The organism is bacterium, assembly GCA_026416715.1.
In the GTDB taxonomy this organism is placed as follows: Bacteria; UBP4; UBA4092; order JAOAEQ01; family JAOAEQ01; genus JAOAEQ01.
Genome location: JAOAEQ010000025.1, coordinates 1 through 48148 on the forward strand (window position 1 = coordinate 1; position 48148 = coordinate 48148).

The 48148-nt window shown below is 41.7% G+C and carries 30 protein-coding genes; 10 read left to right on the forward strand and 20 right to left on the reverse strand.

What is annotated here, in order from left to right:
* The 4 genes from mfd to N3A72_10330 form a co-directional block, all read left to right on the forward strand.
* The coding region (gene mfd, locus N3A72_10315; GenBank protein MCX7919976.1) for a transcription-repair coupling factor at nt 1–2714 on the forward strand (2714 nt) is incomplete at its 5' end.
* 87 nt (nt 2715–2801) lie between these two features.
* Nucleotides 2802–4187, forward strand: coding sequence for an ankyrin repeat domain-containing protein (locus tag N3A72_10320; protein ID MCX7919977.1), 1386 nt, complete (start codon nt 2802–2804; stop codon nt 4185–4187).
* A gap of 602 nt (nt 4188–4789) precedes the next feature.
* Complete coding sequence (locus N3A72_10325; protein MCX7919978.1) at nt 4790–8266, forward strand: DNA polymerase III subunit alpha; 3477 nt, start codon at nt 4790–4792, stop codon at nt 8264–8266.
* Between the two features lie 108 nt (nt 8267–8374).
* The gene (locus N3A72_10330) at nt 8375–9319 is read left to right on the forward strand and encodes an acetyl-CoA carboxylase carboxyltransferase subunit alpha (protein ID MCX7919979.1); all 945 of its coding nucleotides are present in this window, start codon (nt 8375–8377) and stop codon (nt 9317–9319) included.
* Nucleotides 9320–9613: 294 nt separating this feature from the next.
* On the opposite strand, the gene N3A72_10335 is transcribed toward N3A72_10330, so the two are convergent.
* The 6 genes from N3A72_10335 to hisD all read right to left on the reverse strand — a co-directional run bounded on the left by N3A72_10335 (nt 9614) and on the right by hisD (nt 19708).
* A complete protein-coding gene (locus tag N3A72_10335) occupies nt 9614–10534 on the reverse strand; it encodes a sugar phosphate isomerase/epimerase (protein MCX7919980.1) in 921 nt (306 codons plus the stop codon).
* An 89-nt stretch (nt 10535–10623) separates the two neighbouring features.
* Nucleotides 10624–11415, reverse strand: a complete 792-nt coding sequence (locus N3A72_10340) for an AAC(3) family N-acetyltransferase (protein MCX7919981.1) — start codon at nt 11413–11415, stop codon at nt 10624–10626.
* Nucleotides 11416–11515: 100 nt separating this feature from the next.
* Complete coding sequence (locus tag N3A72_10345; GenBank protein MCX7919982.1) at nt 11516–13411, reverse strand: family 10 glycosylhydrolase; 1896 nt, start codon at nt 13409–13411, stop codon at nt 11516–11518.
* A gap of 87 nt (nt 13412–13498) precedes the next feature.
* Entirely contained in the window at nt 13499–15505 is a 2007-nt protein-coding gene (locus N3A72_10350) for a family 10 glycosylhydrolase (protein ID MCX7919983.1), read from the reverse strand.
* 117 nt (nt 15506–15622) lie between these two features.
* On the reverse strand, nt 15623–18103 hold the full coding sequence (locus N3A72_10355; GenBank protein MCX7919984.1) for a family 10 glycosylhydrolase: 2481 nt from the start codon (nt 18101–18103) through the stop codon (nt 15623–15625).
* Nucleotides 18104–18406: 303 nt separating this feature from the next.
* Nucleotides 18407–19708: a histidinol dehydrogenase gene (hisD, locus tag N3A72_10360; protein MCX7919985.1), complete on the reverse strand. Its 1302-nt coding sequence runs from the start codon at nt 19706–19708 to the stop codon at nt 18407–18409.
* 534 nt (nt 19709–20242) lie between these two features.
* Here hisD and sppA point away from each other — a divergent pair.
* The 5 genes from sppA to N3A72_10385 all read left to right on the forward strand — a co-directional run bounded on the left by sppA (nt 20243) and on the right by N3A72_10385 (nt 27862).
* Nucleotides 20243–21208, forward strand: coding sequence for a signal peptide peptidase SppA (sppA, locus tag N3A72_10365; protein MCX7919986.1), 966 nt, complete (start codon nt 20243–20245; stop codon nt 21206–21208).
* Nucleotides 21209–21398: 190 nt separating this feature from the next.
* Nucleotides 21399–22094, forward strand: a complete 696-nt coding sequence (gene grpE / locus N3A72_10370) for a nucleotide exchange factor GrpE (protein MCX7919987.1) — start codon at nt 21399–21401, stop codon at nt 22092–22094.
* Between the two features lie 142 nt (nt 22095–22236).
* Complete coding sequence (dnaK, locus tag N3A72_10375) at nt 22237–24177, forward strand: molecular chaperone DnaK (protein ID MCX7919988.1); 1941 nt, start codon at nt 22237–22239, stop codon at nt 24175–24177.
* Nucleotides 24178–24261: 84 nt separating this feature from the next.
* Nucleotides 24262–25413 (forward strand): molecular chaperone DnaJ, encoded by a 1152-nt coding sequence (dnaJ, locus tag N3A72_10380; GenBank protein MCX7919989.1) that lies wholly within the window; start codon nt 24262–24264, stop codon nt 25411–25413.
* A gap of 130 nt (nt 25414–25543) precedes the next feature.
* Nucleotides 25544–27862, forward strand: a complete 2319-nt coding sequence (locus N3A72_10385; protein ID MCX7919990.1) for an MFS transporter — start codon at nt 25544–25546, stop codon at nt 27860–27862.
* Nucleotides 27863–28434: 572 nt separating this feature from the next.
* Here N3A72_10385 and N3A72_10390 read toward each other — a convergent pair.
* The 5 genes from N3A72_10390 to N3A72_10410 form a co-directional block, all read right to left on the reverse strand.
* Complete coding sequence (locus N3A72_10390) at nt 28435–29421, reverse strand: Gfo/Idh/MocA family oxidoreductase (GenBank protein ID MCX7919991.1); 987 nt, start codon at nt 29419–29421, stop codon at nt 28435–28437.
* A gap of 134 nt (nt 29422–29555) precedes the next feature.
* Nucleotides 29556–30545, reverse strand: coding sequence for a Gfo/Idh/MocA family oxidoreductase (locus N3A72_10395; protein MCX7919992.1), 990 nt, complete (start codon nt 30543–30545; stop codon nt 29556–29558).
* A gap of 111 nt (nt 30546–30656) precedes the next feature.
* Nucleotides 30657–31646 (reverse strand): Gfo/Idh/MocA family oxidoreductase, encoded by a 990-nt coding sequence (locus N3A72_10400; protein MCX7919993.1) that lies wholly within the window; start codon nt 31644–31646, stop codon nt 30657–30659.
* Nucleotides 31647–31746: 100 nt separating this feature from the next.
* On the reverse strand, nt 31747–33228 hold the full coding sequence (locus N3A72_10405; protein ID MCX7919994.1) for a sodium/solute symporter: 1482 nt from the start codon (nt 33226–33228) through the stop codon (nt 31747–31749).
* 185 nt (nt 33229–33413) lie between these two features.
* Complete coding sequence (locus N3A72_10410; GenBank protein MCX7919995.1) at nt 33414–34247, reverse strand: sugar phosphate isomerase/epimerase; 834 nt, start codon at nt 34245–34247, stop codon at nt 33414–33416.
* Between the two features lie 230 nt (nt 34248–34477).
* On the opposite strand from N3A72_10410, the gene N3A72_10415 reads away from it, so the two are divergent.
* On the forward strand, nt 34478–35020 hold the full coding sequence (locus N3A72_10415; GenBank protein ID MCX7919996.1) for a tetratricopeptide repeat protein: 543 nt from the start codon (nt 34478–34480) through the stop codon (nt 35018–35020).
* 125 nt (nt 35021–35145) lie between these two features.
* Here N3A72_10415 and N3A72_10420 read toward each other — a convergent pair whose 3' ends face one another.
* The 9 genes from N3A72_10420 to N3A72_10460 all read right to left on the reverse strand — a co-directional run bounded on the left by N3A72_10420 (nt 35146) and on the right by N3A72_10460 (nt 48106).
* Nucleotides 35146–35730: a MarC family protein gene (locus N3A72_10420; protein MCX7919997.1), complete on the reverse strand. Its 585-nt coding sequence runs from the start codon at nt 35728–35730 to the stop codon at nt 35146–35148.
* A 119-nt stretch (nt 35731–35849) separates the two neighbouring features.
* A complete protein-coding gene (locus N3A72_10425) occupies nt 35850–36584 on the reverse strand; it encodes a hypothetical protein (GenBank protein ID MCX7919998.1) in 735 nt (244 codons plus the stop codon).
* Nucleotides 36585–36797: 213 nt separating this feature from the next.
* Nucleotides 36798–38633 (reverse strand): PQQ-binding-like beta-propeller repeat protein, encoded by a 1836-nt coding sequence (locus tag N3A72_10430; GenBank protein MCX7919999.1) that lies wholly within the window; start codon nt 38631–38633, stop codon nt 36798–36800.
* 323 nt (nt 38634–38956) lie between these two features.
* Nucleotides 38957–39634 (reverse strand): D-lyxose/D-mannose family sugar isomerase, encoded by a 678-nt coding sequence (locus tag N3A72_10435; protein MCX7920000.1) that lies wholly within the window; start codon nt 39632–39634, stop codon nt 38957–38959.
* A 71-nt stretch (nt 39635–39705) separates the two neighbouring features.
* Nucleotides 39706–42570: a hypothetical protein gene (locus N3A72_10440; protein ID MCX7920001.1), complete on the reverse strand. Its 2865-nt coding sequence runs from the start codon at nt 42568–42570 to the stop codon at nt 39706–39708.
* A gap of 435 nt (nt 42571–43005) precedes the next feature.
* Nucleotides 43006–44352 carry an anaerobic sulfatase maturase gene (locus N3A72_10445; protein MCX7920002.1) on the reverse strand — a complete coding sequence of 449 codons (1347 nt, stop codon included), beginning with the start codon at nt 44350–44352 and terminating at the stop codon, nt 43006–43008.
* 44 nt (nt 44353–44396) lie between these two features.
* Nucleotides 44397–45377, reverse strand: coding sequence for a uroporphyrinogen decarboxylase family protein (locus tag N3A72_10450; GenBank protein ID MCX7920003.1), 981 nt, complete (start codon nt 45375–45377; stop codon nt 44397–44399).
* Between the two features lie 5 nt (nt 45378–45382).
* Nucleotides 45383–46297 carry a methylenetetrahydrofolate reductase gene (locus N3A72_10455; protein ID MCX7920004.1) on the reverse strand — a complete coding sequence of 305 codons (915 nt, stop codon included), beginning with the start codon at nt 46295–46297 and terminating at the stop codon, nt 45383–45385.
* 135 nt (nt 46298–46432) lie between these two features.
* Complete coding sequence (locus N3A72_10460) at nt 46433–48106, reverse strand: formate--tetrahydrofolate ligase (GenBank protein MCX7920005.1); 1674 nt, start codon at nt 48104–48106, stop codon at nt 46433–46435.
* Between the last annotated feature and the right edge of the window lie 42 nt (nt 48107–48148).

Here is a 48148-nt window from a genome sequence, read left to right on the forward strand (position 1 = left end):
AAATATCGCATATCAAACAGCAGCTAACCCAGTTCGAAGAACTAATTCTAGAACGATATAACGCGATTAGTTCTGAAAGAACCGCTGACGTTCAGCCGGTGTATGATAATGAGATAGAGATGAATAACAGGCTAACAGCCGCCGGTATCTCAGCGCCGGATAAACTCTACGCTCGTTTCACTGAACTGGAAGAATATCTCATTTCGCGAACTGAACTCTATCTTTCTCTGCTACCTGAACAGATCGAAGACCGAACTAGCAAGTTAGCGAATCGGCGAATCGGAGAGATACAGCAATTCGAGCTGAAAATGCTTTCCATGGAAAGTTATCGCGGCCAGTTAGACGGATTCATAGCCCAACTGCAAAAATGGCAAAACGAAGCATATACGGTCTTTATCGTCTGCGATAATCAGGGGCAACTCGAACGATTGGATGAACTGTTGAAAAGTAAAGAGGTCTCACCTGAAATCCTGCATACTGCCGGTTTTCATCCGAGACCGAACGACTCTGGTAACGCTGAAAATAATAAACTTACCACTTTTGCTCCTTTGGTTCAACGCGCAGCAGCGGTCTATGTAACTGTTGGTCAGCTCCATACCGGGTTCGCGATCCCAGAGATTAAATTAGCGTTTATAACCGACCGTGAGATTTTCAGCCGATATACACGGGTTCGACATTTTCGCCGGTTCCATGACGGTGTGCCGATATCAACGTTTATCGAATTAACCCAAGGGGATTATCTGGTGCATGAAGATTATGGTATCGGGAAATATCTCGGAATCAAGAAAATGAATATCGATGAGCGGGAAAGTGATTTTCTCCTGCTGGAATATGCTGACGGAGATAAACTATACGTTCCGATTGAACAGATTAACCGTGTCCAGAAATATATCGCCGGTGAAGGGATAGTTCCGAAACTGAATCATCTCGGAGATAAAGGATGGGAACGAACGAAACAGCGAGCGAAAGAAGCGATCCAGCAGATGGCGAAAGAATTGCTTGAGCTGTATGGTGCACGACAGATACTTACCGGTCATGCGTTTTCACCAGATACCATCTGGCAGCGGGAATTTGAAGCGTCGTTTCTGTTTGAAGAGACCCCCGACCAGTTGCGCGCAATTCAAGAAGTGAAAGAAAATATGGAACAGCCGAAACCGATGGATCGGCTGTTATGCGGTGATGTCGGTTATGGGAAAACGGAAGTAGCGATCCGCGCAGCGTTCAAAGCGGTTTTGGATAAAAAGCAAGTAGCGGTTCTGGTTCCGACAACGATTCTCGCTGAACAGCATTATCGAACGTTTTCTGAACGGCTAGCGGATTATCCGATCATCGTTGAGATGTTAAGTCGGTTCAAGAGCCGGAAACAACAGAAAGATATCATATCCCGAATTAAACAGGGAACGGTTGATATCGTTATCGGCACACACCGGCTGATTTCGAACGATATTGCGTTTAAAGATTTAGGACTTTTAATTATTGATGAAGAACAGCGGTTTGGAGTTCGGCATAAAGAAAAATTGAAACAGTTGCGAAAAGAAGTCGATGTTCTCACCTTAACCGCAACGCCGATTCCACGAACCTTATATATGTCACTTTCTGGGATTCGAGATATCAGTATAATCAATACTCCGCCGGAAGACCGGCTGCCGATCATAACCTACATCCATCGGTTTAGCGATACGGTTATCCGAGAAGCGATACTCCGAGAACTGAACCGTGGTGGACAGGTATATTTCGTGCATAACCGCGTTCAGAATATCGCCGCAATTGCGGAATACCTCCGGAAACTCGTTCCGGAAGCGAGAATTGCTATCGGACATGGGCAACTGCCCGTGAAAGAACTCGAACGGGTTATGCTCGCGTTTATAGCGAAACAATACGATGTGCTGGTCAGTTCAACGATCATCGAGTCCGGACTGGATATCCCGAACGTGAATACGATTATCATCAATCGAGCGGATACGTTCGGACTCGCGCAATTATATCAGTTACGTGGACGGGTTGGTCGCGACCGGCATCAGGCGTATGCGTATCTTTTAATCCCGAAAGACTATACCGTATCTGACATTGCTGAAAAACGATTGCTCGCGATTCAGGAATATACTGAACTGGGGTCGGGATTCCGAATCGCCATGCGTGACCTTGAAATTCGCGGGATGGGAAACCTGCTTGGTCCGCAGCAGTCCGGCCATCTGGAAGCGATTGGATTCGATTTATATTGCAAACTGGTTGAAGAAACGATTCACGCACTGCAAGGGAAACCACTGCCGAAACGAATTGAAACTCGATTAAACCTGCCGGTTCCGGCATATTTCCCTGCATCATATATTCCGGATGAACGGCAGAAATTCTGGATTTACCGACGTCTCGCTGAACTCAACTCGGAATCAGAACTGGACGAAACCATTGCAGAATTGAAAGACCGATATGGTTCATTTCCACCTGAAGCGCAAACGTTGGTCGACCTAGTTCGGTTGCGTTTACGCGCAGCGCAACTCGGAATCAGCCAGGTGAGTTATCAGGAAAACCAATTAGTTATTCAATGTGATACCGCTGATACTGCAGCTACATTAGCGAAACAAATGAAAGTGAAATGCAGTAAGCATAGGGTGAAATTTGAAGTTCGAATATCGAATGGGAGTATTCAAGTTGATTTACCGAATATCACTGAAGAAACCCTAATCCCTACCATAAAAGATTTGATTACTATATAATGGTATATCCTCAATCTACTTGACTGAAAATGAAAAGATAGAGAGAATTAAAATGAGTTTCCATTACTATTCACTTTGGAAAAAGTTATGTTACAGATCAATATGACGCGGGATAATGTTGATATCTATGAATTATTAACCGCAATACGAAGAATCAATTTGTACCTATATGAAAGTACAATTCAGATTACGTTAGAAAACAATACTACGGTAACAATGCCGCTTAGTATCGAATTTTCAAGAATGATATATGAACTCGGTCAATCAATCGCGGAAAGACTGAATTCAACGGATTCTTCCTGGGTTACATATTTTTTAAACGATATCGCTCCTGAAATATATATTCATTATCCAGACCATAAGCCGTGGAAAGTGAATTTTAATAATTTTTATTTCGAACAAATCAAAGTACTGACAGAAGCGTTGACTTTAGAACGGAAACTCAATATTCCAGCTGATGAACTAATCGTAAAAGGGTACATTAATTTACCGAGATGGATGAACGAGTTCATTTCGTTTGAAGCTTATTTTGCAGGACGTATTACTTCGGAAAATGCTATGGAATTTGTAAAAAAATTGAATTTGAAATTTGAGGAAGATATGTTTTTACTCTATGTGCGCGCAGCAAAAAAACGAGATACATTCGTTTCAATAATTTATTTATTAGCGGGAATGAATCCAAACGCAAAAGATAAAAACGGTTGGTCAGCTCTGTTGCTGGCTACTAATTCCGGAAATACTACCCTCGTTCAAGCGTTACTCGAAAAAGGTGCTCATGTGAATGATAAAAATAATTCTGGGGTGACGCCGTTAATGATTGCTGCTGAAAAAGGTTATACCGAAATCCTGATGTCGTTACTCAACCATGGTGCTGATATAGAAGCGCACGATAATTTCGGTTGGACTGCTTTGCTCCGCGCCGTAGAATCAGGCCATACTGAGATTGTTTCTGCTTTAATCGCACACGGTGCTAATATAGAACATAAAACGAAGTTCGGCTACACCCCGTTAATACTTGCTGCAGAAAAGGGGTATAGTAAAATAGCAAAAATTTTACTCGAAAAAGGCGCTGACATTTATGCGAAAACTATCCACGGAAATACTGCTTTACTCACTGCGATAAAACATAGCAAAACTCAAATTGCTTTAGAATTGCTGGATAGAATGATTGATTTTGATGAGAAAAATGATAAAGGGCAAACGGCGTTACTCGTTGCCTTAGAAAAAAACCGTACCAAAGTCGTTAACGCTTTAATAGAAAGAGGAGCAAATATCAATGTAAAAGACAACTCCGGTTTAACTGCGTTGATGTATGCATCGCGGAACAGTGCACCATCGATAGTTCAGACTATCCTCGAACGAGGCGCAAATGTTAATGAGGTAGATAATCAGAATATGACTGCGGTGATGTACGCACTAAAAAAACGTCGCTATAAAATCGTGCATCTGTTAAAAAACGCTGGCGCAACATAAAAAGAGAAAAACTATGTATCCACCTAGGTTAGCATTATTTGAATATACGGAAAGTTAGCACGATATTCCGGATGTATGTCATTCTGCCCTGAGGTATTAGCGGAGCCCTTCCTGCAGGATAATAACGTACCCCAATTCAAGCTAAAAGCGGTGACCCTACCATATAGGAATGCAAATTCCAAAATCCAAATGTACATTACACCTCTGGGTTCAAGAATTTGAACTCGTTTTGACTTTAACCAGCATGCACGAGTAGCGGGGTAACTACGAACGAGATAGTATCTCGTTCGTAGTTACCCCAGATTCTGGTTAAGGATAAAAGTATCTGGTTTCAAGGACAAAATAATATCAACATTCAATATCCATCAATGAACGATGAATAACTCAACATAATACACCGAATCCATCCATGGTTATCTTCGGTGAAAAAAGCAATTGACTAAATCGGCATTGCACGATAAGATTTTTAATATAAATTCAAATTTCAAAATTCAGAATCCAAATAAATCTTCAAATCATTCAATCAACCAATTGTTTTTATTATCTGATCAAATGATTTATTTGATATTGAAATTTGGGATTTGGGATTTACGAAAGTTATTATGCTTAAAGAACATGCGAATTTCGTGCATCTGCATGTCCATAGCCAATATAGTTTACTCGATGGCGCTTGCCGGATCGATAGTTTGATTGCAAAAGCTATTGAATATCGAATGCCAGCGTTAGCGATAACCGACCATGGAAACTTGTTCGGAGCGATTGAATTCTATAAAAAAGCGCTGGATAAAGGAATTAAACCGATTCTCGGTTGTGAAATGTATGTTGCCCCGACGGATAGACGCGACCACAATGTTCGCTATGCAGAAGACGGCTCGAAAGAAAAAAATTATCATCTAATTCTGCTGGCGAAAAATGAAAAGGGTTATAAGAATCTCATCCAACTATCCACGCTCGCGTATTTAGAAGGGTTCTATTATAAACCACGGATAGATTGGCAGTTACTCGAACAATATCATACCGATTTAATAGCGTTATCCGCCTGTTTACATGGTGAAATTCCGCAAATGTTCCTATCCGGTCAGGATGATAAAGCGGAACAGGTAGCGAAACGGTTCATTTCCGTTTTTGGAAAAGAAAATTTCTATCTCGAACTCCAGCAGAACGGATTGCCTGACCAGACTATCGTTAATCGGAAACTCGTTGAACTTGGGAAAAAACTCGAGATTAAACTCGTCGCTACTAACGATTGCCATTATATGACTCGGGCGGACGCAAAAGCGCATGATATTTTACTCTGTATCCAGACCGGAAAAAAAGTATCCGATACCGAAAGATTGAAATTCGATACCGACGAATTCTATTTTAAATCGTATCAGGAAATAGAACAGCAGTTCGGTGAAGAACTGAAAGAAGCGGTGTATAATACGATTGAAGTTAGCGATAAATGCGGGGTCAAATTTGAATTTAATGAACCGCATCTTCCGAAATTTATCCCGCCAAAAAACCATACGTTATCCAGCTATCTGGAAGAGATAGCACGCGAAGGATTACAGCGTCGGTTTAAAACTATTACGCCCGAAATCGAACAGCGGCTGAACTATGAATTAGAAATCATCGAAAAGATGCGATATCGGGCATATTTTCTGATTGTTTGGGATTTCATTCAGTTCGCTAAAAATCGTGGGATACCGGTCGGACCCGGTCGCGGGTCAGCTGCAGGTTCGCTAGTCGCATATTGTCTCGGAATAACCGATATTGACCCGATAAAATATGGTCTTATCTTCGAACGATTCCTCAACCCTGAACGGGTTTCACTGCCGGATATTGATATTGATTTCTGCTACCGACGTCGACAGGAAGTCGTTGAATATGTAACCAAAAAATATGGGGAAAAAAATGTCGCTCAGATTATTACCTTTGGAACACTGGTAGCACGGAACGCGATTCGTGATGTCGGTCGCGTCCTGGATCTACCCCTAGCGGAAGTAGATAAACTAGCGAAACTGGTTCCGGAAAAAGCGTCCATTGAAGAGGCAATGAAAAATGTACCGGAATTAAAAGAACTGGTCAATAACAATCCGCAATATCAGGAGTTGATTCGTATCGCAACTTCGTTGCAAGGGTTAATCCGCCATGTATCAACCCACGCTGCCGGTATCGTTATCGCGCCGCAACCGTTAACCGAATTTTTACCACTCTATAAACACGCGAGTACCCAAGAAATCACTACGCAATATGATATGGACGCTATCGAAACTATCAAACTGTTAAAAATGGATTTTCTTGGGTTACGAACTTTAACGGTTATCAGCGATACAGTTAAACTGGTTGAGAAACGGCGAGGAATTAAACTGGATTTAGCCAATTTAACCTACGATGATCCGGCAGTATTTGCGTTATTCAGTCGAGCGGATACGATGGGGATATTCCAGGTAGAAAGTCCGGGAATGCGGGATTTATTGAAAAAACTCTCACCCAGCAGAATTGACGATATTATTGCGATATTAGCGTTATATCGACCGGGACCGCTTGGCAGTGAAATGATTGATGATTTTATTAAACGGCGCCATGGGAAAATCGCCGTGGAATATCCGCATCCGAAATTAGCGCCGGTGCTGGAAACCACGTATGGGGTGATTTTATATCAAGAGCAGGTGATGCAAATTGCAAATATACTTGCGGATTTCTCGATGCAGGAAGCAGATGAATTGCGCCGAGGAATAGGGAAAAAAGATGTAAAAAAAATAGAACAACAACGGATGAAATTCATCCTAGGGTGTAAGAAACATAAGATTGATGAACAGAAGGCAAGAGCAATTTTCGATTTAATGTCGCATTTTTCCGGATATGGATTCAATAAATCGCATGCTGCAGCGTATGCGATTATTGCATATCAAACCGCATATCTGAAAATTTACTATCCGGTAGAATATATGGCTGCGCTCCTAACCAGTGAAATGGGTACCCATGATAAAATTGTGCTCTATATCAACGATTGTAAAGCGCATGGAATTAAGGTTCTCCCGCCGGATGTCAATGAGAGTTATGCTGATTTCACCGTAGTAGATGATACCACTATCCGATTCGGACTCGGAGCAGTAAAAAATGTCGGATTGAACGCTATCGAAGCGATTATTCAAGCGCGACAAGAAAAAAAGTTTACCGATTTATACGATTTCTGTGAACGAGTCGATTTGAGTGTGGTTAATTCCCGGGTGGTTGATAGTCTCATCAAATGCGGTGCGTTCGATTCATTAGGCGCGAACCGAGCGCAGTTAGTTCATGCGCTTGATACTGCGTTAGCTATCGGAGCCCAGCGGCAACAGGAACGGAAACTCGGGCAGACATCGTTTTTCGATATTCTCACGTCTGGTACCGAATCGAATAGAACCGAAGTGAAATATGAAAATATCCCTGAATTTGAAGAAGCTGTCTTGTTAAAATACGAAAAGGATTTATTAGGATTCTATATAACCGGTCATCCGTTAGCCACCTATGAAAACATTATCCGGCAATATGCGCAATCAACTACGGAATCAATTAAACAGATCGAACCGAATACGGTTACGTCATTAGCTGGTATTATTACTCAATGTAAAATTCAGATCGGCAAATCCGGGAAACCGTTTGCGATATTCTCATTAGAAGATTTAACCGGACATCTGGATGATATCCGATGTTTCGGTGAAACCTTCGATAAAAACCGATCGCTATTACATAAAGATAGTATGGTTTATATAACCGGGAAAGTAGATTTCCTGAACGATAAATTGAATTTTGTGGTTACTTCAATGTTACCAATTGACCAGGTTGAAGAGAAACTGACTTCTAGTATCCACATTCGGTTATCCACCGTCGGTTTAGAAGATGAAATGTTAACAAAACTGAAATCGCTACTTGACCAACATCGGGGAAATTGTGTAGTCTATTTACATATTGCAACGAATTTCCGGAATCAATCGTTTGAGGTTGAACTCCGTACTGACCCTAATCGCCGAGTAGCCGCTTCAGAATCATTAATCGCAGGTATCGAGAATCTGCTCGGGCAGGGAACCGTATGGTTGAGTAATAAAGGATAGATTGTTAAAATATCGGAACGGAACAACGAAAGAACGTAAACATGAAAGATTGTATGCTCATGTGTTGTTCAGTTTTTCAGTTCTTAAGTTCCTCCGTAATTAATGGATATGAGTAATGAAATCATCTGGTTAGATTTTGAGAAACCCATTGCAGAATTAGAACACAAACTTGAAGAAGCGCGGAACCAGCATAATTTGGATGAAGTCAGGGAATTAGAAACGAAACTAGAATCAGTTAAACGGGAAGTGTATGCGAATTTAACCCCATGGCAGCGGGTTAAACTTGCGCGACATCCGAAACGACCGTATTCGCTGGATTATATTAAATTAATGTTAACCGATTTCATTGAATTCCATGGCGACCGCAGGTTCGCTGATGATAAAGCAATCGTTGCTGGACCTGCGAAACTTGAAGATACTGCGATTATGGTTATCGCTCAGCAAAAAGGGAGAGATATGAAAGAGAATGTCCGGCGTAATTTTGGTATGATGCATCCTGAAGGATATCGGAAAGCGTTACGGTTGATGCAACTTGCCGAAAAATTCTCGATGCCAGTGTTATGTATTATAGATACTCCTGGTGCGTTTCCGGGTATTGGTGCGGAAGAACGGGGGATATCCGAAGCGATAGCGTTAAACCTGCGGGAAATGGCATCGTTAAAAACGCCGATTGTAGCGGTGGTTATCGGAGAAGGAGGAAGTGGTGGTGCGCTTGGAATTGGCGTTGCGAATATCGTCTTAATGCTAGAAAATGCGTATTATTCGGTTATTTCACCGGAAGGAGCAGCGGCGATATTATGGCGCGATGCTGCGAAAGCACCGCAAGCTGCAGAAGCATTAAAAATCACTGCCCAGCATTTATTGCAACTCGGGGTGATTGACGAAATTGTTCCTGAACCGCTTGGCGGTGCGCATCGAGATTACGAAACTACTGCCGCGACGTTAAAACAATATCTCATCAAACATTTCAACCAGCTTGCCGACCTTTCAACCGACCAGCTTATCGAACAGCGATATCAGAAGTTCCGCAACATGGGAAAGTTTATTGAGTAACAAATCCCAAATCCAAATGTCAAATGAATTTCCAATGCCCAATGTCAAAAAACATTCATTTTGGCATTGCAAATAAGGTTTCTTCTGTTGTCATTGCGAGGAACATACCGACAAAACAATCTTGCTTTTGCGATTTGGGATTGCTTCGCAAAAACCGTTCGCAATGCCAGCAAGGTATCGGGATTGATTCGATTCACTCGCAATAACACCTGAATTTGGCATTTACATTTAAGCATTTGAAATTGGCCATTTATTTGACATTTGAGTTTTGCCATTGGGATTTAAAAACTGCACTTAAATCCCAGCTATTCTTAATACTTCTATACTATCTCGAAGCTCTGTTGCAGGAGCCGGTGGATGGACTTCGAGAACCCGAACGGTATCCGGTTTAAGATATTTTGCGACCATCGAGAAATCGATGTTCCCTTTCCCAGGCGCTTGATGGTCTTGGTCGTCAACCATATCATGGAGATGGATTCCTATCATTTTATCCGCATAAGTATCGAGGAATTCGGTATGCTTATTTATCCCAAGAAACTCGAACATCTGCCCATGGCCAACATCATGCCAATATCCGATACTGCCGCCAGCGAATGTGGTAAAAATAACCGCTAATTCCGCAAAATTAGGGATATCATAAAAATGGTATCGGTTCTCAATTCCGAGTTTGATACCATAACGGAATCCGAATTCGTTCAGTTCATCCAGACTGCGTAATAACTGGTCGAAATGCGGCGCGATATATTTCTGCCGGGTAATTTGCATCTCTCGATATGCTTGGTCTCGTTCATTGGTTTTATTCTGTTTAATCAATTCAACGAGATGATGGGTTGACCGATGCCGCCCTTGAACCTGAATATATCCGGTATGGAATACTACCGGAATCCCGCCTAATTCAACTGCTATCTCGATAGTTTTTTTGGAATATTTAACCGCTAGTTTCCGTTCATCTTCATCGAGTGAAGTTAATAATAACGCATCACCACTACCCTGTTCACGTTTTAGGATATCCGGTACCGGGCAGAAATTATGGATACTCACGATGTTAATTTCATTCTTTTTATGCAATGAAATTAGGTCGGTAAGCATCTCCGCTGATAATCGATATTCTGCTTCGATATGGTTAAATCCAGCTTGCTGTATCTCGTGAATTAACGCGATACCATTATCATGCCGATTAGCATTCCAACTGGTTGAAAGAGCATAGAGAGACATATAAATACATCCAAAATCTAAAGTTCAAAATTCAAATAAATTTTTAAATAATTTAATGATGAATAGATTGATTTGACATCCGGATTTCATCATGTGGATTTCGATAATGCAATCCATTTCTTTTTCGCTTCTAGCGTTAACAAGTATAGCGGGTCGGATTCAAGCTCGCGTAGAACCAGTTCGACCATCGGTCTAGCGGCAATTAATCGAACCGTTGATTTCCCGATTTTTCCGATGTGCATAATATTCGCATCTGATAGGAGCGAATCGATTTTATTAAAATCGCGTTCCCAACCCCAGCGATGGATCCGACAGCGGATAATTTGCGTGGTTCCATCAGATCGAATGAGTTGCGCATCAACCGGTTCCGGCAAGAGATGATACGGACTATTCGCTATTTCTTCAACCAGATGTAATAGTGTACTGGAATTATGCATACATCCGATGAGGAGAATATACCCGCCTAGTTTAACCAGTTTACCGTATGGTGAATCCATAGCGCATGGCGTTTCGCAGGTTTCATGGTTCCGGGTTACATATTCCGCATAGTTGCCGATCGCAGCAACTGAATGGGTTGGATGCAGACTTCGAACCGCTTGTTTTCGATGCCGAAATGTTTCCGGAATCATCCCAGTCCAGCAGGGAGTATTTATCGGGTCAAATACCGGCGGGATTATCGCATTCTGTTGCGCATTACCGGTCAACGTCGGAACTATAATTGTGCCTGTTTCTCCAACTGACTCTAACAATGCATCAATTACCGTTTCTGCTCCACCGTCAACATATCCGAAACTGCGTAATGAACTATGCACTAACGCAATACTTCCTTGCTGAAGTCCTAAATTCTGTAGTCCGTTGATAATATCAGATTTTGTAATCACAAAATTCTTGCTCTCCGAAATCATTAAAAAAATATTTCCGTTATGTTCTTAAGGTTATTATTCTGAGCGTTCGTTGCGAGAAATGTCGTGCGGTAAGCGATTATTTCAATTCATTCCACTCTTCAACTTTAGTGGTAGATAATAAATTGAAATTCAGCGTAGTAACATTTCCAGCAGAAACACTTAAACTAGGACTTGTTTTCATATAACTCGATTTCGCTGCGGTAACTGTATAATTACTACCTGGAGTGATATCGAAAAATGCATAGAATCCGGTTCCATCAGTTGATGTCACCGCAACGGTAGTTAACCCTTGTTTCAAGGATACCGTCGCTCGGTCAACCGTGCTGATTCCAAGCGTAACCGTTCCTATAACATATCCTTTCGTCGGAGCAGTTTTCCATGCCATTATCGGAGTCGAGACTGCGGAGTAAAACAAATGCGATTTCACCGCAGATTGAAATTCGCTTGCGGATTTCCCTTCGTTATTTGTTTCAGCATACGAATAAAAACTTACACCAAGCGGTAATCCGCGTGCGGTTTGATATACCCGTAACGATGACGCTTGCGCGAGCGTACTATCAATCGCATTCATATACGCACCAAGAATTTTATATACATGCCGACCGTATGCCGAATCGAGTGCAAATACGCATTTACTCGACCAAACACTGAATGTATCGTCATACGCCATATTTCCATTAAAATCGAGATAATGGTTTTTCATCCATTCACACCATTCCTGAAATTCATTATTATACGCATCAAGATATCCACTGGTTCCGGTGTTCCCCCAAGAGATAGTTGCTGCGGAAACTTTCACCCACGGTTTAACCGCAATAATACTCGCATAAATCTTTTTTACTAGCTGGGTCACCTGCCGACGTCGCCATGCCCGCCAGGTATTATCCGTAGCGGATGGCTGACCGGTTCGACCATATTCTTCATTAAACCGGGCGACCGCAACGGTGTTATATCCCCATTCTACTCCGGGGTAGCGAACTAAATCTAACTGGATGCCATCAACATTATATGCCGTTGCAACGTGATATACTACGTTGAACGTATGCTGTTGTACTTCGGGTACTCCGGGATCGAACCAAACGTTACTACCTGAAAAGATATTTCCAGCGGTATCGCGACTTGCCCATTCCGGATGCGCTAGATACGGATGTTTCGGAGTTCCAGTCGTAGCAATACTGGACGCCCAAATCGGATAGGTAGCAAACGCGGCATGGACTTCAAGATACCGTTTCCCGCCGGAAGTATCATGCGCTTTTGCAATCAAATCCGCTAAACCGTCATATCCAGCGGTTAAATCTGTTGCTGGCGGTTCATACGGTGAATTCCGATAATATGCATTTCCACGTAACCGAACTTGAACGATTACCGCATTATAATGATTCGACCGTAACGTGTTAATTAACGCATCGGTTTGCGCTGGCGTTTTAATCCCATCATGCCATGCATCTACCCATAATGCCCGGAATTCGTTCGGTTGCGTTGGCATCGGCGGCTGGTATGCGAATTTCGCAGCATCCGCGATAACTAACCCGGTAGTCGGATTGGAATAATTAGTTAGCATTAAATATCCTGTTGTTCCTGAAGTAAACGGATATGTCCCGAGACTATACCATTGACTACCGTTCTCTCGCTGACTTATCGTAACAATATTGGTTCCACCAGCGTAACCAATAATATATTGCGCTGTACTCGACCGATTCGATCCAGCAACATACCAGGTGAATACTTCATAATTCCCAGCGGTATCAATCGTTGGTCGCCACGTTGCACTACGGGTAGTATTGGTTGCATTCTGACTTCCGTAACGATATGTCGTCCCGTAATATCCGGGGTATGCACTGGTAACCGTCCAAGTCCCGACTTCGGTATATCCTAGGTCACCGTCATCAATAATAAAATCTGTTCCGAACGAAATGGTATACCAACCCAGGATGATTATTACTGTTGCTATAACATCTTGCTTGAATTTCATAGTGCAGTTTTCGACCTAGCTTCAGCTGAAGAAGGTTTATCAAGCTCTAGCCTAAAAAGTTTTTAACCGTCAGTTAAATTGATTAAATTAGTAGTTATTATCCCGAGGAACGGCTATATTTTCATTATCGAAAACTTCAGACAACTCAAACCGGGATAATTCTACGGGAACCGTAACAAAATCTAAATCTACCGTGGTAACTAAACCAGCAAAAACTGGTTTACCAGACTGCAGGATACTATGTCCATAACCTGGAGGAGTATATGCGGTAATAGTATAGTTTCCTGGCGGTAAATCGATAAACGCATAAAATCCGGTTCCATCCGTGGTTGTTGTCCAAGCAGATAACGTTGATTCGTTCCGTGCAACCACTCGCGATTTATACACTACTCGACCATTATAATATGGAACAGGACTGGTTGCACTACCATAAACATGACCTTTCAGAATCCCAGTTGTCGGTTGCGATTTCCATGACATTGATGGAGTATGCGTGGCAGTCGAATAAAATTGGGTTGACATCATCTGATAAAATGCGGTGTTTGAAACGCCACCATCGTTAGTTGCACGATATGAATAGTTCACTATTCCATGCGCTTTAGCGGTTTCACGACAATAATATATCTGGCGGACGGTTTGTGTCGTAGTGTTGAGATACACCCCAGGACCGATATACGCATGTCTGCCGTAGGTGCTGTTTACCGCAAACGAAGCCCAGTTCCGAAATGTTGTCGGATAACTATCATCGTCAAAATACGCCATCGGAATACTAGCATCTAAAATATGCTGGTTCATCCAATATTGCCAATCTTGAAACACATCGGAATACGGCGCGGTACTAGAATATCCGGAACCATTCGGGTTTGGTGCCGGACTCCATGTAATCAACGCGCCGGTAACTTTAACATTCGGATTGATTTCCATCGCATGTGCGTATACTTTTTTAACTAATGCCATGACCGCATCGCGCCGATACTGGCACCAAGTTGACCAACCAGCTTGACTACTCGTAGTTGGCGGGGCATAGCCGTATTCTTGATGGAATCGGGTGCTAACAATCGAATTATATCCCCATTCAGCACCGTCGTACCGAACATAATCATAATGAATTCCATCAACCTCATAATGTTTCACGACATCGAGATATACATCAGTTAAATAGTTAATGACATCCGGAACCCCTGGGTCAAGAAACATTGAAGTTCCAGAAGCGGTCGCTCCGGTATAACTTCTCGTAAACCATTCCGGATGGGTATAATATACATGGCGAGTCGTATCTGTTGTCGCCTGTCGAACCGTCGCACAAAGATAGGTTACCATCCACGCATGAACTTCAATATATGGTTTCCCACCGGAAGTATCGTGTGCATACTGAATCAATGTGGATAACGCATCAAAATTTGATGGACTCAACCCACCAAAATAATTTTCAAATGTCGATTGATAAGCGACATCACCACGACGACGAACCTGCGGCAGAACTGCATTGAAATTATATCGCCGGGCAGTGTCAATCATGGCTGAACATTGTGTTGCGGTAAGTAGTCCTGCACCCCAAGCGTCTGCCCAGTATGCACGAAATTCGCCACCAGAACGCATCGGCGGTAATTGAAACGAACTGAATTTAACCCCATCCGCCATAACCGCTTTGCCATTCTGTTTCGAATAGTTGGTAAGTTTAACGTATCCTGAAGTCCCTGCTGAAAATCTGAAGGTACCAAGTAAATTCCACTGCCCGCCATGAATCGTCTGGTTCGTATAAAAGCAGCTAACCCCAGCATCGTGGTATATATAATACTGCGCGTCAATCGGACGATTTCCTCCTTGTGGATACCATATCCAAACCTGATAGGTAGTTGTCGTTGGAATCGTCGGTCGCCAGATAGCATACGCGGTCGCATTTGCTAAACTTGACGTTGAAATTGCATACCGGTAATCTGCACCATATTTATCGCCGGAAACTGTAGCAACCGTCCAGTCACCGATGTAACTGAATCCGGTGCTAGTGTTATCAACCACTATTTCTACTGAATAGCTGAAACTAATCTGACTAAAACTCAAAACAATAATCGTTAAAAAATGTTTCAGATGCATGGAACCCTCCTCTAGAAATTTTTAATGTCAAATCATATTTCTCAATAACTAAACTATTACTTTAGTATGAGTGTTGAGTATTGAGATTTGCTATGTGCTATTTCATTCATGGAACAACTAGTTTTGATTCAGTTCGACTGTATCGAAATACATAGTCTGGGTTGGATTACCACTCGGATTAATCCCAACCACCTGCACCGCATTATATCTGGTTAATGGCGGATAAACGAACTGTAATTGTCGCCATTGATTCGGCGCCCATTTCCCCGGTTGCAGTACCGCATTTCCACTTTCAATAATTTTTTTATACCCGCTATCGTAACTATAGAGATATAAATAAACTTTCTGACTATCATTGATGTTCCCCGCTCCACTATAGAGCCAAACCGAACCGGAAGCTAGATATCCAGCATTTGCGAATGCAAATAACTGACTCAATTTCGCCTTTTCACCACCAGATTGTGTTCCTTTCAACACGCCAGTACGCCCGAACCATGAACTGACTTGACTCCAACTCCCAAGCCCGGTTCCATCACCGTAGATATCCACCATCCAGCCGGTTGTACCTGCATCGAAACTACTATTATTAATAACTACCGGGGTTGAAGGAAGTATTGTTCCATCTAGAACCCAGATATAATCGAGATACAATCTACTGGTAATACCACTATTTGCCGGATTTATTCCAACAAATTGCACCGCTAATAACGTATTCTGTGCATAAAAAGATATCGCTAATTCTCGCCATGAACTCGCTATACTAAACCCACCGTTCCCTGGTTGAACTACAACATTTCCAGTCGCAACGATTGTCGATGAATTATCTAACTCCTGTAGATAGAGATATACTTTCTGTCGTTTATTTGCATCCGTAACATCTGTAGCTACTCGAGCGATTGCAGTATACCATCCTGAACTTGGTACAGAAAAAATTTGGGTTAGTTTCCCTTTTTGCCCTCCGGTTTGCGTAAGGATCACGATGCCAGATTGACCGCTAAACGTATTGCCCCAAGAAAGGATGCCGGGAGAAATCGCATCCCCATACGTCGCGAAATACCATCTGCTGGTATCACTACTAACCGTAAACGCACCGTAACTGTTCATATACGCGAGATTAAAATTGATATTCCGAATCTGACCAGCCATAATCGATTCGTTCATTGTACTCCGTTTTGCATAGGCATATCCCCAGTGGGTACCGTCAGCGAGAATGGTATATTTCCGGGAAGTAGCTACATTGAAAAAGGCGTAGAACCCGGTCGCATCCGTCGTGGTTATCTCATATACTGTCGTTCCGGAAGATAACATTACGAGCGCTCCATCAACCCCAACATTACCATAGGTTACCGTCCCTTTAATAATCCCAGTTGTCGGCGATGTTTTCCACGGCATATCTGGTGGGATAACATAATCTGGGAATAACGTTGTGGTTAAATAGGCATATAACTGATAATCTTCACTACCGCCAGCTTTTGTTGCATAACCGTATCGGTATATCTGCAGTCCTTGCGTATGTGCAGTATATCGCGAATAATAAAGTTGGTTATAAGTTTCGGTAATTGAATTGAGATAACTCCCCTGTAGAACATATACATGCCGGCCACCACTCCAATTCATACACGCTAAATTCCAGTTTCGATATCGCGCTGCTCGTGTCGGGTTAGAATCTGGGTCGTATATCATCGGGGATAAATAATCGAGAAAATGCCCTTCCATAAACAATTTCCAGTCTTGGAATACATCGAGATACGCGGATGAACTATAGAAATCCGTAGTCGTATATCCCCAAGGAATGGCACAGATAGATATTTTAATTTTCGGTTTTATTTCGAGTGCATTGGCGTAAAGTTTTTTTACTAGCGCAGTAATATTATCGCGACGGAATTGGTCGAATTGGTCATCCGTTGTTGTCGGAGTACCGGTTCGATTATAGAGTTTATTAAACCGCGCGATACTAATCGTATTATAGCTCCAGGTATTCCCAGGATAACGGATATAATCGAGTACTACCCCATCGACATCATAGCGTTTAACGACATCCATAAAAACGTTATGCTGATGTTCCTGAACTGCAGGAATCCCTGGGTCAAGATAAAACCCTTCAGAATTAGATGTTGCTCCGCTACTATCATACATCATATATTCCGGATGTGTTAAGAGAATATGGCCAGCAGGTGCGCCGGATAACGACCCTTTCCAGATACGGTTCGCAACCAGCCACGCATGCACTTCGATATACTTCTTCCCGCCGGAAGTATCGTGGGCAAGTTTAATCATTGCCGATAATGCATCGAACGTCGGGTCAGGATCGTTCACCGCCGGATTATTCGCTCTTGGTTCGTATAATGACGTATAGTATGCATCACCTACTTTCCGCACTTCGGGAACAATAGCATTAAAATGATAGGTTCGAGCGGTATTAACCAGAGTCGAAACTTCTGTCCAGTTTAAGAATGTTCCGTCACCCCAACTATAAATATATAACGACCGCAGTTCCGGTGTTCCACTGTAAGTAAGGCTTATGAATGTAGTTAGAATGATGATTATGATCGCGAGATACAAGGGAGGAATTTTACTAACTATTTCCCGTGTTTGCATGATTCTTACTTCTTTATTCTGTTCTAAACTACCTCCATTATTTATTAATGATAGTCTATCGCAGAACGCCATCGTTGTCAATGAAAGGAAAACATTAACCAAGTAAAATTCGTTACCCGGAAAATATCTTTTGGCGGATAGCTGGTCAGAAATCAGAAATAGGTATTCCGATCTACCAGTTACTTATTGGACGTTAGAACGAACAAGGGTATCGCCCGTTTGCTCTAAGCTGAACTATAAAATAAAAAAGCGTGAAATCCTAGTTTCACGCCTTTAATCCAACAATCTTTTTATTACCTAACGCTATTGAATCAATTCTTGTAACCGGATTTGGATACTTTTCGCATGCGCATCTAATCCTTCAATTTCAGCTAATTCGAGTGCATATTTCGCGCTATTCCGGAGCGCTTCTTTCGAATATTTCATATAATTCGACCGTTTCAGGAATTCATCTACATTCAAACCGGACGAAAACCGCGCAGTTCCACCTGTTGGTAAAACATGGTTCGGTCCGGCGATATAATCCCCAATTGGTTCCGGAGTATATTTCCCTAGGAAAATCGCACCGGCATGTTTTATTTTCGCCAATAGTTTTTCTGGTTCTCGAGTCATAATCTCTAGATGTTCCGGTGCCATATAGTTGGCTAATTCAACCGCTTGTTCTAAATTCAATACCACCGCTATACCACTATAATACTGTAACGAATGTAACGCATATTTCGACCGATTTAATTTTCGGACTGTCCGACGGAGTTGGACTTTAACTGATTCCGCTAGTTCTGCAGAATCAGTAACCAGAACGGCACGGGAATCAAACTGATGTTCCGCCTGCGAAAGCATGTCCGCAGCAATATATTTCGCATCAGCGGTTTCATCAGCGATAATCATAATTTCGCTCGGTCCTGCTAGAGAATCAATATCAACCGTACCGAACACCAGCTTTTTAGCGATGGTAACATATTTATTCCCAGGTCCAACAATTTTATCAACTGCGGGAATTGTTTCTGTTCCATAAGCAAGGGCAGCTATAGCTTGCGCTCCGCCAACTTTATAAATTTCATCTAAACGAAGTAAATCCGCTGCTACTAACAGAAACGGATTAATATTCCCGAATTTATCCGGCGGGGTTGTCACCGCTATCCGGGAACAACCGGCTACCTGTGCTGGGATAACACACATGAGTAGACTCGAAACGAGCGGCGCGGTGCCGCCAGGAACATATACGCCGATATTTTCTATCGGCTGAAATATTTGACCGAGTTCTATACCAGGTTGCGGTTTGTACGACCACGTATGGCGAAGTTGTTTTTTATGGAACGCAGTGATATTTTTTATCGCAAACTCGGTTGCCCGAATAAATTGACCGGTAACATTTTCATAGCAAAGATTGAGCTCTTTGGTAGTAACCCGAAGTGTCCCTGGAGTTAATTGCGCACCATCGAACCGTTTGGTATATTTAATCAGCGCGATATCTTTCTCTCGCCGCACATCGTTAATAATCCGCTGGACTGTCCGTATTGTGGTATCGTCAACCGAACGGCGTGGCCGTAACAATTGCAATAACCAGTTGCGCTCTTTAGTGACCGAATAATTTAATATCCGCATCGTGTGAATATCCGAAACTCAGAATATCAAAATGTAAAACCGTCTGTTAAACAATAGTATCCGTTGACCAAAATCATTTCTTTTTAAGAAATATACTCTTTGAGTTTATGTATGCTTATTAGAATCTCAGCGCATTATCATTATATACTAAAATCGTCTCCTACGAGAATAGTCTATCAGCTAGTATAACGACGATTATCCTATTTTATTTTTGTAATGGCTAGAAGCATCCTATCTCTTCCTACCGCTTGGTTATGGAACACTTATCTTTGCGATTAATAATGTGTTAAAATAAAGGTATAGAATATACACCGGTGTTCAATAACTTATACACAGTCAATGGCTTCAACCGAGCTTCAGCTCAAGGATTGTAGATTATGCTTTTGTGGGCATAATCCATTACAATCGAGAAACCTCATTCACCAAATAAACCCTCGGCTAAAGCCAGATCGAAAGAATTATATCTTACACTTTGAATTTCATCGGACATAAGTGATAATATATATAATATTTTGAGGTTAGGAGGGTACCTTTATGAGAAAGAGATGGTGGTTAATTGGTGGATTCGGTTGTTTTATTTTATTTATCGCAGGAATTGTTGCGCTTGTTTTCCTGCTGATATTAATTAGTGGGGAACAACCGCTGGTTCTTTCAGGGAAAAAAGTTGTGGTCATTGAAGTTATGGGACCAATATATCAATCGCAACCGTATATAGACTTATTGCACCGCTACAAAGATAGCCCGAGGGTTCGTGCAGTTATTTTGCGTATCAATAGTCCAGGAGGAACAGTTGGTGCGGCACAAGAGATATATCAAGAAGTGAAAAAACTCAGGAAAGAGGGAAAAATCGTCGTAGCGTCTATGGCGGACTTAGGGGCATCCGGCGCATATTATATTGCCTGTGCTGCGAATGAAATTATTGCGAATCCAGGAACGTTAACCGGTAGTATTGGTGTGGTGATGGAAATGTTCAATATAGAAGAACTAGGAAATAAAATCGGGTTACAGTTTACCACGATTAAAAGCGGAAAATTTAAAGATTCCGGTTCGGTGTTTCGCAAAATGACGAAAGAAGAACAGGTATATTTACAGCAATTGATTGATAATGTTCAACAACAGTTTTATCAGGTTGTAGTTGATAATCGAAAAGAAGCGGTGCGTAAAGTTATGTTATCTCAGAAGAAAGAGCGGGTAGGAATATCGGACACTGAAAAGCTCCAAGTTTCAACCTCCGATATTGAAGAATATATAAAACAACTGGCTGATGGACGAATCTATACCGGCCAACAGGCGAAAGAAGCCGGATTAATTGACGGACTAGGCAATCTTGAAACCGCAATAGACCGAGCAGCAGAACTCGCTCATATTCCTGGGAAACCTGATGTGGTTACGGTTCGACCTCGTGAGAAAACGTTATTTGAGACGTTGTTCAGCGAGATGGCTACTATTTTAACCCCACTCAAACGGAACGGGATTTCGCTTCAATACATTCTAAAGTAAACCGAAAAACGGAAGAATGAAAAACGGATAAACGAAAACATTTATTCCGTATGTTTTTACGGTTTTATGTTTTACATTCTTTCGTTCCTTATTTCTTTCCTTAATAATTTCAGTAGTTTATGATAAAATATATTGTTTAGGAAAAATTGTGATCTCATCTAATTTTTAAAGGAGATTGAGAGCTAACCCTATGGTAGACCCTGATAAAACCATATCAAGTTCAACTGTTCCGCAATCGGATACAGAAAAAAAACCTGAACCGGAAAAAGCGAATGCCGAAGTTATGCAAGAACCGAAACATAAACCGAAACTTGACAAACGTGAACGTGAGAAGTTGGAAAAGAAAATTGCGGAACTTGAAGCAATCATCGCGGATAAAGATAAAGTAATTGAAGAATTGAAAGATAAATGGTTACGAACCACAGCAGACTTTGATAATTTCCGCAAACGAATCAATAAAGAAAAAGCGGAATGGCGCGAATTTGCGCATGAGGAGATTTTAGAAGAAATTCTGCCGGTATTAGATAATTTCGATCGTGCATTAGCTGCGATGTTAACTTCGATACCGAACGAGTATACCTCTTTCTCAGAAGGAATGCAATTGGTATATAAGCAGTTTATTGATATTCTTACGAAACATAACATAACGCAAATGGAATGCGTTGGAAAACCATTCAACCCGCAATTCCATGAAGCGGTCATGGTTGTCCCGACAGCAGAATTTCCGGAAGATACGGTTATTGAAGAAATTCGTAAAGGATATTTATGGAACGATAAAGTGATCCGTCCGGCAATGGTGAAAGTATCTAAAATGCCGGTTCCTGGAAGTGTTGAACCTAGCAAAAAGCCGATTGATATTGCGCAAAATGAGGTAGAAATAGATTGAGGGAGAACTAGATTAGGAGCAAGGAAATCTATGTAACTTCCGGCGGAAGATTATTCGCCTTTTAAGGCTAACAGCTCAATACCCCTGCGGTCTAGCGTAAAGCGGGGGTCAGATGTATAGAAGTTTAGGAGGAATATTTTTTATGGCAGTTCAGAGTAATAAAGTTATCGGAATAGATTTAGGTACGACAAACTCTTGCGTAGCCGTTATGGAAGGTAACGAAGTGAAAGTTATTCCGAATGCTGAAGGACAACGGACTACACCGTCGGTAGTAGCGTTTACGAAAACTGGTGAACGGCTTGTCGGTCAGCTCGCAAAACGTCAAGCGATAACAAATCCGGAGAATACGATCTACTCGATCAAACGGTTTATGGGCAGACGATTTGATGAAGTTGCTCGTGAAATTGCTATGGTTCCCTATAAAATCGTTCGCGGTCCAAACGGTGATGTTCGCGTTGAAGTTGCGGGTCAGCAATATTCACCACCGGAAATTTCCGCTCGAATTCTGCAAAAAATGAAGCAAACTGCAGAAGATTTTCTCGGAACTGAAGTGACGAAAGCTGTGATAACGGTTCCTGCATATTTCAATGACAGTCAGCGGCAAGCAACGAAAGATGCTGGTCGAATTGCCGGATTGGAAGTGCTTCGTATCATCAATGAACCGACGGCATCCGCTCTCGCCTATGGATTAGATAAAAAGAAGAATGAGAAAGTAGCCGTATATGATTTTGGCGGTGGCACGTTTGATATTTCAATACTCGAAATTGGAGAGGAAGGAGTATTTGAAGTGAAATCTACGAACGGAGATACGCATCTAGGCGGAGATGATTTTGACCAGCGGATTATCGATTGGTTAGCTGATGAGTTTCAAAAACAGGAAGGAATAGATTTACGGAAAGATAAAATGGCACTGCAACGATTGAAAGAAGCTGCTGAAAAAGCAAAATGTGAACTTTCTTCCACGATGCAGACTGATATCAACTTACCGTTTATCACCGCTGACGCTACTGGTCCGAAACATTTAAATATCACGTTAACCCGTGCGAAATTAGAACAGCTTATTGGCGATTTAGTTGAAAAATCAGTTCAACCGTGTTTACAGGCACTAGAAGATGCGAAACTTACCCCGGCGGATATTGACGAGGTTATTCTCGTCGGCGGGTCAACCCGAATTCCGTTAGTCCAAGAGACGGTTAAACGGATTTTTGGAAAAGAACCGCATAAAGGAGTTAATCCGGATGAAGTTGTCGCTATCGGTGCAGCGATTCAAGGTGCCGTACTTACGGGAGAGGTAAAAGATGTACTATTACTCGATGTTACTCCGCTATCTCTCGGAATAGAAACGCTGGGGGGTGTATTTACGAAATTAATTGAACGGAATACGACAATCCCGACTCGAAAAAGTCAGATTTTCTCTACGGCTACTGACAATCAGCCAGCGGTAAGTATCCATGTTCTGCAAGGCGAACGACCGATGGCTGCAGATAACCGCACGCTAGGTCGATTTGATTTAGTCGGGATTCCGCCAGCGCCGCGTGGTGTCCCGCAGATCGAGGTGACGTTTGATATTGACGCTAACGGAATCGTTCATGTTTCCGCAAAAGATTTAGCAACCGGGAAAGAACAAAGTATTCGAATTGAAGCGTCTAGTGGTTTAAAAGAAGAAGAAATTAAGAGAATGATTAAAGAAGCGGAAGAACATGCAGCTGAAGACCAAAAACGGAAGGAAGCGATTGAAATTAAGAACCATGCGGATACGCTTGTTTATACCACAGAAAAAACCCTTAAGGAATATGGTGATAAAGTTTCTGCGGAAGAGAAAGCAAATGTCCAGCAAGCAGTTGATGCCTTAAAAAAAGCTATCGAAAGTAATGATATAGAAAAAATCAAACTGGAGTCTGATAATTTAATTAAAGCATCGCATAAACTTGCGGAACTCATGTATGCTGAAGCGGCAAAAAAACAACCACAGACTCAACCGACATCGGAAGAACCGTCATCCGGTGCACCGTCGGCAGAAGATAAAAAACAAAAAGAAGATATTGTAGATGCGGAATATAACGTAGAAAATGATAAGAAATAACCTACACAGATTGTATGATAGATTACCTCGACTTTAATAATCTATGTAATCTATCTTATATAATCTGTGTAACAATACGCTAACATGGTAGCGACGACAAAACGAGATTATTATGAAATTCTAGGAGTTTCTCGAGACGCTTCACTTGATGAAATTAAAAAGGCGTACCGAAAACTAGCTATGCAATTTCATCCGGATCGCAATCCGAATAATAAAGAAGCGGAAGAAAAGTTTAAAGAAGCTAGTGAAGCGTATGAAGTCCTTTCCGACCCGGAAAAAAGACAGCGATACGATGCTTACGGTCACGAAGGAGTGCGCAGTACATTCAGTCCTGGTGGTTTCACTTGGCAGGATTTCCATCATTTCAGTGATATTTCGGATATTTTCGGCGATTTAGAAGATTTCTTCGGATTAGGCAACATTTTCGGTGGACGTAGCCGTCGAACCCGGCGGACGATCCGACGTGGTGCCGATATACAATACGAACTAGAAATAACCCTTGAAGAAGCAGCGACTGGCGTGGAAAAGAAAATTGATGTTCCGCGACATGAAACCTGTCTTGACTGTCGCGGAACCGGGGCGAAACAAGGAACAAGCCCGCAATCCTGTCCAAGCTGTCATGGTTCAGGGCAGCAGCGATATACGCAAGGGTTTTTCACATTCGCACAAACCTGCACCCGATGTCGTGGCCATGGAACAGTTATAACCGACCCCTGTCCGCAATGTCGAGGAACGGGATTGGTCGAACATATCCGGTCATTATCGGTTAAAGTCCATCCCGGAGTAGATACTGGCGTTCGGCTCCGCATTCGTGGCGAAGGAGAATCCGCTCCCGGCGGAGGGCAACCGGGTGATTTGTATGTATTAATCAATGTAAAACCGCATCCGATATTCGAACGACATGAAAATGATTTAGTCTGTGAAGTGCCAATAACTTTTACGCAAGCAGTTCTCGGAGCCGAAATTGAGGTTCCGACACTTGATGGCAAAGTTAAAATGAAAATTCCAGCGGGAACTCCGAGTCATAAACTGTTTCGCCTGAAAGGTAAAGGTATTCCAGACCTCCATGGACAGGGTATGGGAGATTTACATGTTCGAGTCGTTGTAGAAATTCCTACGAAATTAACCGCAAAACAGAAAGAGCTACTATTAGAATTTGCGAAATCGCGCGGTGAAAATCTCGATTCGATTAGTAAAGGGTTTTTTGATAGAGTAAAAAGTTCGTTCGCTAACTAAATGCAAATGCCCGAAGCTAAATGTCACATGAATGGCAAATGACTTAACCTTGTAAATTAAATATTTAAAATGTGATATTTGACATTGATTCGACATTTGCATTGGACATCTAACATTACTGTAATTGCTCATGTCATCGGATTCAGCGATAGCAGAACCATCCATACCAGCTGCACCATCGACCCGACTTCAATATTTACGAGGAATGCGAGCGTCCACAGTTGAAGGAACGCTAGCAACAATTTTCGGTAATCTAACGAGTGGCGCGATTTTAACCGGATTAGCCTTACATGTTGGCGCAACGAAACCGCAAATCGGAATCCTATTTTCCATCCCGGCATTAGCGAATTTGTTTCAACCGATAGCTTCACTTTGGGTAGAACGATTACAGAGTCGAAAAATATACGTTGCCATTCTCGCTGGAATCGCTCGGGTTGTATTAAGTCTCTCGGTATTAACACTATTTCTGCCGAAACAATTCCAGGTTCCCTATTTATTTTTCATCATGCTAGTTTCGAGTATTTCCTCTGCCTGCGCCGGGCCAGCGTGGAACTCCTGGATGTCAGAAATGGTACCGGAAGATATCCGTGGTAAATATTTTGCAAATCGGAATGTGATTATGAATATGGTGGGAATGGTTATCGGACTCATCGCCGGAAAAACGCTCGATATCCTACAGGGGAATACCGGATTTTTGATTTTATACGGAACAGGTTTGGTTGTTGCAATATTTAACGCTATCAGTTTCATCTGGCAATATGAACCACCACATCGTATTGATACCTCGCATCGACTCAATCTGCGTATATTTTATTTACTACCATTGCGGAACATTCAGTTTATGCGATTAATTCTATTCTATGCTTGCTGGACATTTGCTACCGGAATCGCAGGACCGTTCTATGCCGTATTTATGATCGATGAACTTAAAATCCCTTATTTCCAAATTTATATTTTTGTTGCGATTAATACGATCATGCTGGTTCTTGCTTCGCCGGTCTGGGGTTATCTAGCAGATAAATTCGGAAACAAATTTATTGTTAAACTTGCAACGATTGTAATAACCTTTTTCCCGATATTTTGGGTATTTAATACACCGCAAAATTATTTTCTTATTCCGCTCCTGCATTTTTTCGGCGGTATTATCTCTGCAGGGATGAATCTCGCTTCATTCAATTTATTTCTCGGTGCCGCGCCACGCAAAAATAAAGCAGTATATATGTCACTCTGGGCAGCGATTACCGGCGCAGTCGGATTCATCGCCCCAATTATCGGTGGGTATCTCACTAAATTGTTAGCTCATTATGAATTAGTTATCGGTACGTTTGTTCTCGGTGATTTGCAAATGTTATTTCTCATTTCAGCCGGATTGATTTTTATCACCTCATATCTATTACCGGAAGTTAGAGAAACGAAAACTGCTAGTGTCGGAACGGTACTTCGTCAAGTAGGAACACTAAATCCATTAGATTGGTTCGGTTTGTTTTATCATCTCATATTATTTTCGCGGAGTAAAGAAGAGAAAACACGGTTGAAAGCAAGTAAAGCGTTGGGGAAAGTCGGGAGTCCATTAGCGGTTGATGAACTGCTCGATGCACTTGAAGATAGCAGTCCCGAAGTACGTGAATCTGCCGTATTAGCGTTAGGTGAAATCGGAGATGAACGTGCTGTAGATATTCTCATTTCGAAACTTTATTCGCCGGAAGAGAATATTCAAGCTGAAGCGGCGGAAGCGCTCGGTCGTTCGCAACATCCGAAAAGTGTAGAACCATTATTACAAAAATTACCTGAAAGTGACCTCTATCTGAAAATTGAAATCATAAAAGCTTTAGGGAAAATTGGTGACCCGCGAGCGATTGATACCCTATATACTATGGTAACTGGCGAACGTGATCCGAAAGTGTTCCCAACCTTGGTAGATGCGTTAGTTAAACTTCACGATACCCGAGTAATTCCTATCGCACTTGAACGATTGGATTTATTTTCTTCACGGGTAGTTCGTCGGCAGATACTCGATTCACTGGCAGAACTGCTCGGTGATGAAGATGATTTCTATGAAGTTTCTGCACTTGATCCCTATGGTCAAGACGCTTGGGTCGCTAAACAACTTCGATGGATGCAACGCCGATTAACCAGTCGGAAAAGTCCGATCCCGGTATCGCAGTTCGAGTTGATTACCCAATCGTTTCGACAAGCGATCGACCAATTCGGTCAAGAAAAATATGATAATACCGTGGTTGCGTTAAGTAAAGTAACCCAGATTATTTCTGATTACGTTTCGAACCAAGCGCGTCAAACCGTAAATGCCGATCCATTTCACAATATCAAACTCAATCTTCAAGCGATTGAGCAACTGATTCAAATCAATCATTCGGTTAACCTCGACCGCGATGAAACCATTTTTATTATCGTCGCTCTTCTCCATGTCGTTGACACAATCACCGATTAAATTCATTTCCCTTCTTATTGCAATCTGCTCTCTGTGAACCCAACTTGCATATAGTCTAAACTGGACTCAATTCAAACTCTCAGCGGTACTAGTGATTTTGTAAGTTATCGTGTTTTTTACCATAAATTCTGTAAAAACATTAATGTTGATAACTATCACAGGGTGTAAAATTAAATGCATTTATTTTGGGACAACCTGGTTCCGCTAATTTTCCAGTTACTCCCGGAGCGTTCAACACAACTCATAATTCACTTTTCATCTCAACATTAATTGCGAATGGTTCAAGTTTGATATATTCAACTTTTTCGGTGCTAGTAGAAGCGTGTATGGAGAAATATCGCATCGATCTATTTGGAAATGTTTATATAACGGGGAATACCTATTCGAACGATTTCCCGAAAACGGCAAATGGATTCGATACCACTTATAACGAACGAACTATCAAACAATACAAACAATACAGTTTTATTATGTAAAATGGATTTATGCCGATTGTCAAGAGTAGAAAACTCGCGGTAGGTAAACTATGACACAAATATACTAGAACCGATAATTTTCCATTGCAATGTAGTCTAACAACAGATGTTTTTCGCAGTTTTATAGGCCTTTTCGATAACTTCCAGCGCGCGCAGTCCATCAATGCCATCTACCCGAAGTTTTGAACCAGTAGCAACTGCTTTCAGGAAATCTTCGATTTCGAGTGTAAATCGGCTGGGAACCTCTAGTTTCGGTCTCTGCCATTCTTTATCTTTCGCCAGCCAATACCGTAATTCGTTTTTGTTATAACTATAAATTGCGGTTCCTTCGGAACCATAAACTTCAACAATCGCTTCACTAATCGGAGTCGCCCAACTCGCTTCCACTGTTCCAATGACATTTGATTTCGATTTCAGGAGCATTATTCCAACATCTTCGACCTTAATTTTCTTATTGAACGTATGGATTTTCCCGCTGACGGAAGCAACTTCGCCGAAGAAATACCGAAATATATCTACCGAATGAACAAGCGTATCCATAAACACTCCACCGCCGGCTAGTTTCGGATTTGAGAACCAAACTTGGTCAACGTTATGGAATTTTCCCGCAAACCGATTCCGAAACATCAGCACTGTTCCCAGTTTCCCGGAATCAATCAGTTTCTTCATCGCAACAATTGGCGTTTGGAACCGATGGCAAAATGCGGTCATTAATAATACTTGATACTTTTTCGCAGCGACTACCATAGCTTTCGCTTCCGCAACATTCATCGCTAACGGTTTCTCACAAAGTACATGGATCTTCTTCTTCAATGCATGTATTGCGATCTCTTTATGAAATGCCGGAGGAGTACAAATACTAATCACATCTAATTGTTCTTTTGCTAACATTTCTTGATAATCAGTATACGGCACGCAATCATATTGATTCGCTCTTGTTCGCGCTGCCGCTTCGTTCACATCCGCACAGGCGATAATCCGTGCACCATTCTGTTTATATCCCTCAAAATGTAATCCTGATATACCACCGCACCCGACGATACCGACCCGTATTTTCGAAAACTTCGTTGATAATGATGCCATACCAGTATCGACTCCTTATAATAAAAATTTAACCGCAAAGAGCGCTAAGCAAGACCAACTCCGCTAAGAAAAACATATATTTTAGTCTTCTTAATGAAGTTAACTTAACGTCTTAGCGGTTAAAAATTATATTATTACTTTTCCAACGGTAGTTTAACCGGTGCTTTTTTCTTCGCTGCAGCATAAGCACCAAGCGCTACTTCCATTGCTTTCAATCCATCGTATCCGGTTACCGGAACTGGTTTATTTTGTTCAATGGCGGCAATAAACGATTTTATCATTTCCAAATCCATATTCGAACCCCAATATACCCAATTCGGGCGAACATCATCGTTATTGTATAACGCCATTTTCTGGTTGAACGTATCCAACCAGATAACCCCGTCAGTCCCAATAATATGCATGGTTACATCACCCCATGTCGGATACACGCTTGGTCGTGACCAACTCGGGTCGAGCGTCGCAAATATGCCATTATCCATTTTCAAACTCAGTATACCACAATCATCGATGGTAAAATTGTAAAATCGGGTATCTATTTCTGCATAAACTTCAATAAACTCAGATTTGGTAAACCAGCGCATTAAATCCGCTACGTGAACCGTATGGTCCATCACCGCACCGCCTCCACTTAATTTCTTGTCAATGAACCAACCGCCTGGCATCCGCCCGTGATTCGTCCCATTGATTGCAAGAATTCTACCGATTCGTCCTTCGTCAATCATTTGTTTAACCCGAACCACTGCCGGAGCGAATCGACAGGGAAATGCTGTCATCAATTGCACTCCTTGCTTTTCACAGGTATCAATCATCGTTTGTGCATCTTTTACCGAAACGGATATTGGTTTCTCACAGAGAACATGTTTACCTGATTTCGCTGCCATAACGGTAAGTTTTTTATGGTTCACATTTTCACTGCATATGACTACCGCATGAATGTCAGTGTCTAGTAATTTCTCATAGCTCGAAAAAAACTTGGTCTGATGTAATTTAGCGATCTTTTTCCCGCGAGCTGAATTATCATCCGCAATGCCTACCACTTCAACATTCGGTAGCGATTTTAAACAAGTAATATAACTATTCGCATGCATATGTGCAAAACTGAGCATCCCTACTTTAACCATACTATTTGTCCTCCATAAAAAATAGATTACTTTGATTCAACTATTTATTCATCTGGGTAACCAAAAGTGTTTGCCCCTGGGTACTTACTCTATCGAAATCGGGGGAACCATCTATGACAAATCTATCGGTTTCCCGGTTTTAATTGATTCTAATGCCGCTAGACTCACTCGCAATGCGCCGATCGCGTCTTTTGTGGTTATCGCCGGTTCCTTATCATTGACAACACAATCGATAAAATGTCGGATTTCCGCAGTATAGGGGTCATCGGTTAACGGACTCTCCGGAACCGCTACGCCAACCGTTCCTTTATCCGATTTCCGTACCATAATATTCACAGGCATCGAATCGGACATCACAAAATCAATCTGCCCTTTCGACCCGGTAATTTCAACTTTTACATTGAACGTATCCGGTTGCGCCCAGCTCCCTTCAACATGAGCAATAACCCCATTTTTATACCGAATAACTACCAGCGCATAATCGAGATGGTCTAATCCATCATAAACCAATCCGCGTGCAAAAACTCGTTTCGGTTCTCCGAAACACCAGTTTAACCAGTCGAAATCGTGGATAATCATATCGAGAACGACTCCGCCACTCATCGGAATATTCGCATACCAATCATTCGATGCTCGCGGGAATCTTCCGGTTCGACTCGTGCGCACTACCCCAGGCTTCCCGATTTTTCCGTGGTCTATCAACTGTTTCATCGTAACAAATTCCGGAAAGAAATGGAGAACATGACCGACCATAAACTTAACTCCGGCAGATTTAACTGCTTTAACCATTTCCATTGCATCAGGTAGATTGCGCGCTATCGGCTTTTCACAGAAAATATGTTTTTTGGCTTTTGCAGCTTTCAAAACATATTCTTTGTGAAATGGTGTCGGTGTACAAATATCAATAACATCTAGCTCCGGATTATTAATCAGTTCATCCGGATTGGATGTTGCTTTTGCATCATACTGTTCCGCTAATCGAATGCACGACTCTAATATAGGGTCAGCGAATCCGATGAGTTTCGTTCCTGGAATTCGAGAATATGACTGCGCATGCAATCGACCCATAGTGCCAGTACCGATGATACCGATTTTTAACATAGATTTATATCCTCCCGGTTATATTATGAGTTTTTATAATCGATAGTTTATTATACCATTTAATTACCATTGAATGTTCGGTATACAAACATGTTGTACCCTAATTTGCTTTCTGCTTATCCATAATAGGTCCAAGGAGATACGATAGTATAAAAGTTAACACGGTTCCAATAACGATTAACCAGCTCCATCCAATGGGAATTATTTTTTTCTCGGATAACACCAAGAGTATTGTCATACAGGCAGCATTAACAACCATAGCGACAATATTCGCCTTATTCGCTACCCGTTTCGTTAGAATTCCTAATAAAAATACGCCTAGTAAACTTCCGTAGGTTACCGAAGTAATTTTAAATGCTAGCCATAGAATCCCTTCCGAGAATTTACAGAGGAACGCGATTCCCATCAGAATCAATCCGAAAACAATGATCATGATTCGTGACATCCAGAGATAATGTTTTTCGGAAGCATGTCTTACCATTAGCGGACGATATATATCGGTTACAAACGAGGAGGTTAACGAACTCAACGGCGAATCTATACTAGCTAAAATAATCGTTGCTAATATCAATCCTTTTAATCCCACTGGAAGCGAATAGAGGACAAAATGAGAGAGAATTTTATCAGAATTATCCGGTAATGGCAGTTCCGGCCGCTGTTGATAAAAAACATATAATAAGGTTCCGACCGCTAAATAAATACATACTAACGGAAAAACTCCTGCTATCGTTGAAATAATCGCGCGCTGGCTATGTTGTCTGGTTTTAACAGTAAGTAACCGTTGAACCATTTCCTGGTCGGTACCGAACGCAGCTAAACTACCGAAAAACCCGTTTAGCACGGCAATTAATAAAGTAGTTGGATCGTTGATATCTAATTTTAAATTAAATAAACTGGTGCGACCTCCTTCACCAGCAATCCGCCATATTTCAGCTAGTCCGCCTTGAATCTGCGAATAGATATACCCAATTAAAACTATCCCGCCAATGAAAAACATTGTCGCTTCAAACGCACCAGTCCAAACTACCGCTTTAATTCCACCGAACGCAATAAAAATAATACTTACCGCAGTAAATAGTAGCAACGATTGACCTAACGTCCAGTCCATGATAACTGATACCGCTAAACAAGTAGCATATAACCGTACGCCGGAAGCCATTAACCGAGTAACGAAGAAGAATATTGAACCTGAATATTGTGATTGGATACCGAACCGATGCTGCAGAAATTCATAAATAGTAGTGCAATTATATTTAAAGAACACGGGGATAAATAAAAAAGCGACCGTGATTCGAGATAATGCCGAGCCGATAAAAAACTGGAGATAGTGCCAGTTTTCGCGATAACCCGTTGCGGGAACCCCGATAATCGTTAATGCACTGATTTCCGTTGCGACAAAGGATAAGGTCGCAACAATCATCGGAACCCTACGTTTTCCGAGAAAGAAATCTTCAGTATCTTCCTCTTTTTTCCCACTGAAATAGGCTATGATGAATAAGAGCGCAATCGCTCCACCGACAAACCAGAAATCAAGCGCACTTAATCCGCTCGTTAAATTCTGTACCCCTTGAACTGTATCCAAACAATTAACCTCAAAAAATCAATTCCAAATTCGAAACACTTTCCCAGCAAGCGTTCACCGCCTGGGAATCATCTTGAGTCGTTTCTATTCTATTTAAAATTTCATGACCTAACGGGCGATTTACCGTAAGCTAAAGCCCCGAAAAACAAACGATTTGTTCTTGAAATGTTCCAAGTATATTAATATTATTTTCTACCAATGATTCTTCGCATAGCCGCTGCCGTATCGAAAATCATCTGCTCCGCATGATGTTTCGGAGGGAAAATTTCTGCGGTTACATACCCATTATAACCTACTTCACCGAACGCTTGCATCACTTCCGGCCAATTGACATCACCATATAACAACGGAACGAAACCATGAATGGTTCCGACATCAATTTTAAAATCTTTGAAATGCACCGCTTTAATTCGTTTCCCAAGAATACGGATCCATTGTTCCGGGAATCCATATAAGAGAACATTGCCAACATCAAAATATGCACCAACATAGTTGCTTCCGACTTTATCAATAAAATCCCGGAATTCTAACGGAGATAAAAGAAACTTACTCCAAACATGTTCAAGCCCGATATTAACCTGATATTGTTCAGCGATCGGTGCAAGTTCAGATATCGCTTTCAATGAACGGTCATAGGCGATATCGTAAGGTATAATCCCGGCTTCCGGGGCAAATGACCAGACATGACCGGGAACAATCAGAACAGTGCTCACTTCCATATACGAAGCTAATTCGAGTAATTTCATTGCATTCTTTTTCGCCTGCTCCCGTTCTTCCTTTTTATCACTGGTAAAGGAATATCGCCAGAATAAGCCGGTAGACATACTGCTGATTTCGATACCAGTTCGAGCCGCTAACCGTTTAATTTTCTGCATATCCGCTTTTGTAGATTTTGCGGTTATCTCTCCGGTATCAGTAAAATTCACTTCGATCGCTTCGAATCCGGCTTGTTTTGCGAGTTTAAAACTCTCAGCTAAATTTCTAGTTCCAAACGCCCATTGGTTTATCCCAATTTTCATATAAAAATTAAGATTACCTACGGTTTAAATTAAATTTCAGCGGTCATTCATTTCACGCTGGAATTCAATTTAAAACTTGTGTAATCTGTTGATAAAAAATTTTCTTAACTACGGTGAAAATAGTATACACAAAATTTGCTTTTTTTACAAGAACTGATAGAATTATCCGGAAACATGCGCAAAATTGCGGTATAATTATACTATTCACTGAAAGGTTAGTTATATATCCCATGAAAAAATATCTCATATATCGATTGGTATTATTGATTATTTTGATAATTTGTCTCATGGTTTATTATTTTGTGGCTTACCCCAAACAGCAAGCTGGTAAACATTTCAATCTAGCGGCTGCTGCGTTTGACCAGAATGATTTTCAGACGGCAATAAATGAATATAGGAAAGCATTAGAATACAAACCTGATGTTCCGGAGATATACCATAATCTGACGCTAGCATATATTCAAGCTGGCCAATTCGACTCTGCAATTGAATCCGGTCTCAAATCACTTCAGCTAACCCCGACGAATGCAGAAATGCATTATTATCTCGGAATAGCGTATGAACAGAAAAACCTGAATGAACAGGCAATAGCTGAATATCGGAAATATCTTGAAGTGAAACCGACCGGAGAATTCGCTACGGAAGCGCAACAGCAGATAGCGGTGCTAAAAGAGAAATTATATCTGCCACAAACCGTTGAAGAGAAACTTGAGAAAGTCAACCGAGATTTGGATATGATTAACGAAGTGTTACGCCGGCAACACGCAAAATAACCATCGTAAACTGTAAAACTCACAATGCAAATTACCTAGATCAATCCAAGTTGCAAGTAGTCCTGTGATGGTGTCTATTTAAGATTAAAATGAGTTGTGTGAAATTCGGATTTTGATATTCAGCCCTATTTGATAAACTCTTGTAGTCCCTGCCGAATCATCATTACTGCAATCGCCGCTAGGAGTAAACTGATAACTTTCGATACTGCTTTCGCGCCACCTTTCCCGATAAACGCAATTATTGTATCCACGTAATAGAATAAGATACCGACAATCGCCAAATTCAAAAGTAACGAAACTAAAGTTGGGGTTATTCCGTGGATATCCGCAAACATAATCACCGTGGTTAACACCGCTGGTCCGACAATAAGCGGGACACCAATCGGAACAATCCCCATCGTTTCTTTCCCTACGCGCCATTCAGTAGATTCTTTCAACAAATCCATGATCGCCAGAACCAGCAGAATCAAGCCACCAGCGATTTTAAAATCTGCTACGGTTACCCCGAGAACGGAAAAAATCCATCTGCCAATAAAAACAAAGAGTAATGCGACAATCGTTGCAGTTAACAGCGATTGCCACAGAATTTTCATTCGCAATTCAAACGTAACTCCTTCGGTTAACGAGATATAGATTGGCAATAACCCTATCGCATCAACCGCAACAAAAAGCGGAATAAACGTCAAAAGATATGGTTCGAAAAAATACATAAAACTAATCCTAATATCAACACTCAAATGTCAAATAAACCATTAAATTTTAAACTCTAACAATATTTGGCATCAGGTCATTCCATACTGATTTGATATTAGGAGTTTGGCATTTAACATTAATTTTTTACTTTTATATTCTCCGGACTATCGAGAATAATCTCAATCCCATACTGCGGCGGTTTAACAATTGTCCCGGTCACGTGAACCGTTTTCCCTTGGAATGAATAGGGATCGATTTTTTTCGATTCAAACTGTTTCGCTACTCGGTCGAAAATAACGACGGTGAATCCGTTCCGCTGTTCAGTAAAATTAAGGAAATAGGTGTTCGACCGAGCAGAATATCCGACTTTGAGAACTTTCCCTTCAACCGTTACGCTCTGGTCAAGATATTTTTCTACATCAGCGACAGAAATAATTTTTCCAGCCCCTGCCGATTTCGTGCCGGTCGTTGCCGATGAACTAACTTGTGGGCTAGCGGTTCCCGCAACCACCTTAATTTCTGACGGGTCGTTTAAGATAATTTCAAGGCCATACTGCGGATGATTGATTATTTTCCCAGTTACCTGAACAGTTTTCCCTTCAAACGAATTGATATCAATTTTAGCGGTTTGAAATTTACTTGCGGTTTGCGCAAAGATGACCACGGTAAATCCGCCTCGTTGCGGTGTAAAGTTTAAAAAATAGGTTTCTGACCTTGGTGACTTCCCAACCCGTAGAACCTTTCCTTCAACGGTAACGGTTTTATCAACATATTTCGCTACCTCGCTCACCGGAACCGTTGCGGATACTCCTATTCCTGCAAACAGAACTACGATACATAAACCGACTATACTAACAACGCTTCTTTTCATTTCTCAATTCCTCCTTTAACTTATTTTGCCGCGAAGATTGCTAACTCGAATGGATGCCGGAAGCGTTTTCGTTTACTTCCTTTTCGTATCATCCGGCTTCCCTGATGTAAATTATCTTCGTGGCTATTTCTTCGGTATTATATATTATATCATCTTTTTACATTATCTTTTTGGAATAAGGTATGTACGTATTTCTACTAAATTATAATAGGTTCAATTTCTACTAATTTTTGAAAGGTCTATTGCAACAACGGTTCCATCAAACGCAGGTTGATAACAAATACCGTTATTGATAACCGGTCCAGAAAATAAGAATCCGGTTTTCGAAATCGGAATCCGCTGAATTCTAGTTCCATCAATCGGATTCAATATTGCTAAATCTCCATTTAATAGCGGGATGTAGAATGTATTATTATCTATGAGAATATGGCTAGCAAAAATCGGCTGTTTCAATTGGAGCGACCAATTCTTCGTGCCAGTTTCAGCATCTATTGCCATAATTTCGCCGCTTAGCCCGAAATGATATACATTCGTTCCATCATACGCTGGATTGGTTTGACATGCACGGGTTACCATTGTCCAAACCGTGTTCCCGGAAAATAGCTCGAAGGCATAGACCCGACCGAGAACGCGTTTATCAATCGATTCTAATGCGGTATAAATAACCTTATTCCCAGCTAAAACCGGCATGGTTACTGACGGAGCCCAATAGATAGACGTTCCGACTCGATTTATCCAACAAGTTGTACCGGTGTATGCATCCAAACTATACGCATTCCCATCCCAAGAACCGAAATATACTTTCCCTTGATGCACCAGCGCTTGCGCAGAAATATGGTCTTGACAACCGAATTTCCATCGTTCCTGACCGGTTTTACAGTCTATCGCATAGAAATTACGGTCTCCGGAACCGATATAGAGTAATCCGGAATTAACTGTTGGTGAGGCGATAATCGCACCACCGGTTTGAAATTTCCAATTTAATTTACCATTCTTCGCTTGGAAAGAATATATCCCCCCGTCAACTGTTCCGATATAAACCGTTCCATCGGCAAACGCTGGTGACCCGACAATTGCGCTATTAACGTTTACCTTCCAAATCTGCTTACCAGTTTTCGCATTGAGCGCATAGAATTTTCCCCATTCAGTTCCGAAGAATAATTTCCCTTCTCCGATTGCTGGTGGAAATTGCAATCCATCTGCTATCTTAGTCTTCCAGAGAATATGCGCTGACTGTATTTCTTCATCGGATTCTGCCGGGTGCGGAACAACTCGTTTTAACGATATACGGATGGTATCAGTAGCTGCAGTTTTCCCAATTTCGCAAGCATATGCGGTTATCTCGTTATCACCAACCTCGAACAATTTATATCCGCCAGTCCGTGTTGCTTTTGTCATCAGAATCGGGATGTTTTCAGTATAAGTTAACTTCTCAATATGCCCATGACCGACTAATATCGCGATAACATTATACGGTCGAATCACTTTAAATAACTCGCGATCATTATCAATATATCTACCATCGGAAGCCGGTGGATGATGCAGCGCTAAGATAACCGGAGTTCCTTGCTTTAACGAGGTTAAATCTCGGGTCAACCAATCGAGTTGGGATTGATATATATGTCCGTGATGTTGCATTGGGATAGTATCGTCGAGAATAACAAAATGGAGTCCTTTATGGTCGAATGAATAATACCGTTTCCCAAAATATCGTTCAAACCGTTTCTTATAACTATCCGACCAGCGGATTTCATGGTTTCCCATAACGGAATAGACGGGGATATCTATCTGATGAATGAAAGTTGAATATAACGAAAATTCTAGCTCACTCCCAAGTTCAGTTAAATCCCCGGTATTAATAATAAACTCCGGTTTCGGTTGGAGCGCATTCATCGCTGGGATAACTTGTTTGAAGGTTTCAGTTCCAACTTGGTCGCCTATATGAGTATCCGTGAACTGGATAAACTGCCACGCTAATCCAGTCGAAAAAAGTATAAAAACTAATCCTAAACACCAACTGATTTGGTACAACCCTACTTTTTGTCGCATGAATCCCTCCAAGTATAATTTTATCAATGATTTTAATATAAAACCGGATAAATAGCTACTTCGATGTTACTGCGGAGAAGAATAGAGGGATATCGGTTATCCCTTATCACTCTCCATATAAGATTCGACTTTGATTCGGAATGATTAGGCTTGATGTTAGGTTAATCAAATTATAACATTCCCGCAACCAAACATAAACCAACCCCAAAACCGCATATGTGGTATTGTTTTTTCATTAATAACCATAGGCAAAGGAGTGGTATTTAAAAAAGGTAAGCAAGTAGTGAAGTTGAAAAATTCCTCTTGCCATTTCCTTTTACTCCTTAAGCTGGTGGGTACTCGGAGCAAAGCAGGAATTGTTTCGGTTCGTCTTCGATAATCTCCGGAAAGCGGGGCAACGCATCGAGGAAACGGTTATCTTTAACATCATCATTCACGAGCGATACTTCGCCAACGAGGACGTTCCCTTTCCCGATTTCCGCCCAGAAATTATGATAGAGTTTCGGGGGGAAAGTGATACTTTCTCCCGGACGAAGGGTTATGGTTGTTCCTGCAGGGAAAGTTTTTTGCATCCCGTCAATCGAAACGATAACATCTGAATCTGCAAGCTTCTCATGTTCATCCGAATTATAGAGTGTCATCTGGAGATTTCCACCCATCCGATTGATGATATCTTCCATTTTCGTCCAATGGAAATGGAACGGGGTAACCTGATGTTCACGAACCAGCATAATCTTTTCGCAATATTTCTTCAGGCAATTCGGATCGTTCAGATTCCCGTTCCGTAAGGTGAATAAGATTAATCCGAACCGTTCGAAATTTCCGAGTCCGAAATCGGTTATATCCCAACCGAGCGCATGGTTCCGAATCTCATCTACTTCGTGTCCTTTCGATTTCCATTCTTCCGGTGACCAATACGCAAACGGCGGTAACTGAAACTGGAATCGCTCGAAGGTTTTAATTGCTTCTCGAATATATTTATTGATTTCACTACGTCTCATAGCAACATAGGGGATTGAGTATCGTTTTACACAAAGAATTAATGTTAATCACTGCAAATAGCTATTCTATTTTACCTGATAAGCTCAACCGTTACAACTTTTTTCTTTGGAATTGAAATGGTTATCGAATTATCCGGTTCTAATCGTAGCTTCCTGATAAACTTCTCTTCCATCGAGACAAGCTGAACCTTTCGGAGTTTTAACGCAGACGCAAAGCATACTTTACCTGTTACCCATGTATCAGTCGGATTATAAATGCGGAGTATCAAATTTTTACTATATTCCGCTTTTTTAAATGCGCTTAAAACAAGGGTGGCTGGTTCTATAGATATGAAACTATAACTAGCAGGTAGTGTTCCTGATTTATTATTCCGAGTAGATTGACCGACAAGTAAGGGGAAATGGAATCGTTCCACTTCCGCAAATAGGTTCCCTTTTTCCCAGTTACCTGAATGTGGAATAATAGCATATTCAAAAATATGCTTACCAAGCGATTGGCTCAACTCTTGTTCTGGTCGTTTTTCCCAGCGATAACTTACCGTACATAACGTAACCTCAAATGAACGCAGCAACGTTATCGCTAACGTTCGTGCCGGATTATCCATAACCTCATATTCATGTATCCCTTTAGTGATAATCCCAAATCCTTTCTCGCCATCGCTAACATCAACGAACCGTAACATCGGATATCTCGGATTCTGCGTTAATCGGAACGGATGGTTTCTGTCTCTATCAATCAAGCGGTCACAAACATCAAACGGCGATTCCGCTGAAGAATATTTTGCGGTCGCTAATCCAGTTGGGAACAGCAATCGCAGTCGATGATTTTTACTTTGGTTATCAATGATCGTTTTCACGGCAACTGATTTCGCACCGCGCTGCAGCGTGAAATATGAAGTTATTGTTAACGGTTTCATTTCTTCCGAACGAAAAGTATCGAGATACATATTATCATGGTCAACGAGCTCGCTATGTCCGAATCCAGCAGGTATTTCCATAAAATAATCTACTCGAACTGTTGCAGCGAGTTGGTTATTTTCAACCAGCGATATCCGAACCGGACAACCGAGACTCGATACCACCTTATCTTGCATCATTCGCCGATGTTGCCAGGCAGTTCCTGCTTCACCTTCATCAATAAAATAATGCTGATTTGTATATGTCTGACCATTAGATTTATCGTAAATTGATAGCGTTCCATCAGCGGTAACGGTTACCTGTAGAAATTCATTCTCAAGTTGGTTCGGCTGCGGTGATATCCAAGCATCAATTCCCGGCGGAATAGCTACTGTCCGAACCGTATAAACTTTATATCCGAACGCAGGAATGTTTTCTGCCCAGAAATTAGTTTGTGCTACCTGACAGGGTAACGCCATCGTTAAATCGGTATTATTCCGAATCGTTTTTTCGCCTGGTTTCAGGGAAACTGTTGCCATGGGAACCGGGGTACCGGATTCATCGTAAAGATTATAATACGCTAAGTTCACATCAGATTGCGCTTGTCCATCAACAACCCGGTGAAGTTGATTCGGGATATCAATATACGCAGTCACCACTTCTGATCGTGGATAAGGTGATGGATTAAAAACCGTTATCACAATCTCTTCCGGTTTAACTTTTTTCGTATTTATTCGAAGCTGGATTTTCGCGAGCGAATTCTGCAGCCAGGTATCAGCGATGCGAATCGTTTGATTGAGTCGATAGAACGCATCTTCTTCCAGCGCATCAATACCGCAGCCGGCGATTGTATCATGCGGCTGGCATTGTAGCAGCGATTTCCAGGCAAGTTCAAAATATTTCTCTGGATATTCTTCACCGAGCAGATAAGCGAGAGTTGAAAATGGTTCCGCTAATCGAGTTAAGATATTTTCCGCTTCGACCAGTTTAATCTTCTGCCGTGGTCGTGCTGAAACCATATCGCCAAATAGAATCGTTAACGGAGATTGTTGACCCGGATATCGCATCTCGCCCCGAAACTGTTTCAATGTAGCCCGATTAACTGCAGACTTCAAATCCTCAACATATTTCGGCAGCGTGCTGAAAAAAAGTTTTTCACCCGGTTTAAGATACTTTTGCAGTTTATTGAATATTTCAATTTCTAACGGGTCAGGTTGCGTTGAATCCATCCCTTGCATGAATGGAATTACGGGGGTAGAAAAATGTTTCTTCTCGCGATTAATTAAATCACGTAACGCTGCCTGCAATCGCGATTCATCGAGTTCTTTCAACGGCGCTTGCTGGAAATAATGGTCGTATTGTCGCATTGCATCAATCAATTTAAACGGAACCCCGCCGGATTTCCAATCAAAAACGCGGTCGCGGATACTTTTCCCGCCATAGACTACCGGCCGCCAGACAAACATATAGAAGTTATATCGGGCTGCGGAACCGAATCGGGAACAAAGTGCTACCGTTCCATCCGGTGATTCCCAGAGAAATTCCGCTTGCGGGGATTCAAAATTTGTTATCCCGCGATAGAAAAATATGGTATCTATCCCAAAGCCAGCGTAAATCTGCGGTAGTTGTGACGGCTGGTTGAATCCGAACGGTGTATATCCAACCTTCATTACGTTTCCGAATTCAGCAGCAACCTTATGTCCGATAAGCAGATTGCGAATCGTCGTTTCCCCATAGGTTATATTACAATCCGGTGCGGTATACCACGGTCCGATATTGAGACGTTCGGATTGAACGAATTTTTTAATCTGTTCCCGTTTTTGTGGCCGGATTTCCAGATAATCTTCTAGCGGAATCGTCTGCGAATCTAAGCAGAAAGTATATTCCGGATATTTTTCCATCATATCGAGTAGCGTATCCAGAAATTCTACGGTAAGTTTCCGGGTCTGCTGATAATTTAACGTCCATTCCCGGTCGAGATGCGAGTTCGGAATAAAATGCGCTCGGAGTGTGGTGTTTTTAGAATTAGCTTTTGTCATAACCCTTATTATACTCCTTAACTAAAACTAGAAATGACAATTTGCGGATTCATCTTCTGCTAGTAGAGATAGAGTTCTATGACTGAACTATTATTCCCTTGTGCACAAGCGAGTTTCCCTGCCTATAAAGGTTGTTTATAGGTTAATGAACAGGCTAGCTCTGCATGTCCATCTATGTTTTATCTTGTATTATACTCCACAATAAGCAGTTGTCAATAGCAATAATTCAAGAAATTGTAATATCCTGATTCTACTAGAGTTATAGAAAAAATAGAATGATAAAACCAAACTCACCATTGGTAAGTTTGTTTTTTCTAGTCTTAAATTAAATCAAGAAATGTATCTCTTAAACTAATTCTTGGGATTATGCGCAACGGATAATCAATTTTTATTACGATCCGGTATTCTACCCTGTCAGACGATACGAAATACCGGCTAATAGCCGGCGTCTAGCATCCCGCAACATTTTTTATATTTCTTACCGCTTCCGCAAAAACATAAGTCGTTCGGTTTCATTTTTTTACTTCGTTCTAGTTTCTTTTGTTGAGCTATAAGTTCTCTAATTGCTGAAGCTGGACGCCCAGCATAAACCAGTTGCCTCATAATTTCCATATATGGTCGGATATGTTCAAAAAACAATTTCAACCCTTGACATAGATAATTCAACCCCGGTTGCCCAGCTGGCGTTTGGAGAAACCGATGTTTCGGGCATCCACCATTACAGGCGAACCGAACTTCGCATTGCTGGCAATATTCTGGTAATAACGCGGATTTATTTTTCCCAAACTGCTGTTGCTTTTCAGAATATACCAGTTCATTAAGCTGATGTTCTAAAATATTCCCGAGCGCAAACTTTGGATATACATAATGGTCGCAGGAATAGAGCATCCCGTTATGTTCGATAACCACCGTTTTCCCGCATTCAGGCGCAAACACACATAACGGGCTTCTCAATCCAAGCCAATTCGATAATGCATTATCAAAATATTGAACGAAAACTTCTCCGATATCCTGTTCAACCCATAAATCGAATATATCTATCAGGAACCGACCGAATTCTCGCGGTTCAACACTCCATTTCGTTACCTGCATTGATTTTTCTGGATGAACCAAATCCGGTGGAGAAGCAAGCGGTTGACTCCGCTCGGCTCCCTGTCCAATACCATTTGATTTTCGTTCCACAATTGGAATATACTGCTGATAGTTCGCGCCAATATTTTTCAGGAATTGATAGATTACTTTTGCAGACCGCATATTCTTTTTATGGACGCAGGTTAACGTATTAAATTCTACCTGATGTTTTTTGAGAATCTCTAACCCGAGCATGACACGGTCGAACGTCGGTTGCTGCTGGTTATTCACTCGGTAGCAATCATGGTATTCTTGCGGGCCATCGATACTCAATCCAATCAAAAAATGATGCTGCGCTAGAAATTCTGCCCAAGCGTCATTCAGCAGTATACCGTTGGTCTGGAAAGAATTAGTTATTTTTTTTCCATTAGCATATTTCTGCTGTAGCCGAATCACTTTCTGATAGAACTCTATTCCTAACAACGTTGGTTCGCCACCCTGCCAGCTGAAATGGATTTCTGGTACATCTTGCGACTGGATATATTGTTTTATATACGTTTCTAGCACCACATCTGACATCCGATACTGTTCGGTTGCCGGGAATAAATTATGCTTTTCCAGATAGAAACAATATCGGCACGCTAGATTGCAAAGCGGACCTACGGGTTTGGCGATTATATGAAAGGCAAGTTCCGGATGATATCTCGGCATGGCGTGTATATCGGAGAAACGACAACTCCATTCTGTTGCGGCTATTATATCTGATATTTCTTACCTATTTCAATCATCGCTTGAATATTTGCTAAGGGAGTATCCTGCGGCAGGTCACAACCAGTGCTTAAAATCAAATTCTTTATTTCACGGGTTTCTGCCAAAAAATGTTGGGTAACATGTTTAACTTCGTCCACGGATAAATTTCGTACTACCCGCACAGGGTCTAGGTTGCCCATTAAGATAACTTCATTTTTCATTCTACAGGCGATTTGCTTGAAATTAACTAGCGAATCTAAACTCAACGCTTCTACCCCTGTTTCGCACATTTTCTCAATCAGATGGCTACTATCCCCGCAAATATGCAGAACTGATATTGCATGAATCGCACGCACAATTTTTTTAATATAATTTCCCGAGAATATTTCAAACTGGTTTGGCGATAGAAACACTGCCGTCGGTTCGAGGATCGCAACGATATCCGCTCCACTATCTACTAACGCTACCGCATATTTGGTAATCACCTGCGTACAAAAGTTTAATATTTCATGCAGGAATTCCGGCCGGTCAATAGTTGCCATAGCGATTTCGGAAGCGCCGGTAAGTAATCCTGCTAACGTAAATGGACCGATACAATATGCTCCTTTGAGCATATCTAGATGCTGGGACATCAGTTCCATAGTTTTTAGGAATACCGTAACTCGTCCATCTTTTAAGATATCGGTACACATAAACTGTTCTAAATCCGCTACTTCTTGAACCAAATGCTGTTCTACGGTCGGTGAGTCTTCTAATGGATAGCGAACCGGAACCCCTAACGCGCCAGCTTCAACTGATAAATCCATCATGAAAAATATCGCATCCGGTTGGCACAATTCCGCTAATTCCGAAATTGACCAGAATTGGATACCCCAATTAAATACATTCTGTTTCAGCGTCGTATTTGTTAACTGCGTTCCCGGATATCCCATTAATGGAATTACCAGTCTCCGAGGATAACTATTAACGAGATTGATTAATCGCATACGATTTATTCCGAAAGAATAGAGCTAGGAAGTAATCCTGCTTGTTGGATGATAAGCGGTACTTGCGATTCCGCTTTTAACGGCATGAAATGGATTCCTGCAACCCCTTCAATACTCCGTAATGCGGCAATGATTTCCAAACAAATCTTTTTCCCTTCTTCTTTCGGGTCAGACGCGGATTGCATCCGCTGGATTAGTTCGTCCGGAATACTCATTCCGGAAACCTGTTCCTTCATAAACACGAACGCTTTCACCGACCGAACTAATAACACGCCAGGAAGAAAATACGCTCGGTTATGCAAATCACGGTCTCGAACCTGCCGCATCCACTGGTCGAATTTCTTCAAATCGAATACCGCTTGTGTTTGGATAAACTTTGCACCAGCGGTTATTTTCTTTTCCAGTTTCATCAGCTGGAGCGGTTCTGGAGTCGCAAACGGATTTGCTACCGCTCCGATAAAAAATTCTGGCGGGCTCTTAACTTCTTCCCCGCTCATTAATCTTCCCTGACATAATCCACTAACTGCCTGGACTAGCTGAACTGAATCCATATCATAGACCGGTTTCGCTTCCGGTTGGGTTCCGAGAACTGGATGGTCGCCAGTTAAACAGAGTACATTCTTGATTCCTAGCGCAGCGGCACCGAGTAAATCACTCTGCAGCGCTAATCGGTTTCGGTCGCGACAGGTTAGCTGATAGATCGGTTCCAATCCCTCCTGAACAAGAATCGCGCTCGCCGCTAAACTTGACATCATCACGTTTGCAGATGCGTTATCAGTTAGGTTTACCGCAGTAACATAATTCTTATAATACCCGCATTTTTTGCGAACATCTTCTGGAGACGCACTCCGTGGCGGTTCCATTTCCGCACAGACCACAAAGGTCCCTGCGGTTAGAAGCGTCTGAAGGTGGCTAGGCATAGATCAAAGGTTAACTTCCAAATTCTAAATCCCAAATCCTAAATAATAGAAATGAAAGAATTAAAGAACTGAAAAACGGAAGAACAGTAAGACAAAAAAATTGTTCCTTCGTTCTTACGTTCTTACGTTGGAGTATTAGAATAACCCAGTTATTTTTCCGTTTGCATCTATATCAATGTTTTCCGCTGCGGGATGTTCCGGTAACCCTGGCATGGTCATAATATCGCCCGTATATGCAACTAAAAAACCAGCTCCAGCAGATATTTTTACTTCTCGAACGGTTAAATTCCATCCTTTCGGTGCTCCTTTTAATAACTGGTCATCAGATAAGGATAACTGTGTTTTCGCCATACATATCGGCAATGAACTAAACCCGTTCCGATTCAAACTGTTGATATCATTTTCTGCACGATGCGTATATACGACACCATCTGCACCGTAGATTTCAGTAGCGATAATTCTTATCTTTTCGGTAATCGGTAAGTTTAAATCATAAAGGTAATGGAACTGACTCGGAGTCGTTGCTAGTGTTTCCAGAACTGATTCCGCAAGCGCAATTCCGCCTGCACCACCTTTTGCAACCACATCAGAAATCGCACAGGCGACATTCTTCGCTCGACAATGTTCAATAAGATAATTCAACTCGTCTCCCGTATCATTAGGAAAACGGTTAATCGCAACAATGACCGGCACCCCGAACTTCTGCACGTTTTCAATATGTTTATCCAGATTCGCTATCCCTTTTTTCAATGCAGGTAGATTCGGTTCTGAGTATTTATCTTTCTCGACGCCACCGTGCATGTGCAACGCTCGAATCGTTGCGACTAAAATTGCAGCATCCGGCGCAAATCCTGCAGTTCGACAAACGATATTACAGAATTTCTCCGCACCTAAATCGGTGGCAAACCCTGCTTCAGTAACCACATAATCCGCTAGTTTTAGTGCCATTTTCGTTGCCAAGATGCTATTCGTTCCGTGAGCGATATTGCCGAACGGACCACAATGTACAAACGCCGGTTGTCCTTCAATGGTCTGAACTAAATTCGGGTTTATCGCATCTTTCAATAATAACGTCATCGCACCAGCAGCTTTCAAATCACCGGCAGTAACCGGTTTCTTATCAAAGGTATATCCGACAACAATCCGCGCTAACCGTTCCTTCAAACTCTGTAAATCAGTGCATAACGCTAAACAAGCCATGACTTCTGAAGCAACCGTTATATCAAATCCACTCTCGCGCGGAACGCCACCTTGCACTCGTCCACCGAGCCCGATAATAATATGGCGTAATGCACGGTCGTTCATATCCACCACGCGTTTCCAGAGAATAGTTGTTGGGTCAATATCAAGTTCATTACCGCGCGCAATATGGTTATCAACCATTGCCGCTAGCAGATTATGTGCGGTTCCGACCGCATGGATATCGCCCGTAAAGTGAAGATTGATATCTTCCATCGGTAATACTTGCGAATATCCACCGCCAGCAGCACCGCCTTTAATTCCAAATGTCGGTCCTAACGACGGTTCGCGCAAACAGAGAATAACCTTTTTCCCGAGTTTCCCTAATGCTTGCGTTACTCCCACAGCGGTACAGGTTTTCCCATCGCCAGCAGGAGTCGCGGTTATCGCCGTAACCAGAATAAGTTTCCCATTCGGTTTATGCTGTAGTCGCGATAACAAACTTAATCGCACTTTCGCTTTATATTTCCCATAATATTCCAACTCTTCTTCTGGAATACCTGCGCGACTGGCTATCTCCTGAATAGGTAATAATTTCGCTTGTTGTGCGATTTCGATATCCGTTAGCATAAAACCCTACCGAAAAACTGAAAAACTAGAAACCAATTCGTA

Coding starts and splice junctions, on each gene's coding strand:
- N3A72_10320 (MCX7919977.1), top strand. CDS start 2,802: ATGTTACAGATCAATATGACGCGGGATAATGTTGATATCTATGAATTA.
- N3A72_10325 (MCX7919978.1), top strand. CDS start 4,790: ATGCTTAAAGAACATGCGAATTTCGTGCATCTGCATGTCCATAGCCAA.
- N3A72_10330 (MCX7919979.1), top strand. CDS start 8,375: ATGAGTAATGAAATCATCTGGTTAGATTTTGAGAAACCCATTGCAGAA.
- N3A72_10335 (MCX7919980.1), bottom strand. CDS start 10,534: ATGTCTCTCTATGCTCTTTCAACCAGTTGGAATGCTAATCGGCATGAT.
- N3A72_10345 (MCX7919982.1), bottom strand. CDS start 13,411: ATGAAATTCAAGCAAGATGTTATAGCAACAGTAATAATCATCCTGGGT.
- N3A72_10350 (MCX7919983.1), bottom strand. CDS start 15,505: ATGCATCTGAAACATTTTTTAACGATTATTGTTTTGAGTTTTAGTCAG.
- N3A72_10355 (MCX7919984.1), bottom strand. CDS start 18,103: ATGCAAACACGGGAAATAGTTAGTAAAATTCCTCCCTTGTATCTCGCG.
- hisD (MCX7919985.1), bottom strand. CDS start 19,708: ATGCGGATATTAAATTATTCGGTCACTAAAGAGCGCAACTGGTTATTG.
- sppA (MCX7919986.1), top strand. CDS start 20,243: ATGAGAAAGAGATGGTGGTTAATTGGTGGATTCGGTTGTTTTATTTTA.
- grpE (MCX7919987.1), top strand. CDS start 21,399: ATGGTAGACCCTGATAAAACCATATCAAGTTCAACTGTTCCGCAATCG.
- dnaK (MCX7919988.1), top strand. CDS start 22,237: ATGGCAGTTCAGAGTAATAAAGTTATCGGAATAGATTTAGGTACGACA.
- dnaJ (MCX7919989.1), top strand. CDS start 24,262: ATGGTAGCGACGACAAAACGAGATTATTATGAAATTCTAGGAGTTTCT.
- N3A72_10385 (MCX7919990.1), top strand. CDS start 25,544: ATGTCATCGGATTCAGCGATAGCAGAACCATCCATACCAGCTGCACCA.
- N3A72_10390 (MCX7919991.1), bottom strand. CDS start 29,421: ATGGCATCATTATCAACGAAGTTTTCGAAAATACGGGTCGGTATCGTC.
- N3A72_10395 (MCX7919992.1), bottom strand. CDS start 30,545: ATGGTTAAAGTAGGGATGCTCAGTTTTGCACATATGCATGCGAATAGT.
- N3A72_10400 (MCX7919993.1), bottom strand. CDS start 31,646: ATGTTAAAAATCGGTATCATCGGTACTGGCACTATGGGTCGATTGCAT.
- N3A72_10410 (MCX7919995.1), bottom strand. CDS start 34,247: ATGAAAATTGGGATAAACCAATGGGCGTTTGGAACTAGAAATTTAGCT.
- N3A72_10415 (MCX7919996.1), top strand. CDS start 34,478: ATGAAAAAATATCTCATATATCGATTGGTATTATTGATTATTTTGATA.
- N3A72_10420 (MCX7919997.1), bottom strand. CDS start 35,730: ATGTATTTTTTCGAACCATATCTTTTGACGTTTATTCCGCTTTTTGTT.
- N3A72_10425 (MCX7919998.1), bottom strand. CDS start 36,584: ATGAAAAGAAGCGTTGTTAGTATAGTCGGTTTATGTATCGTAGTTCTG.
- N3A72_10430 (MCX7919999.1), bottom strand. CDS start 38,633: ATGCGACAAAAAGTAGGGTTGTACCAAATCAGTTGGTGTTTAGGATTA.
- N3A72_10435 (MCX7920000.1), bottom strand. CDS start 39,634: ATGAGACGTAGTGAAATCAATAAATATATTCGAGAAGCAATTAAAACC.
- N3A72_10440 (MCX7920001.1), bottom strand. CDS start 42,570: ATGACAAAAGCTAATTCTAAAAACACCACACTCCGAGCGCATTTTATT.
- N3A72_10445 (MCX7920002.1), bottom strand. CDS start 44,352: ATGCCGAGATATCATCCGGAACTTGCCTTTCATATAATCGCCAAACCC.
- N3A72_10450 (MCX7920003.1), bottom strand. CDS start 45,377: ATGCGATTAATCAATCTCGTTAATAGTTATCCTCGGAGACTGGTAATT.
- N3A72_10455 (MCX7920004.1), bottom strand. CDS start 46,297: ATGCCTAGCCACCTTCAGACGCTTCTAACCGCAGGGACCTTTGTGGTC.
- N3A72_10460 (MCX7920005.1), bottom strand. CDS start 48,106: ATGCTAACGGATATCGAAATCGCACAACAAGCGAAATTATTACCTATT.